The organism is Luteimonas suaedae, assembly GCF_008312895.1.
Taxonomy (GTDB): domain Bacteria; phylum Pseudomonadota; class Gammaproteobacteria; order Xanthomonadales; family Xanthomonadaceae; genus Luteimonas; species Luteimonas suaedae.
Genome location: NZ_VSSP01000011.1, coordinates 56,648 through 111,148, shown reverse-complemented (window position 1 = coordinate 111,148; position 54,501 = coordinate 56,648). Strand labels below are relative to the sequence as shown.

The following is a 54,501-nucleotide window of genomic DNA, read 5'->3' as shown; positions in this document are numbered from 1 at the left end:
GGCATCGTGGGTCTTGGCGAGCTGACCGGTGGCCTTCTGCATGCGCAGCGAGAACTGCTCCTTGTGCAGATCCACCAGGTGGGTCTTGAGGTCGTCGGCCGACTTCTCGCGGAGTTCCTTGATCGTAGACATCAGCGTACCGTCCGGGTCACGAATTGGGTGGTGACCGAAAGCTTGGCGGCGGCCAGGCGGAACGCCTCGCGCGCGGTCGCCTCGTCGATGCCCTCGATCTCGTAGATCATGCGGCCGGGCTGTATCTGGGCCACCCAGAACTCCACGTTGCCCTTGCCCGAGCCCATGCGCACTTCGATCGGCTTCTTGGTGATCGGCTTGTCGGGAAACACGCGGATCCACATCTTGCCGCCGCGCTTGACGTGGCGGCTGATGCTGCGGCGGCCGGCCTCGATCTGGCGCGCGGTCAGCTGCCCGGTCTGCGTCGCCTTCAGGCCGTACTCGCCGAAGCTGACGAGGTTGCCATTCCAGGACAGACCGTCGTTGCGGCCCTTGTGTTGCTTGCGGTACTTGGTTCGCTTCGGTTGCAGCATGATTAGTCCCTCGCCTCGCGATCACGATCGCGGCGCGGACCGCGCGGGCGCTCGTTGCGCTCGCCGCGATCGCCACGCGGCGAATCGTCCTGCTTCTCCTGGCCCACCTGGCTGAAATCGAAGATCTCGCCCTTGTAGATCCAGGTCTTGATGCCGATGATGCCGTAGGTGGTCTTGGCCTCGGCGAACCCGTAGTCGACGTCGGCGCGCAGGGTATGCAGCGGCACACGGCCTTCGCGGTACCACTCCGAACGCGCGATCTCGGCGCCGTTCAGGCGGCCGGCGACGTTGACCTTGATGCCCAGCGCGCCCAGGCGCATCGCGTTGCCGACGGCGCGCTTCATCGCGCGGCGGAACATGATGCGGCGCTCGAGCTGCTGCGCGATCGATTCGGCGACCAGCTGCGCGTCGAGCTCCGGCTTGCGCACCTCGGTGACGTTGATGTGCGCCGGAACGCCCATCATGTCGCTGACTTCCTTGCGCAGCTTGTCGATGTCCTCGCCGCGCTTGCCGATCACCACGCCCGGACGGGCGGTGTGGATGGTCACGCGCGCGGTCTTGTTGGGACGCTCGATCAGGATCTTGCTGATCCCTGCCTGCGCCAGCTTCTTGCGCAGCATCTCGCGAACCTTGAGGTCAGCGGCCAGGTAGTCGGCGTATTCCTTCTTCCCGGCGTACCACTTGGAGTTCCAGTCCTTGGAGATGCCGAGGCGAATGCCGGTGGGATGAACTTTATGACCCATGGTTACTTGCCCTTTCCGGAGGATTCGCCCACCACCACCGTGATGTGGCTGGTGCGCTTGAGAATGCGCGTGCCGCGGCCCTTGGCGCGCGCCATGAAGCGCTTCAGCGTCGGACCCTCGTCGACCATGATGGTGGTGACCGAAAGCTCGTCGACGTCGGCGCCACGGTTGTTCTCGGCGTTGGCGATCGCGGACTCGACCACCTTGCGGATCATGTGCGCGGCCTTCTTGTCCGAGAACTTCAACAGGTTGACGGCGCGCTCGGCCGACAGCCCGCGCACCTGGTCGGCGACCAGGCGGGCCTTCTGCGGGGAGATGCGCGCGGTACGCAGGACCGCCTTGGCGCCATTTTCGTTGTTCATGGTCGTCATCTCCTTAACGCGACTTCTTGTCGCCGCTGTGGCCCTTGAACGTACGGGTCAGCGCGAACTCGCCGAGCTTGTGGCCGACCATGTTTTCGTTGACCAGCACCGGAATGTGGTTCCTGCCGTTGTGCACGGCGATGGTGTAGCCCACCATTTCCGGCAGGATCATCGAGCGGCGCGACCAGGTCTTGATCGGTCGCTTGCTGGTACCCGCGGTCTCGATCTTCTTGATCAGATGATGATCGACGAACGGGCCTTTCTTCAGGGAACGTGCCATGACCGATTAACTCCTGCGATCGCGCACGATGAACTGCTGCGTGCGCTTGTTCTTGCGGGTCTTGTAACCCTTGGTCGGTACGCCCCAGGGCGTGACCGGGTGCGGGTTGCCCTGGCCGGCGCGGGCTTCGCCGCCGCCGTGCGGATGGTCGACCGGGTTCATCGCCGCACCGCGAACGGTCGGCTTGATGCCGCGCCAGCGCTTGGCGCCGGCCTTGCCCAGCTTCTCCAGGTTGTGCTCGACGTTGCCGACCTCGCCGATGGTGGCGCGGCACTCGGCCGGCACCCGGCGCATCTCGCCCGAACGCAGGCGCAGCGTCGCGTAACCCTGTTCGCGCGCGACCAGCTGCACCGAGGCACCGGCGGCGCGCGCGATCTGCGCGCCCTTGCCCGGCTTCATCTCGATGCAATGCACCGTCGAGCCAACCGGGATGTTGCGCAGCGGCAGCGTGTTGCCGGTCTTGATCGGCGCATCGGCGCCCGCGATCACCTGGTCGCCGGCCTTCAGGCCCTTCGGCGCGATGATGTAGCGGCGCTCGCCGTCGACATAGCACAGCAGGGCGATGTGGGCGGTGCGGTTGGGATCGTATTCGATCCGCTCCACCCGCGCCGGAATGCCTTCCTTGCCGCGCTTGAAGTCGATGATGCGGTAGTGCTGCTTGTGACCGCCGCCGATGTGGCGCGTGGTGATGCGGCCGTGGTGGTTGCGGCCACCGGTCTTGCCCTGCTTCTCGACCAACGCCGCGTGCGGGGCGCCCTTGTGCAGCTCGGGCGTCACCACGCGGACCGCGGAACGGCGGCCGGGGGAAGTGGGCTTGAATTTCATCAATGCCATGGGAATGGAATCCTCTTATTGAAGTCCTGACGGGTCAGAACTTCGTCAGATCTTGGCCGTCATCACGTCGATCGACTGGCCATCGGCCAGCGTCACGTACGCCTTGCGCCAGTCGCCGCGACGGCCGCTGCGGAAACGGAAGGACTTGTTCTTGCCCTTCACGTTGAGCACGTTGACCGCCTCGACCTTGACGTCGAAAAGCTTCTCCACCGCGGCCTTGATGTCGGCCTTGGTTGCGTCCTTGGCCACTTCGAACGCGTATTGGTTGGAGACTTCCTGCAGGCGCGCGGTCTTCTCGGACACGCGCGGGGCGCGGATCACTTCGTAGAGCTTGCTCGCGGCCATGTTGCTCACGCCGGATTGGGTGCCGTTCATGCCAGCCACTCCTCGATCTTCTTCACCGCATCGGCGGTGATCAGCACGGTGTCGGCCGACACCAGCGCCACCGGGTCCAGGCCCTGCACGTCGCGGACCTGCACGTACGGCAGGTTGCGCGCGGACAGGTACAGGTGCTCGGAAGCCTCCTCGGTGACGATCAGCGGACGCTGGCCGACCTCGGCTTCCTTGAGCTTGGCCACCAGGGCGCTGGTCTTGGTCGCCTCGACGTCGAACGCATCGACGACCTTCAGGCGCCCCTGGCGGTTGAGCTCCGACAGGATCGCGGCCATCGCGGCGCGATACATCTTGCGGTTGATCTTCTGCTCGAAACTGCGCGGCTTGGCCGCGAAGGTCACGCCGCCGCCGACGAAGATCGGCGCGGTCAGCGCGCCGTGGCGGGCGCCGCCGCCCTTCTGCCGCTTCGACTTCTTGGTGGTGCCGCTGACTTCCGAACGCGTCTTCTGCGCCTTGGTGCCGGCGCGACCCGCGTTGCGGTAGGCGACGACGACCTGATGCACCAGGTCGCGGCTGAATTCGCGGCCGAACACGGCGTCGGAAACCGACAGCGCCTCTTTACTGTTACTGATGGCGAGTTCCATCGTGGTCTCCTCTTATCCCTTGCTCGCGGGACGCACGATGACGTCACCGCCCGGAGCGCCCGGCACCGCGCCGCGGACCGCGATCAGGCCGCGTTCGACGTCGACCCGGACCACTTCGAGGTTCTGCGTGCTCTGGTTCACGGCGCCCATGTGGCCGGACATCTTCTTGCCCGGAAACACGCGACCCGGCGTCTGCCGCTGGCCGATCGAACCCGGCGAGCGATGCGACAGCGAGTTGCCGTGGGTGGCGTCGCCCATCTTGAAGTTCCAGCGCTTGATCGTGCCTTGGAAGCCCTTGCCCTTGGTCACGCCCTGGACGTCGACCTTCTGCCCGACGCTGAAGATGTCGGCCTTGATCTCGCCACCGACGTTGAAGCCGTCGATGCTGTCGTCGGCCACGCGGAACTCCCACAGGCCACGGCCCGGCTCCACCTTGGCCTTGGCCAGGTGTCCGGCCTGCGGCTTGTTCAGCAGCGCGGCGCGGCGGGTGCCGACCGTTACCTGGACGGCGCTGTAGCCATCGCTGTCGCTGGTCTTCACCTGGGTGATGCGGTTGGGGGTCGCTTCGATCAGGGTCACCGGCACGGACTTGCCGTCCTCGGTGAACACCCGGCTCATGCCGGCCTTGCGGCCGACGATTCCCAACGAATGTTTCTTCGCGGTCATGGTCTTGGGCCTCAGGTCAGCTTGATCTGGACGTCGACGCCGGCCGCGAGTTCGAGCTTCATCAGCGCGTCCACGGTCTTGTCGTTGGGGTCGACGATGTCGAGCACGCGCTTGTGCGTGCGGGTCTCGTACTGGTCGCGCGCGTCCTTGTCGACGTGCGGCGACACCAGGATGGTGTAGCGCTCGATCTTGGTCGGCAGCGGGATCGGGCCGCGCACCTGCGCGCCGGTCCGCTTCGCCGTTTCGACGATCTCGCTGGCCGAGCGGTCGATCAGGCGATGATCGAACGCTTTCAGCCGGATCCGGATCTTTTGGTCCGCCATGACGGAATTCCTTGGTTGAAAGAGCGACAGGTTTCGCGGCTGGGTGCGCAAAACCCCGTGGAATCAATGACTTTCCGGAACCTGGAAGCGCCGGCACCGGGAGTATCCCTGCAAAAAACAAGGCAGGCCGATATGGCCCGCCCAGACGGAGAACTGCAAGCGCGACAAAATGCCCCTGCCGATGGTGTCCCGAAGCACTTCGGGACGGCGGGGGCGCTGCCGCGCGACATTTTCCCTGTCTGGCGAAAACGAGGTGCCTCCTGCGCCTCATTTCGCGGTTTCGCGAGCCGTCCCGAAGGTGGTCCGCGAAGTGGTCGATCATTATAGGGAGTCGGCTGGGGTGAATGCAACACCCTCTGGTCGACTCTCCGGGAGCCGGGTTGCGCCCGGCTCCGGGTGCCGTGGCCGGCCGTTGGGCCGGGCACGACTGGGGGCTGGTGGATCCTCCTGGCTTGCGCCGAGACGGCGCGGGCCTGGATCCCGGCTTGCGCCGGGATGACGCGGCGGCAAAGGCGAGCACGCTAGGCGCGCTCGCGCCGCTGCGTCACTTCAGGATCTTGGCCACCACGCCGGCGCCGACGGTGCGGCCGCCCTCGCGGATCGCGAAACGCAGGCCCTCGTCCATCGCCACCGGGTTGATCAGCTCCACCACCATCTTCACGTTGTCGCCCGGCATCACCATCTCCGTACCCTCCGGCAGCGTCACCGCGCCGGTGATGTCCGTGGTCCGGAAGTAGAACTGCGGACGGTAACCCTTGAAGAACGGCGTGTGGCGACCGCCCTCGTCCTTCGACAGCACGTACACCTCCGCCTCGAACTGCGTGTGCGGCGCGATCGAACCCGGCTTGCATAGCACCTGCCCGCGCTCCACGTCGTCGCGCTTGGTACCGCGCAGCAGCAGGCCCGCGTTGTCGCCCGCCTGGCCCTGGTCCAGCAGCTTGCGGAACATCTCCACGCCCGTCACCGTCGTCTTGGTGGTCGGCCGGATGCCCACGATCTCGATCTCGTCGCCCACCTTGATGATCCCGCGCTCGATGCGCCCGGTCACCACCGTGCCGCGACCGGAGATGCTGAACACGTCCTCGACCGGCATCAGGAAGGCCTTGTCGATGTCGCGCTCGGGCTGCGGAATGTAGCTGTCCAGCGCCTCCACCAGCTTCAGGATCGACGGCACGCCGATGTCCGACTCGTCGCCTTCCAGCGCCTTGAGCGCCGAACCGGTGATGATCGGGGTGTCATCGCCCGGGAACTCGTACTTCGACAGCAGCTCGCGGACTTCCATCTCCACCAGCTCCAGCAGCTCGGCGTCGTCCACCATGTCGGCCTTGTTCAGGTACACCACGATGTACGGCACGCCCACCTGCCGCGCCAGCAGGATGTGCTCGCGCGTCTGCGGCATCGGGCCGTCCGCCGCCGAGCACACCAGGATCGCGCCGTCCATCTGCGCCGCGCCGGTGATCATGTTCTTCACGTAGTCGGCGTGTCCCGGGCAGTCCACGTGCGCGTAGTGCCGGTTCGCCGACTCGTACTCCACGTGCGCGGTCGAGATCGTGATCCCGCGCGCCTTCTCCTCCGGCGCCGCGTCGATCGCGTCGTAGGCCTTGAACTCGCCACCGAACCGTTCCGCGCCCACCTTCGTCAGCGCCGCCGTCAGCGTCGTCTTGCCGTGGTCCACGTGACCGATCGTGCCCACGTTCACGTGGGGCTTGGTGCGCTCGAACTTACCCTTGGCCATGGTTGCGTTTCTCGTTGAACTGTTGGAATGGAAGACTGCTGAAGATGGTGCTCACGAATGGAATCGAACCATCGACCTCCTCCTTACCAAGGAGGTGCTCTACCGACTGAGCTACGTGAGCGTTGAATTTTTCGCGCCGACCCGGAGGAGCCTCAATGGAGCGGGAGACGGGAATCGAACCCGCACCATCAGCTTGGAAGGCTGAGGTTCTACCGTTGAACTACTCCCGCGCCGCGCGGAACTTGCAATAGCTGGTGGAGGGAGGTGGATTCGAACCACCGAAGGCGTAAGCCAGCAGATTTACAGTCTGCCCCCGTTGGCCGCTTGGGTATCCCTCCGGTGTTTCTGGCAAGCCGGTGAAAACAGCCCGCGATTTTGGCCTGAAGCGGCAGGCCTGTCAACGCGTACCGGCCCATTGTGCCGGTCGATCCGGCATCACGGGCGCGCGATCCAACCGGGAGACCTGCGGCAAGGAGGACCGCGTCCGCGCGTTCATGATTATGAACGCGACGGTCGAGCCGCAGCCACCGGCGCCGGCCAGAGGCCGAGGCTGGCGACACGCCAAACCTGATCCAGGCCTGCGCCGAGGACGGCGTATGCGTCCCCGCGCCTAGACGTTGAAGCGGAAATGCAGGACATCGCCCTCCTGGACCCGGTACTCCTTGCCCTCCAGGCGCAGGCGGCCGGCGTCGCGCGCCCCGGCCTCGCCCAGGTAGCGGATGAAATCGTCGAAGGCGATCGTCTCGGCGCGGATGAAGCCCTTCTCGAAATCGGTATGGATCGCCGCCGCCGCCTGCGGCGCGGTGGCGCCGGATTTCACCGTCCAGGCACGGACCTCCTTCACCCCGGCGGTGAAGTAGGTCTGCAGGCCGAGCAGCTTGTAGGCGGCATTGATCACCCGGTTCAGCCCCGGCTCGTCCAGGCCCAGGTCGGCCAGGAACACGTCGCGATCAGCCTCCTCGAGCTGCGACAGTTCCTCCTCGATCGCCGCCGACACCGGCACCACCTCGGCGCCCTCGCCCACCGCGCGCTCGCGCACGAGGTCCAGGTAGGGGTTGTTCTCGAAACCGTCCTCGAGCACGTTGGCCACGTACATCACCGGCTTCAGGGTCAGCAGGAACAGGTCGCGTAGCGCGGCGCGGTCGTCGTCCGACAGCGCCAGCGCCCGCGCCGGCTTGCCGGCATCCAGCCCGTCGCGCACCCGCGTCAGCACCTCGGCCCGCGCCTTGGCCTCCTTCTCGCCGGTCTTGGCCGAGCGCTCGGCGCGCTGCAGCGCCCGCTCCACCGATTCCAGGTCGGCCAGGGCCAATTCGGTGTCGATGGTCTCGATGTCGGAGATCGGATCGATCTTGCCGGCCACGTGCACGATGTCGCCGTGGTCGAAGCAGCGCACCACGTGGGCGATCGCGTCGACCTCGCGGATGTGCGCCAGGAACTTGTTGCCGAGCCCCTCGCCGCTGGCCGCGCCGGCCACCAGGCCGGCGATGTCGACGAACTCGACCGCCGTGGGCAGCACCTTCTGCGGCTTGACGATCTCGGCCAGCTGGTTGAGCCGCGGATCCGGCACCGGCACCACGCCGACGTTGGGCTCGATCGTGCAGAACGGGAAGTTGGCCGCGGCGATACCCGCCTTGGTCAGCGCGTTGAACAGGGTCGACTTGCCGACGTTGGGCAGGCCGACGATGCCGCATTTGATGCCCATGGTGTGTCCGTGATTCGAGATTCGTGATTGGTGATTCGAGAAGCGCGCCGCCTTTCGGAATCACCAATCACCAATCACCAATCACCAATCACCAATCACCAATCACGGCTTCGTCGTATGCAACCGCTTCATCGCCTCGCTGAAGTCCCCGGCGACCGCCAGCGGCAGCACGTCGAGGGCGTCGTCGATGGCACGGTCGATCAGGATGTCGTCATCGGCCGAGGCCCGCCCCAGCACCCAGGGCGTCACCTTGTCCTTGTGGCCGGGATGGCCGATGCCGACGCGCAGGCGATGAAAGCGCCCGTGCCCCAGCAGCCGCATGGTGTCGCGCAGCCCGTTCTGGCCGCCATGGCCGCCGTCGAACTTGAGCCGCGCGGTGCCCGGCGGCAGATCCAGCTCGTCGTGCGCCAGCAGCGCCTGCTCCGGCTCGATCTTCCAGAATCGCAGCGCCGCCGTGACCGACTTGCCGCTCAGGTTCATGAAGGTGGCAGGCTTCAGCAGCCAGACCGGACGGCCGCCGACGTCGATCTTCACGGTCTCGCCGAACAGCTTGGCGTCGACCCGGAAGCGCTCGCCGACGCGCCCGGCGAGCGCGTCCACGAAACGGAACCCGGCATTGTGCCGGGTCCGCGCGTATTCAGGGCCGGGATTTCCCAGCCCGACGATGAGCCGCAGGTCCGCCATCGGGTGCACCGGCACCGGGACGCCCGCACGGGCGCCCCGGCAGCGACCGGTGTTACTCGCCCTTGCCGGCGTCTTCGTCGACCTTGGCCGCCGGCACCCCGGCAGCCTGCTCGGCCTCGTCGCCCTCGCCCTCAGCCTCGGCTTCGATGCGGCCGTGACGGGCGATGACCACAGCGACGTCGTGCTCCTTGCCGAACTTCAGCTCGGGAATCTCGACGCCCTGCGACAGCTTCAGGTCGGACAGGTGGATCGCGTCGCCGAGCTTCAGCTCGCCCAGGTCCACCTCGACGTACTCGGGCAGGTCCTGCGGCAGGCAGCTGATCTCCACTTCGTTCATCTCGTGGGTGATCACCACGTCGGCCGCCTTGCCGGCCGGCGACTTGTCCTCGTTGAGGAAGTGCAGCGGCACCGAGGTGCGCAGCGCCTGGTTGGCGCTGACGCGCTGGAAGTCCAGGTGCATGATCTGCTGCTTGTACGGGTGCCGCTGCATATCGCGCAGCAGCACCTTCTGCAGGTCGCCGCCGAGGTTCAGGTCGAGAATCGAGGAGTAGAACCATTCGTTCTTGCTGGCGAGCAGGACGTCCTCGTGGACGAGCTGGATGCTCACCGGGTCGAGATCGCCGCCATAGACGATCGCCGGCACATTGCCCGAATGACGCAGGCGGCGGCTCGCACCCTTCCCCTCGTCCTCGCGGCGCTGCACCTTGATTTCATGCGTGGTTGCCATGTTGTTTCACTACCTTGGTTGAATGAACCGCCTCGCGGCGGCTTTGGCGACTCTCCCGCGACCAGGAGAGACGGTGGAGCGGTGATTCGCGATTCGCGATTCGTGATTCGTCATTGGTGATTCGTGAGGAGCGCTCTGCTCTTGCGAATCACGAATCACCAATCACGAATCCCGGCTCTCAATCCACATACAGCGAACTCACCGACTCGCCGAAGGCGATCCGGCGGATCGTTTCGGCCAGCAGCTCGGCGACGCTGAGCTGCCGGATCCGGTTGCAGGCCTGCGCCGCCGACGCCAGCGGGATGGTGTCGGTGACCACCAGCTCGTCCAGCTGCGAGCGGGTGATGTTGTCGATCGCCGCGCCCGACAGCACCGGGTGGGTGCAGTACGCCACCACCTTGGTGGCGCCGTTGTCCTTCAGCGCCCCGGCCGCCGCGCACAGGGTGCCGGCGGTATCGACGATGTCGTCGACCAGCACGCAGGTCTTGCCCTCGACGTCGCCGATGATATTCATCACCGTGGCGACGTTGGCGCGCGGCCGGCGCTTGTCGATGATCGCCAGGTCGGCGTCGTCGAGGCGCTTGGCGATCGCCCGGGCCCGCACCACGCCGCCGACGTCCGGCGAGACCACGATCAGGTTGTCGGTGCCGTGCGCGCGCCAGATGTCGGCGAGCAGCAGCGGCGAGGCGTACACGTTGTCGACCGGGATGTCGAAGAATCCCTGGATCTGGTCGGCATGCAGGTCGATGGTCAGCGCGCGATCGCAGCCGACCGCGCCGAACATCCGTGCCGCCACCTTGGCCGTGATCGGCACCCGCGACGAGCGCGGGCGGCGATCCTGGCGGGCGTAGCCGAAGTACGGCACCACCGCGGTCACGCTGGCGGCGCTGGCGCGCTTGAGCGCGTCGATCAGCACCAGCAGCTCCACCAGGTGCTCGGCGCTCGGCGCGGAGGTCGGCTGCAGCACGAACACCTCCTGCTTGCGCACGTTCTCCTCGATCTCGACCTGCACCTCGCCGTCCGAGAAGTTCGACACCAGCGCCTTGCCCAGGCGCGTGCCAAGCTCGCGGCAGACCGCCTGCGCCAGCGGCTTGTTAGCATTTCCCGAGAAGATCAGGAGGTTGCGATCTTCTTTCATGAGGGTTCTCCGCGTCGCTCTGACCGTGGCGGGGGGGGGGTGGAGCCGTGATTGGTGATTCGAGATTGGTGATTGGCAGGAGCCAGCGAAGCCCTCCTGCTTTTACGAATCACGAATCACGAATCACCAATCACGGCACTTTGGCAGGGGCGGCAGGATTCGAACCTGCGAATGCCGGGATCAAAACCCGGTGCCTTGGGCCACTTGGCTACGCCCCTTCAAGCCGAGAAACGAGTAAAGAGGAGTGAGAAAAGAGTGAAAGCCTAAGCCCGAGCGCCGTTACTCATTTCTCACTCCTCTTCACTCACTTCTCGCTTCAAGCGCCTCCAGCAGCGGCGAGCGCGCCGCGCCGGCGGCCACCCAGGCCGTGAGGCCGGGAGGCAGCCGGGCAAGCGCGGCCTCGGCGGATTCGCGCGTGGCGAATTCGACGAAGCAGCCGCTACCGGTCCCGGTCAGCCGTGGCGAGCCGACCCGCGCCAGTGCGGCGAACGCGGCCTCGACGGCCGGTTCGCGCCGGCGCAGCACCGGCTCGAACGCATTGCCGAGCGGAGCACCCGAAGTGAAGTCGGGTATTGTCGCGGGCGCAGCATTTCGCGTCAATTCAATACTCTGGAAGAGGGTCGCGGTGGAGACCCGGACGCCTGGATCGGCCAGCAGGTACCACGCCGGCGGCAGCGCCAGCGGCGACAGCTGCTCGCCGACGCCTTCCGCCCAGGCGTTCGTGCCGTGCACGAACACCGGCACGTCGGCGCCGAGCCGCAAGCCGAGTTCGGCCAGCCGGGCGCCGCCCAGGCCGCTGCCCCACAGCCGATCCAGGGCCACGAGCACGGTCGCCGCATCGGACGAACCACCGCCGAAGCCGCCGCCGACAGGCATGCGCTTTTCGACGATGATGTCCGCGCCTTGGCTGACATTCGCTTCTTTTTGCAGCAGTTCAGCAGCGCGTACCGCCAGGTCTTCGGCGCTCTCCACCCCCGCCGCAGATGCCCCGTGGCGGACGATGCGACCGTCGTTGCGCGGCCGCAGGCGCAGGGTGTCGCCCCAGTCCAGCAGGCGAAATACCGTCTGCAGCGCATGATAGCCGTCGGGACGGCGGCCGGTGATGCGCAGGAACAGGTTCAGCTTGGCCGGCGCCGGCCAGGCGCTCCACCCATCCGCCGTCATTGCGGACACGCGTCAGCCGCCTTGCGCCGGCGCGGGATCCAGCGTCCATTGGTCGACGATCAGCCGCACCCGCGCGTCGCCGTGCTGCGCATTGATGCGCAGCGGCAGCCGCGGGGTCGCGGCGTCGGCCACGTCCGGCGGCTGCCAGCCCTGGTAATCGATAGTCCAGCCGCCCTGCTCGATGCGGGCCAGCGTTCCACCGGCATCGAAATGCAGCCGGGCCGGGCCGACCGCCCCGATATCGGCGCGAGTCCCGGCGGCCCAGGCCACCATCGCCCCGACCGGGATCCGCAGGCCGGTCGCCTCGAGCAGCAGCAGCTCGACGTCATGACCCTCGCGCGGGCCGCCGTCGAGGCCCTCGATCCTCGCGCCGGCGGCGTCGCCGGTCAGGCTCCAGCTCTGCCGCGTCACCGGCGCGCTGAGCACGACGCGGTAGCCGTCTCCGGCCTGCGACCACTCGATGCGGCCGTTGCCGCCCTCGCGACCGTTCGACAGCGCCACCCGGCCGCTGAATCCCAGCCGATCCACCGCGCGCACTTGCGCCTCCCGCATCTCGACCCGCGCCGTCGCCGCCGCCAGCGCGGCGCCGGTCAGGGCAGCGGGCGCCGGTGCCCGCTGTGGTTGCGAGACGCAGCCGGCCAGGGTCAGTGCTGCGACCAGCAGGGCGGCACATGCTTTCGCAAGTGGGAAAGCGGGGCGGGAGCCAAAAGCAAATCCCCCCTGCGCACCTGCTTCAACGGGGAAAAGCCCCCGGATCTGGACTCGCATGGGCTTCAAATGTCGGCTCCGGTCTTGCGCAACGCGCGCAGCAGCGAGCGGTTCTCGGGGTCGAGTTCGCGCGCCTTCTCGAAGTACTCGCGCGCCTCGTCGCGGCGGCCCAGCACCCACAGCACTTCGGCAACATGCGCGCCAACCTCCGGATCCCGCATCAAGCGCCAGGCGCGCTGCAGCTCGACCAGCGCCTCCTCATGGCGGCCGAGCCGGTACAGCACCCAGCCATAGCTGTCGATGATGGCGGCGTTGTCGGGCTCGGCGACGCGGGCGCGGTCGATCAGTTCCAGCGCTTCGGCATAGCGCGTGGTGCGGTCGGCCAGGGTATAGCCGAGCGCGTTGAGCGCGGCGACGTTCTCGGGCTCGGCCACCAAGATGCGACGCAGGTCGGCCTCGGCGCGGGCGATGTCGTCGCGGCGTTCCCACATCAGCGCGCGCGCGTACAGCAGCGCGCCCTCGTCGGGGTAGGCGGCCAGTCCGCGCGCGAAGGTGTCGCGCTCGGCCTCGGCATCGCCGTCTTCCTTGTGCAGCTCGGCCTCCAGCAGGTAGGCGTCGCGACGCGTGTCCTCGTTGACCGCGGCGTCGGACTGCAGCGCGCGCAGCGCGGCGAAGGCTTCCTGGCCACGGCCGAGGTCGTGCAGCACCTTGGTCGCGCGCAGCTGCGCGACGCGGCGCTGCTCGCCGCCCGGCACGCTGCGGTACCACTCCAGCGCGTCCTCGTAGCGTTCCAGGTACTCGGCGAGCTGGCCCAGCAGCAGGCGCTGGCCCGGATCGGGGGTACCGGCTTCGCTGCGCAGTTCCGCATAGACCTGCTCGAGCGCCGGCTTGTCCCCGGCCTTGACCAGCAACGAGGCGCGCAAGCCGTAGCTGCGCTCATCCTGCGGCCCACGCGCCATGATCCGCGCCGCGGCGGCGGGATCGCCGAGGTTGTCGTATTCGGCCGCGATCGCCAGCCGCAGCTCGGGCGAAACCAGGGCCTGGTCCTCGATCGCCGCCAGCGTCCGTCTCGCCGCCTCGATATCGCCGGCCTCGCGCTGCTGGCTGACGCGCAGCAGCGCCACCCGCGGCTCGTCCGGGAAGCGCCGCACGACCTCCTGCACGATGCGTTCGGCCAGCGGCAGCTCGCCGAAACGTTGCGCCAGGCCGCCGAAGGCCAGCCAGGCCTGCAACTGGTCCGGGATCGCGCCGGCGTCGATCAGCCGGCCCAGCACCTTGGCCGAGGCGGTCGGATCGCGGGTGCCGCTGCCGAGCGCGGCCAGCGCGTGGCGCCAGCCCTCCGGCTCGGGATCGCGCAGCATGGCCTCGAGCTCGCGCCGCGCCGCACGCTCGCGGCCGCTGCGCAGCAGCCAGGTGGCCTCGGCCGAGCGCATCGCCAGCGAACGCGGCGCCCGCTGCTTCCACAGCTTGATCGCCTCGCCGGCCAGCGCGTCGTCGTTGGCCAGCAGCGCGATGCGCGCCGCGCGCTCGGCCAGGCCGGGGTCGTCCGCCGCCGCCCGCGCCGCGCGCAGATACCAGTCGGCGGCCTCGTCCAGCCGGCCGGACTGCAGCGCATACTCGCCGGCCATGGAGGCGGCGAGCACGTCGTCGAGCCCGTCCTCTGGCTGTCCGCGTGATTGTCCCGCGGCGGGCATGGCGAGGACCGACAAGGCGGCGGCGAGCAGGCCGGCCAGGACGAAACCACGGCTGAAATGGTGGATTGCAGGCATGGGGGGCGGCTGCGCCGTAAAATACGAGATTCGCCAGCAAGCTTATCGCAAGCACCTGAACGGACGACGGCCACCGTCATGAACTTCCACGCCCTCGGCATCAACCACCAGAGCGCCCCGGTCGCCCTGCGCGAGCGGGTGGCGTTCGCCGAGCATGCGCTGCCCGGGGCGCTGGCGGCGCTGCGCGCGCTGCCGCAGGTGCGCGAGGCCGCGCTGCTGTCCACCTGCAACCGCACCGAGCTCTACGCGATCACCGACGACGACGGCCAGGCACTGGCCGACTGGCTGGCCACGCACCCCGGGGGCGATGATCTGCATGCCTATCTCTACCGGCATCGCGACGCGGACGCGGTGCGCCACCTGTTCCGCGTTGCCACCGGGCTCGACTCGCTGGTGCTGGGCGAGCCGCAGATCCTCGGCCAGGTGAAGCAGGCCTGGGCGTCGGCGCGCGCGGCCGGCACCCTCGGCACCCGGCTCGACCGCCTGTTCCAGCACGCCTTCGTCACCGCCAAGCGCGCGCGCAGCGAGACCCGGATCGGCAACAGCCCGGTCTCGGTGGCCTCGGTGGCGGTGCGGCTGGCGCAGGAGTCGTTCGCGCGCCTGGCCGACTCCACGGTGCTGCTGGTCGGCGCCGGCGAGACCATCGAGCTGGTCGCGCGGCATCTGGTGCAGGCCGACGTCAAGCGGTTGCTGGTGGCCAACCGCACCCTGGCCCATGCGCAGGATCTGGCCTCGCGCCATGGCGGCGTGGCGCTGCCGCTGGCCGAGCTCGACCGCCACCTGTCGCAGGCCGACCTGGTGTTCTCCGCCACCGCCAGCCGCGAGCCGGTGCTGCATCGCGCCCAGGTCGAAGCCGCCCTGCAGGCGCGGCGGCACCGGCCGATGCTGCTGCTGGACCTGGCGGTGCCGCGCGACATCGCCCCGGACGTGGCCGAACTGAAGGACGCCTATCTCTATACCGTCGACGACCTGGAGCGCTCGGTCGAGGACAACCGCCGCAACCGCCGCGAGGCCGCGGACGCCGCCGAGGCGATCGTCGAGCTGCAGGTCGCGCGCTACGCCGAGGCGCTGGCCGCGGGCCCGCTGAACGAACCCCTGCGCAAGCTGCGCGCGCACGGCGAGCACGCCCGTGCTCAGACGCTGGCCCGCGCGCGCCAGCAGCTGGCTGCCGGCCAGGATCCCGAAGCGGTGCTCGAGTTCCTCGCCCACACCCTCACCAACCGCCTGCTGCACGCGCCCACCGCCGCGGTGCGCGAAGCCGCCGCCAGCGGCAACCTGGAGCTCGCACGCGCCATCACGCAGGCGCTGCACTCCGACGACGAGGACCGCGATGCTGCCGACCCTGCGCCGTAAGCTGGAGGCGCTGGCCGAACGCCGCGACGAACTCGAACGCCTGCTGGCGGATCCGGAGGTCGCCGGCGACCAGGCGCGCTTCCGCGCCTATTCGCGCGAGTTCGCCCAGCTGGAACCGCTGGCCGCCGGCCTGGCGGAGGAAACCCGCGCCCGCGCCGACCTGGCGGCCGCCGAAGCGATGCGCGCCGACCCTGAGCTGCGCGAACTGGCCGAGGAGGAGATCGCCGCCGCCACCGCCCGCCTGGAGGAACTCGACCAGGTGCTGATGGCGATGCTGGTGCCGCAGGACGCCCGCGACGAGGGCGGCCTGTACCTGGAGATCCGCGCCGGCACCGGCGGCGACGAGGCCGCGATCTTCGCCGGCGACCTGCTGCGCATGTACACGCGCTACGCCGAGCGCCAGGGCTGGCGGATCGAGGTGGAATCGGCCAGCCCCGGCGAGCACGGCGGCTTCCGCGAAGTCGTCGCCCGCGTCGACGGCCGCGGCGCCTACGCGCGGCTGAAGTTCGAATCCGGCACCCACCGCGTGCAGCGGGTGCCGGAGACCGAATCGCAGGGCCGCATCCATACCTCGGCGGCGACGGTGGCGATCATTCCGGTCGCGGAGGAGGCGGAGCCGATCGAGATCAACCCGGCCGACCTCAGGATCGATACCTTTCGCTCCTCCGGCGCAGGCGGCCAGCACGTCAACAAGACCGACTCGGCGATCCGCATCACCCACGCGCCCAGCGGCATCGTGGTCGAATCGCAGACCGAGCGCTCGCAGCACGCCAACCGCGACAAGGCGATGAAGCGGCTGAAGGCGATGCTGGTCGAGGCGGAGGCCGAGAAGCGCGCCGCCGCCACCGCGCAGACGCGCAAGCTGCAGGTCGGCAGCGGCGACCGCAGCCAGCGCATCCGCACCTACAACTATCCGCAGGGACGGATCACCGACCACCGCGTCGACGGCCTGACCCTGTACGACCTGCCCAACATCCTCGAAGGCGGGCTCGATCCGCTGATCGAGCGCCTGAGCCGCGAGCACCAGGTCGAGGAGCTGGCGCGGTTGACAGATACCTGAGTCCGGGCGCGCTTCGGGCGAAGTCAAGCATGTCTTCGGCTAGCACGCGGGAGGCGTGAGCGGCGGCGCGGCGGGCGCTCCGCCCTTCCGTCGGGCCATCCATGGCCCGAGTCAGGGCCGCTGACCATCCATGGTCAGCTCTCCGCGCCCACCACGCCACCACTCACGCTCCGGGCGACACGGGCCTCGGTCGCACCCAGCCGACAGAATTCGGGACAGTGACTTGCCGGGGCGGCGTCCGGGTCGGGGACTGCGGACAGCAGGCCATGGGTGAGCACGGGCCGCTTGCGCGGCACTGCCGCGCGGCCTGTGCGAACGCCCGGCGCGCTGCGCCGGGCCGGACCGGGCCGCGAAGCGGCACGGGCCTGCGGCGGCGAGTCCGGCCATGGATGGCCGGACCGAGCCGGGGAGCCAGTCCCCGACCCGGACGTCGCTCTCTCCGAAACCCAAGCTCTAGGCATATCGTTGCAACGCAGGTTATTCGGCGCGGCTATTCATTCACGCCGCCCGTGGCGACGGTGATGCCAAACCGCAACGGACGGGACTGCCCCGCGCGGCGGATGACAAGCGACGTCCCACGGGCGAGGATGCAGGCCCGACTTCAGACGAGCCAAGCGCATGTCCGTTTCCGTTCGCCGTGCCGAGCTGGCCGACCTCGAAACCGTGGTTCCGCTGTTCGATGGCTATCGCATGTTCTATGCGCAACCGTCGGATCCCGGCCTGGCACGCGAATTCCTGCGCCAGCGCTTGCAGCGCGGAGAGTCCGTGGTGCTGCTGGCCGAACAGGCCGGGCGTGGCGCCGGCTTCACCCAGCTCTACCCGATGTTCTCCTCGGTGCGCGTGGGGCGCACCTGGATCCTCAACGACCTGTTCGTGGCGCCCGAGGCGCGCGGCGCCGGCGTGGCCCGTGCCCTGCTGGCGGCCGCGGCCGATTTCGCCTGCAACGACGGCGCGCTGCGCCTGGAGCTGGAGACCACGGCCGACAACCAGGCCGCGCAGGCGCTGTACCACGCCACCGGCTGGCAGCCCTACGACGAAACCCTGCGCTTCCACCTGCCCGTGGGGAACGGCTGAACGATGCCGGCGGCACCCGACGACCCGCGTGTCCAGGCCCGGCACGCCGTGCAGCGTGAGCCCGGCAATGCGATGGCCTGGATCGTGTTGTCCGACGTGGAACTCGATGCCGGCGACGCCGGCAACGGCGCCGCCGCCGCACAGCGCGCGTTGCAGCTGGCACCCGGCCATCCGGAAGCACTGGCGCGGCTGGGCCGCGCGCAATGGATGCTGGGCCGCCATGCCGAAGCCGCCGACAGCCTGCGCGCCGCCGCGCGGCAGGCGCCGCAGCATCCGGGCATCGCGGTCTGGCTCGGCCACGCGCTGGAAGACGCCGGCGATGCCGAGGGCGCCAACGACGCCTATGCGCACGCGCATGCGCTGGCACCGGAACACCCGCTGATCGCCGCCCACCTGCTGGCCTGGCGCCGGCGCCTGTGCGACTGGCGTGACCTCGACCGCCTCTCCGGGCAGGTGCGCGCCGCGGTGCGCGCGGGGCACGGCGTGGTCGAGCCGTTCGCCTTCCTCAGCGAAGATGCCACGCCCGCCGAGCAGCTGCAGTGCGCGCGGCTGCGGGCGCGGGCGCTGGCTGCGCGGATTCGCCCATTGCCGCCGGCACCACCGCGCGCGGCGACTGCGCCGCTGCGCGCGGGATTCCTGTCCAACGGCTTCGGCGCGCATCCGACCGGGCTGCTGACCGCCGCCTTCTTCGAGGCGTTGGCGGCACAAGGCACGCTCGAAACGCACCTGTTCGCACTCAACCGCGACGACGGCAGCGTGATCCGGCAGCGCCTGCAGCGCGCGGCGCGGCGGCTGCACGATGTCTCCGGACTGTCGCACGCATCGATCGCGCAGCGCATCCGCGAGGCCGGCATCGATGTCCTGTTCGACCTGCGCGGCTGGGGCGGCGGCGGCGCGCCGGAGGTGCTGGCGATGCGGCCGGCGCCGGTGCAGGTGAACTGGCTGGCCTACCCCGGCACCTCGGGCGCGCCATGGATCGACCACGTGTTGGCCGACGGCTTCGTGCTGCCCGAGGCATTGGCGCCGCACTTCAGCGAGCGGGTCGTGCACCTGCCACGCTGTTTCCAGCCCTCGGACACCCGCCGCGAAGTGCCGCCGGCGCCGGCGCGCGCCGACTGCGGCCTGCCCGAACGCACGGCCGACGGCGGCGGCGTGGTGTTCTGCTGCTTCAACAACAGCTACAAGCTCAACCCGCGCAGCATGGCGCGGGCGCTGGCGGTGCTGCGCGAGGTGCCCGGCAGCGTGCTGTGGCTGTTGTCCGGCCCCGGCCGCGCCGACGCACGCCTGCGTGCGTTCGCCGAGACCCGGGGCGTGGATCCGCGGCGGCTGGTGTTCATGCCCAAGCAGCCGCACGCCGCGTACCTGGCGCGGCTGCAGCTGGCCGACCTGTTCCTGGACACCGAACCGTACAACGCCCACACCACCGCCTCGGATGCGCTGTGGGTCGGCTGCCCGGTGCTGACCCGCCCCGGCGACACCTTCGCCGCGCGCGTGGCCGGCAGCCTCAACCACCACCTCGGCATGGACGCGATGAACGTGGACGGCGACGAGGCCTTCGTCGCCCGCGCGGTCGCGCTCGGCCGCGACCCGCAGGCCCTGGCCGGGCTGCGTGCCGAACTCGCCCGGCGCCGCGCGCACAGCGGCCTGTTCGACATGGACGGCTTCGCCGCAGATTTCACCGATGCGGTGCGGGCGATGGCGGAGCCGGAGCGCGGCGGCGATGCGAGCCCGTGAGGTCACGATGGGTTAGGCTCGCGCCATGAGCGCCGCTGACGATTTCATTCCTCTCTCCCTGTGCGTGTTGACGGTCTCCGACAGCCGCACGCCCGACACCGACAGCTCCGGCGACTATCTCGTCGAAGCGTTGCAGGCCGCCGGCCACCGGCTCGCACACCGCGCGCTGCTGCCGGACGACCGCTACCGCCTGCGCGCCGCGGTGTCGCAATGGATCGCCGACGACGACATCGATGGCGTGCTGGTCACCGGCGGCACCGGCTTCACCGGCCGCGATTCCACGCCCGAGGCCCTGCTGCCGCTGCTGGACAAGGAAATGCCGGGCTTCGGCGAGCTGTTCCGCGCGATCAGCTTCGAGGAGATCGGCACCTCGTCGCTGCAGTCGCGGGCCTTCGCCGGACTGGCCAACGGCACCTTCGTGTTCTGCCTGCCGGGCTCCAACTCGGCCTGCCGCACGGCGTGGGAACGGATCGTCCGCGACCAGCTCGATGCCCGCACCCGCCCCTGCAACCTCGCTACGCTGCGTCCGCGCCTGAAGGAGTAAGCGCATGCCGATCGACCAGACCCTGCGCCTGCTGGCGCGCGCCCGCGGCCTGACCGTGGCCGAGATCGCCGCCGCGATCCCGCGGGCCGGCGCCGCCACCGTGTCGGCCTGGATGCGCGGCGACAAGCTGCCCGGGCGCGATCAGCTCGATGCCCTGGCGCGCACCTTCGGCGTGCCGGCCGGCGCGTTGCTGTCCGAACTCGCCAGCACCCTGGATCCCGCCCGCACCAAGGGCGAGCACGGCCTGCTGGCCGCCTACCGGGCGCTCAGCCCGCGACAGCAGGGTGCGCTGCTGGAAGTCGCACGCGGCATGGCCGGCACCCGCAAGGCGGCGCGATGAAGAAGCTCAAGCGCAAGCGCTACGAAAAGCTGCTCAAGCCGATGCAGCTGGAACTGGTGGCGCTGGCGCGCTGGCTGCGGCACACCGACAAACGGCTGGTGGTGCTGCTGGAGGGCCGCGACACCGCCGGCAAGGGCGGCACCATCAACGCGATCTCGGCGCACCTCAATCCGCGCCAGTGCCGGGTGGTCGCCCTGCCCAAGCCCGGCGATCGCGAACGCACGCAGTGGTACTTCCAGCGCTACCTGCAGCACCTGCCGGCCGCCGGCGAGCTCGTCCTGTTCGACCGCAGCTGGTACAACCGCGCCGGCGTCGAGAAGGTGATGGGCTTCGCCAGCGACGCCGAGGTCGAGGACTTCCTGCAGCAGGCGCCGGTGTTCGAGAAGATGCTGATCGACGACGGCATCCTGCTGTTCAAGTACTGGCTGTGCTGCGACCAGGAGCGACAAGAGGAGCGCTTCGCCGAGCGCGCGCAGGATCCGCTCAAGGCATGGAAGCTCTCGCCGATCGACATCGAGGCGCGCAAGCGATACGACGACTACACCCGCGCCCGCGAGGCGATGCTCGAGGCGACGCACACGGCCGCCGCGCCATGGACGCTGGTGAACTTCAACGACCAGAAGCGCGGCCGGCTGACCTTGATCCGCGACCTCCTCGACCGCCTGCCGGACGTGCACGTCGAGCGCAGCACGCCGGATTTCCCGCCATTGGCTGCGAAGCCGAAAAAGGAGCGGTTCGGCGTGCTGGAACCGATCGCCGACTATGCCGGGGATACGGACGAGGGGTAGTGCCGTCCGTCGCGGATCAGGCGCCGGCCACCCGCGGCCGGCGGCGCACGCTCAACCGCACGAAAACCCCTCGCCGGGCCCGACAGCCGGCACCGGCTCGCGCTGCACCGCGTCCACCCGCGCCTGCGGCGGCCCGCGCTGCAGCCAGCGCTCCAGCGCATCGATCGCCGCGGCTTCGCCGGCGGCCAGCACCTCCACGCGCCCGTCGGGCAGGTTCTTCGCGTGCCCCCGCAAGCCCAGCCGCTGCGCCTGCTCGCGGGTCGAGGCGCGGAAGAACACGCCCTGTACCTTGCCGCTGATCAGGAAACGGACCGCCGCGCTCATGCCTGCGGCACCTCCGGACCTCCCGCGGCGGCGATGGCGGTCTCGATCTCTTGCGCGGTCACCGGGCCCAGGAACTTCTTGGCGATCCGGCCGTCGGGATCGATCAGGTACGTCATCGGCAGGCCGCGCGGGGTGTCGAAGTCGGCCGGCGGCGCGTACACGTCGACGATCGCGATCGGATACAGCACCGGATGCTTCTCCAGGAACGCGCGCATCTCGTCGGGCTCGATCTCCTGGTAGGCCAGGCCGACCACTTCGATGTGCTCGCGCATCGCGTCGAGCGCGGACAGCTCTGGCATTTCCTTCAGGCAGGGCGCACACCAGGTGGCCCAGAAGTTGACCACCACCCACTTGCCGCGGCGATCGGCGAGATCGTAGGACGCGCCGTCGATGGTGGAGACCCGCAGCGCAGGCACGCCGGACGGCGCATCCGCCGTATCCGGCGGCGCATCCGCGGGCTCGGCCGCCGGTGAGACGGCATCGGGATCGGCCTCCGGCGGCGCGCGCTGGCACCCGACCGACAGCGACAACGCGCACAGCAACGGCAACAGCCAGTGGATCTTCATGGAGCCTCCTTCGCGGGTTCGTAGAGTTCGCCGACGCGGCGCTTGAGCAGGTTGCGCAGGGGCACGCGCAGATCGTCGATCGCCGCCTGCGCGGCGATGCCGAGCGCATCGTCACGGCAGGGCAGGTGCGCCTCGGCGATGGGGATGCGCAGGTGGCAGGCCTCGTACAGCTCGCCCAGGGTCAGACGGCCCAGGTCGCGCGCCAGCACCCACTCGCCCGACTCGGCGCGCACCAGCAGGTCGATTTCGGCCAGCTGCGCGATCAGCTGCTGCACCAGGGCATCGGTGAGACAGGGCTCTAGCTGGAGGATCTGGTCGCTGTGCAGCCCGCGGCCGCCGCGGCGTGCCTCGGCGAAACGTCCGAGCAGGCGCAGCAGGCCGAACATCTCGTGGCCGATCGGCAGCCGCATCGCGGCCGGCTGGTAGCGGAACGCGGAGATCGACGAGGCGAACGATGCGCCCAGCAGCACCGAGATCCAGGCGAAATAGATCCACAGCAGCAGCACCGGGATGAAGGCGACCTGGCCGTAGATTTTCTGGTAGGCGTCGAAGCTGCCCAGGTACAGCGCGATCAGGTGCTTGGCGATCTCCAGCAGCACCGCCGCCAGCAGCGCGCCGGCGAAGGCGTGCCGCCACTTCACCGTGCGGTGCGGCACCACGCGGTAGATCGCCGCGAATGCCACCAGCTCGATCGCCATCGGCGCCATTCCGAGCATCACGCCCTGCAGCCATTGCCCCGACACGGTGCTGAAGACGTCGAGCGCGAAGAAGCGGGTGGAGACCGCCAGGCTGGCACTGGCCACCAGCGCACCGAGCGTCAGCACCGTCCAGTACACCAGGAACCGCGAGATCTGCGGACGCGTGGTGCCGACGCGCCAGATGCGGTTGAACGCGTTCTCGATGCCGAGCAGCGTGATCAGCACCGAGATCACCAGCGCGATCACGCCGATGGCGGTGAGCTGGCCGGTGTTCTGCGAGAACTGCAGCAGATAGCCCTGCACCGCGCGCGCCGAGCTGGGCACGAAGTTGGAAAAGATGTAGTCGCTCAGCTGCTGGCTCCAGGCGTCGAACACCGGAAACGCCGACAGCACCCCGAACACCACCATCGACAGCGGCACCAGCGCGAACACCGTGGTGAACGCCAGCGCACCGGCCACCTCGAACAGGCGGTCGTCGAGGAAGCGCCGCCCGAGGAAACGCACGAAGGACCGTGCACGGGCGCGATCGATGGCGCGGTCGGTCCAGCGGTTCAGGGTATCGAGCGGCTCCACGCGCCGAGAGTACCCGAAGACGCGCGGCGCGGACGTCTCGGCGTGCGCGTGGAGCCGGGCCGCCCGGCCCTGTGCATCGGGCATGCTCTATCCTTGCGCCTTTGCGGAGGAGCCATGCCCGAAATCCTGGTGCTCTACTACAGTCGCGGCGGCTCGGTGGCGAAACTCGCGCGCCACGTCGCGCGCGGCATCGGCGAGGTCGACGGCATGGCCGCGCGGGTCCGCACGGTGCCGCCGGTGGCGGCGGTGACCGTGGCCGCCAGCCCGCCGGTACCGGAGGACGGTGCGCCCTACGTCGAGCGCGGCGACCTGGCCGAATGCACCGGCCTGGTGTTCGGCAGCCCGACCCGTTTCGGCAACATGGCGGCGCCGCTCAAGCACTTCATCGACGGCCTCGGCGCGGAATGGGCCAGCGGCACCCTGGTCGGCAAGCCGGCGGCGGTGTTCACCTCCACCGCCACCCAGCACGGCGGCCAGGAGTCGACGCTGCTGTCGATGATGCTGCCGCTGCTGCACCACGGCTGCGTGCTGGTGGGTATTCCCTACACCGAGCCGGCGTTGAGCAGCACCCGCGGCGGCGGCACGCCCTATGGCGCCAGCCATGTCTCCGGCAGCGCCGACGATCCCCAGCCCAGCGACGACGAGGCCGCGCTGGCGCGCGCGCTCGGCCGGCGCGTCGCGCAGCTGGCGGCGAAGCTGGCGCCGTGAACCGGCCACGGCGCTCGCGCGTCCTGCTGGGTGCGGCATTGCTCGCGCTGGCGGCGCTGTTCGCGTTCCGTTTCCACGACAGCGAGCAGCTGACCGCGGCGCTGATCGTGTTCGTGCTGCCGCCGCTGCTGCTGTTGGCAGGCGTGCTGCGCGGCAGCGCCAGGGCGGCGTTCTGGGCCGGCGTGTGCGGGCTGCTATGGTTCTCGCACGGCGTGATGGAGGCCTGGAGCGAGCCGGCGCTGCGCCTGGCGGCCTGGGCGGAGATCCTGCTGGCACTGGTGGTGATCGCCGCTTCCAGCTGGCCCGGGCTGTCGGCCCGCTTCGGCCGGCGCCGCCCTTCCGATCGGCCGCCCCCTCCGTAGGAGCGCGCCATGCGCGCGATGCCGCGGGTGCCGGCAGCATTCGGTGGATGCCGCGATTCCGGACCGGCAGGCATGCCGGTCACCGGAATCCGCGGGCGGCGAAGCATCCGCGGCATCGCGCGCATGGCGCGCTCCTACGCGCGGCACGCGGTGCGCCGAAGCCATAGAATGCGCGCTGGCCCGGCTGCCCCGACAACGACCCAATGGAAGAACTGCTGATCGTCACCACCGGCGGCACCATCGACAAGGTGTATTTCGACGACAAGTCGGACTACCAGGTCGGCGAGCCGCAGATCGGGCGCATTCTCGAAGAACTGGGCGTGGCGTTCCGCTTCCGGGTGATCCCGATCCTGCGCAAGGATTCGCTGCATCTCACCGACGAGGACCGCGAGCTGATCCGCGCCACCATCGCCGCGCAGCCGGCACGGCACGTGCTGATCACCCATGGCACCGATTCGATGGTGCAGACAGCACAGGCGCTGGCGTCCATCACCGACAAGACCATCGTGCTGACCGGCGCGCTGAATCCGGCTCGCTTCCGCGGCTCGGATGCCGAGTTCAACATCGGCACTGCGGTCGGTGCGGTGCAGTCGTTGCCGCCGGGGGCCTACATCGCCATGAACGGTCGCATCTGGGACCCGGGCAAGGTGCGCAAGAACGTGGACGCGAACCGTTTCGAGGCGGCCGGCTGACGGTCCGGCTGGGCCGGGTCGAAGCACCTTTGCCGCAGATCTACGCGGAGGAACACGGATAGAGCATCAGGAACGGGCGGACTTCGGTTTGGCTCCACTTGCAACCAGGCATGTCCGTGGCGGACAGCTTTTGCGAGTGAGATTCCCGGGTGAATCGGCGTGCTCCACGCCGCCGCCGGGACGTCGCGACTTCCGTCACACTTACCCGCTCGTCTTCGTTCTTCTTCGCCCGTTCTTCGTCTTCAGCCTTATCCGCGTTCATCCGCATAGCTCTGCGGCCAAAGAAAAGCGCTCGCCTCAGCGATCCCCGCCACGAATGGGATCGATGCCCATCATCGCGTCGACTTCCACGTATTCCACGTCCGGGTCGTCCGCCAGCCGCTGCATGAGGCGCTGTGCCTGGTCCCTGTCGAGCGGGCGGTCGACCTTGACCACATCGGCCTGCACGCCCAACCGTCGCTGCCAGGCCAGCGCAGACGGCACGTCGCCGCCGGTGGACAGGCCGGACGAAGCGGCGGCGCGGTCGAGCCGCGCCTGCACCGCGCCCGGGTCGCGCCCCGGGGCGCTGTCGCCGCGGTACTTCACGATGAAGCGCTGATACGGGCCCAGGCCCGGAAGCTCGCCCACCGTCACCGTCATGATTCCTCCGCGCCCGCCGGGGTTGCCGCCAGCATAAGGGCGAGCAGGCCGGCATGCAGATGCGCGGGCATCGGGAAGCGGCCCGACCGGCGATGATTGCGATCACGGCATGCCGCGACGGCATCGAATGGGCCTCGGCCCCGCCACCGGGCAACCACCCTCACCCCGGAACCCGGGGTGAGGGCGGACCGCTCAGTAGCTGCCGGTCAGGGTCACGCCCGAGAAGGCGGTGAAGCCGCGAATCATGATGTGCCACGTGCCCGCCTGCGGCGAGGCGATGGTGCAGGTCTCGTTGCTGCTGGACAGGTACGGACGGCACGCGTACTCCGAGGTGGTCGGCTGCGCGCCATGGCGCACGTACAGGTCGGCGTCGCCGCTGTTGCCGGTCATGGCAACGGTCAGGCTGGCGGTGCCGTCGGGCACCTCGATGGTCCAGTACTGCTGGCTACCGGCGTCGCCGGCGATGTCGGTCACCGGTACGCCGTTCTCGAGCTCGCCATCGCCGGGACCGACATCGGGCTCGTCATGGCGCGCCTGCAGGGTGACGCCGTTGAAGGCCCGAACGCCGACCAGCTTGACGTAATAGGTGCCGGCCTGCGGTGCCGCGATGCGCACCGTCTCGTTGTTGCCGGGCCGCTGCGAGGCGTAGTCGTGCTCGTCGGCATTCGGCTCGGCCTCGAAGCTGACGTACATCGTGATGTCGCCACTGCCGCCGGAGGTGATGAAGCTCAGCGAACCGTCGACGCCCTCGGGCACCGTCAGGCTGTACAGCTGCTCCTCGCCGGCGCCACCGCCGATGCCGCGCACCGGCGTGCGGTTGAAGATCTCGATCGCATCCGGACCCAGATCGCCGACTTCGATCGTCTGGCTGTTGCTGCCGGTGTTGCCCTCGTCGTCGGTGACGGTCAGGGTGACGGTGTAGACCCCTGCCGTGTCGTAGGTCTTGACCGGATTAGCCTCCGCCGAACCGGTGCCGTCGCCGAAGTCCCAGTCGTAGGCGACGATCTCGCCGTCCTCGTCGCTGGAGGTGTCGGTGAAGGTCACCGTCAGCGTGTCGTTGTCGACCGCGTAGGTGAAGCCCGCCACCGGATCGCCGGGCTCGCCGTCGGCGCCGATGCCGTCGATGAACTCGGCGCCGGTGCCGAGCGGGTCGAGCCAGTTGGCCAGCGACGTCGCCTCCGTGCCGCCGCCGTCCCATGACGTATGCAGACGACCGTAATAGTCACTGTGGTCGTCGCCGCTGGTGCTGCACGAGGCCAGGCCGCCGTGCAGCTGGCCGATCACGCGCTTGTCCGGGCTGTAGAGCGGCGACCCGGAGGAACCCCCCTCGGTGGTGCCCGGCTGGTTCCAGAACACGTGCAGGTGATCGTTGCCGCTGCCGAAGTAGCCACTGATCACCAGCGGGTTCGACGAGTGGGTGATGCGCTTCTCGGCCACCCGCGGGTGATGGATGGCGGTGGCGCCGTCGAAGCTGGTGTCGCGGCGGTCCCAGCCGGCCCAGTAGAGATTGAACTCAGGATCGGCCGGATCGTCGAGCTCCAGCAGGGTGAAGTCGGAAGTCGACCAGGTCGCCAGCGGCACGGCGCCCGTCTGGTTCTGGTCGAGGCTGCCGTCGCCGTCGGCGCCGCTCTCGGCGCTGCCGGGCGTGCGGCAGTAGGAGTTCTCGTAGTTCCAATACACCACGATCGACGCGGCCGCGTCGGCGGTGCCCATGCCGCAGTGGTGCGCGGTCAGGAAGTACATCTTCTGGTCGTTGGCGGTGTTGTTGACCAGCGAGCCGCTGCAGTAGAACGTGCCGAAGCGCGAATACGCGCCGGACGCGGGGATCTGGTCGCGCCACTCGTCACCCGCCGGACACACCACGTCGATGTTGCAGGATCCGGAAACGCCCTGCGCCTGCTCCATCGCGCCGCGGCGCGCCAGGTCGCCGAAACCGAGATAGTCGTGGTTGACGCTGGTCAGGCGCAGCTTGAGTTCGCCGGCCTTCGCGCGCGGCACCACCACCTCGATCACCGCATGATCGCCCGGCACCACCGGCGTCCACAGCTTGCCGTGGGCCTTGTTGTCTGCGTCGGTGAAGGTGCGGATCGCCGCCGGGTCCGCGCTTGCGTTCAGGCCGGCCGGGTAGATCAGCATGCGCCCGCCTTCCGGCATCGCGTACTCGTCGAAACCGAAGTTCAGCGACAGCGCGCCCTTGGACTCCAGGCGCAGGCGCCAGACCAGCGTATCGCCGTCGATCTTGTCCCAGTCACCGGTGTTCAACGGCGTGAGATCGACCCGGTGCGGGGTGGCGAAGCGCACCGGCTCGTCACGGCGCGCTGCGGCACGCCGGGCATCCTCGGCACGCAGCCTGGCCGCGTCGACCGCGGGCATGCTGCGCACCTCGACCGTGTGTTCGGCCGGCAGCCGGTGGTCGAAAGCGGCCGGCCTGGCGTCGCGCTGCGCCGCCAGCGCGGTTCCTGCCGACAGCATGCCGGCCATGATCAGTCCTATCGCGTATTTCATCACTCCTCCTGCCCTTCGTGTTGGCGGCCTGCGCCGCGTCGAAAAAAAGGCACCCCGATGGGTTCGGGGTGCCGAAGAGATGTTCCAAGACCGTAGAGGTGCACCCGGATGCTCAGAGGGTGAGATCCCAGCTGTTGATGTAGCCGGTGTCGCCCGCGTAGTTGTCGTTGACCCGCAGCCGCCAGGTGCCGTTGATCGCCTCGCTCGACAGGTTCACCGTGTAGGTACCGATGACGTTGTCGGCGCTGCCGCCGCTGCGGTTGTGCAGCACGTAGACGCTGCCGTCCGGCGCCACCAGGTCGACCTTGAGGTCGCCGCGATAGGTGTGGCGGATGTCGACGCCGACCGGCGTGCTCGCGGGCGCGTTGCCGCTGCGGCCGGAGATCGCGATCGGGCTTTCCACCGTCGCGTTGTCGGCGATCGGATAGTCGCCGGTGTTGCTGTAGGTCTGCGCGCCACCGCCGCCCCCGCCGCTGAAGCTGCCGGTCAGGGTCACGCCGGAATAGGCCGAGTAGCCGCGCAGCATGACGTGGTAGGTGCCGGCCTGCGGCGAGGCGAAGCTGCAGGTCTCGTTGTTGCCGTTGAGGTACGGGCGGCAATCGTAGGCTGAGGTGGTCGGTTGCGAACCACGGCGCACGTACAGGTCGGCGTCGCCGCTGCCGCCGGAAATGCCGATGCTCAGGTTGCTGGCGCCCGCCGGCACCACGATCGTCCAGTACTGGGTGCTGCCGCTGCCGCCGGAAACGCCGCTCACCGGCACGCCGTTCTCGAGTTCGCCTTCGCCGGGCCCGGGGCCGCCACCGCCGCCGGCCGCGTCCACCGCCGCCTTGGCGTTGACGATGCCGGCGCCGATCGGCTGCGACGGCGTCGACGGGAAGGCACGCGCGGTGCTCTTGAGCAGCGATTCCACCTGGGCAGGCGACAGCGCCGGGTTGGCGACCGACTGCATCAGCGCGACCACGCCGGCCACGTGCGGCGCGGCCATCGAGGTGCCGCTGTAGGAAGCGTAGCTGGCGCTGCCGGGCGTGGTGCTGCCGCTGTTGAGCGTCGACATGATGCTCGAGCCCGGCGCCGCGACGTCGATCAGCGCGCCGTAGTTGGAGAAGCTCGAGCGCGCGCCGGTGTTGGTGTTCGACGCCACCGCGACGACGTTGTTGCAGTTGGCCGGCGAGAAGCCCGATACGTTGGCGTTGCTGTTGCCCGCGGCGATCACCAGGGTGGTGCCGCGGCCGACCGCGCCGTTGATCGCGCTCTGCATGGCCGAGCCGCAGGAGCCGCCGCCGCCGAGGCTGAGGTTGATCGCCTCGGCCGGATTGGCGTTGGCGGGCACGCCGCTGACCGAACCGCCCGACGCCCAGATGACGGCATCGGCGATGTCCGAATCGTATCCGCCGCAGCGGCCGAGCACTCGCACCGGCACGACCTCGGCATTGAACGCGGTGCCGGCGACGCCGGTGTTGTTGTTGGTGACCGCGGCGACGGTGCCGGTGACGTGGGTGCCATGCCAGCTCGAGGGCTGCGCGGCATGCAGGCCACCGCATTCGTTGGCGGTGATCCAGTCGCCCGGATCGGCCGGGTCCGAGTCGCGGCCGTTGCCGTCGCGCGAGACGAAGGTGTCGACGATGAAGTCGTAGCCCGGCAGGATGTTGGCGTTGAGGTCGGCGTGGCTGGTGATGCCGGTATCCAGCACCGCCACCACGGTGCCGCTGCCGCTGGTGACGTCCCAGGCCTCGGTGGCGCGGATGCCGCCGGCGCCGGTACCGAAGCCGTACTGCTGGCCGAAGTTCGGATCGTTGGGCGTCAGCAGGAGCCGGTTGAGCTTGTCGACCTCGACGTACTCGACGTTCGGATTGGCGGCGATCTGCTGCATCAGCGACTCGGCCTCGGCGCGGTCGAGTTTCCGGTCGGTGGCGATCACCTCCGCGCCGACGGCCATGCGCCGCAGCGCACGGATGCCCAGTGCACGGCCGCTTGCGGCCTTGGCGGGTACGGCGCGTGCGGCCCCTTGCAGGCTGGCCGCCAGCGCGGCCCCGCCGGCAAGTTCAGGACTGCCGTCGCGATACTTCACGATGAAGCGGTCGTGCAGTTCGGACGCCTGCAGGCCGCTGAGATTGAGGCGTTCGCCGGCCATGGCCGGAATCACGGCCATCGACGACAGGACGGTGGCGGTCGCAACCGCCAGCGCGCGCATGCGAATACGGCGTTTCGAGACATCGGACATCGGTGTTACCCCCGGAAATCGGAAAACAAAACCGCGGAAGCGGCAGGAACCGGGGTACACGCGAGTCGTGGAGTTGCGGACGGTTCGCACTGCATCCCGACATGAACGCGGACATTGACAATCCTGTCCACAAACTGACGCTAAGCGACCGTTCGATGTGAACGCAAGCGGCCAAGGAGCGGGCCGTTGCAGTTAAATTTTGATGATCGTCACAAAATCGATCATTGGTCGATTACAGCGGAAACTTTTTGCCGTGCGCCGTGTCGGGAGCGGCCCCGGCTGGGAGGCGATGCATCGCGGACGCGGCCGCCGATCGGACTGCCGCACCGCGGCGGCCCCGGCAGCCCGTCTCTGTAGGAGCGGCTTCAGCCCCGACTTGCCGAAGATCGCGGCAGGGCGGCCAGCAGCGTGGCGGGCAGCGGGGGAAACTGCGCGCATGGGTTCTTGTTCGGGCTTCGCTCGTTTCCTGGGGTCGGGGCTGAAGCCCCTCCTACAGGAGCATCCGCGCGCCTGGTGCAGCGGGCGGGAAGGCGCTGCAAAGCGCATGACGCGCTTACAGCATGCCCGTTTCCAGGCGTGCGGCTTCCGACATCATCGACTGGTTCCACGGCGGATCGAACACCAGCTCGACGTCCGCCTCGGTCACGGTCGGGATCATCTCCAGCCGGCTGCGCACATCGTCGACCAGGATCTCGCCCATGCCGCAGCCGGGTGCGGTCAAGGTCATTTTCACCTCGACCGTGCGCGCTCCGTCCTCCGCGGGCCGGACCACGGCCTCGTAGACCAGACCGAGATCGACCACGTTGATCGGGATCTCGGGATCGAAGCAGGTACGCAGCTGCTTCCACACCAATTGCTCGACCGCCGAATCGTCGGCATCGCCGGGCAGTTCCAGCGGCGGCGGCGGCTCCTTGCCGATCGCGTCGGCGTCGCGGCCGGCGATGCGGAACAGGTTGCCCTCGATGAAGACCGTGTAGCTGCCGCCCAGCGCCTGCGTGATGTAGCCGATGCTGCCGGCAGGCAGGGTCACGCCCTCGCCCTGCGGCACCAGGACCGCGGCGCAGTCGCGTTCGAGACGCACGGGTTCGCTGCTGCTGGAATACATACCGGAGAACATGGGGTCGGCGCCGCGGCGCGCAAGGCGGACATTGTATCGCCGCCCTGCGGGGACGCTATGCTGACGCGCCCCATCCTTGCCCATCGCATGCCGAAGCCCACCGCGCCGCCCTCTCCCTGGTTCGCCTTTCTGCTGCTGTTGCTGGGGACCGCCGGTTGCGCCGCGCTGTGGATCCTGCTGGCCGCGGCCACCGGGCGCCAGTGCAGCTGGATGGCGGTGGTGGCCGCCTTCGACGCCGCCTTGCTGCTGCGGATGGCGCGGGTGCGGCCGGGGTTGGCGCGGGCACTGTGGGGCGTGCTGGTCACGGCTGCGGCGATCACGGCGGCGAACTGGTTCATCATTGCCACGCAACTGGGAAAGGTCCTGGGGCTGCTGCCATGGGAATCGGCGCTCAAGCTCGGAGCGCATCACGCATGGACGCTGTCGCAGCTGGCCAACGACAGTGTCGACGTCGCCTGGCTCGGTGCCGGGCTGGTGATCGCGGCCGTCGCCTCACGCTGAGGTGACGGGGAGCAGCTCGTCCAGGCAGGCTGCGAACACCGCCAGCGCCTGCCGGATCTCGATGGCCGACAGCCCGGCATAGCCCATCAGCAGCCCGGCGCGGTCCGGCGGCTGCAGGTAGTAGGGCGCAATCGAATACAGGCCCAGGCCGCGCGCACCGGCCTGCGCGATCAGCGCTTCGCCAGCGTCATGCCCGACCCCGCGCAGCCACACCGCCAGGTGCATCCCGGCACGCGAGTCGGTGATGTCCAGACGACCGGCGCTGCAGGCATGCAGCCCTTCCAGCAGTGCGGCGCGGCGCTGGCACAGCGCCTTGGCGCTGCGCCGCAGGTGGCGCTCGAAGCCGCCATCGGTGATGAACGCCGCCAGCGCCGCCTGCTCGATCGCGGGCGTACCGAAGTCCGCCATCCGTTTCGCGACCAGGAAGTCCCCGCGCAGTGCCGGCGGCACCACCAGGTAGCCCAGCCGCAGGGCGGGGAACAGCGTCTTGGAAAACGTGCCGACATAGATCACCCGTCCGGCTTCGTCCAGCGAGCGCAACGCGGACAGCGGCCGCGCGTCATAGCGGAACTCGCCGTCGTAGTCGTCCTCGAAGATCCAGCTTCGATGCCGGCGCGCGTACTCGAGCAGGGCCATGCGCCGGGACAGCGACATCACCGCGCCGGTCGGAAACTGGTGCGAGGGGGTGACGCAGAGCAGCTTCGGAGCCTCCCGCTCCGGCAACAGATCGCAGCGCAGGCCCTGCGCATCGACCGGCACCGGCAGCAGGCGCGCGCCGTGCACCTGCAGTGCGGTGCGGATGGCGTTGTAGTGCGGCTCCTCGATCGCCGCGACGTCGCCGGCATCGAGCAGCACGCGCGCGCTCAGCGCCAGCGCCTGCTGGGTCCCGGCGACGATCAGCACGTCGGACGCCGGCACGCGAACGCCGCGGCGCCGGGCCAGGTAGTCGCAGACCGCCTCCCGCAATGCTGGCAATCCCTGCGCCGCGGGATAACTGGGATCGGTATAGCGCGCGGCCCGCGACAGTGCCTGTGCCCAGGCAGTGGTCAATGCCGGATTGACGAACGGTACGCCGTACTGGAACGAGTAGCGCATGCCCGGGATGTGGCCACCGGGCATCCGCTCGTTGTACAGCCGCGCCCGCCGCGCGTATGCCGACTGCGGCGCAACGTCATCTATTTCGACGCCGCGCAACTGTCGTTGCGGCTGCGACAGCGCAACGAAGCTGCCCGACCCGACTCGTGCATCGACGAATCCTTCGGCGCGCAGCTGCTCATAGGCCGCCAGGACGGTGTTGCGCGACAGGCCGAGTTCGCTCGCCAGCCAGCGCGTCGCCGGCAGGCGGCTGCCGCGGGCGAGCTGTCCGTCGAGGATCGCCGCCTTGAGGGCGCGGGTCAGTTGCGCATGGAGCGGGCCGTGTGTGTCGAGAACCAGATGCATCGTCTGAAAAACCCGGAATTGGCCCCAGTTGGCCCGAGCCGATTGGCCCTTGATAGTACCAATCGACTGCGGCCCCATAGGGCCAATCCCCCCTCGGCCGTGAATCGATGATGCGCACCCTGACCATGACTTCCCCGCTCGCCGCGGCCCCTGCGTTCCGGCATCACCCGGTCCTGCTCTGCGGCGCGCTCGTCAGCGCCCTGGACCTGGCGCTGGCGATCGCGTTCTGGGCAGCCGAGGACGTGTCGGCGGGCCGCGTGCTGCAGGGCGTCGCCGCCTGGCTGCTCGGGCCGGCCGCCTATGCCGGTGGCGCCGCGACCGCGTTGTTCGGTGTCCTGCTGTACACCGGCCTGATGTGTGCGCTGGCGGCCGGCTATCGCGGGCTGGCCCGACGCCACGATGCGCTCCTGCGCCGTCCGCTGCTCGGCGGCGCCCTGTATGGCGCGGCGGCCTACCTGTTGATCTTCGGCCTCGCGGTGCCGGCGCTGACCTCGGCACCGGCATTCGTCCGGCCCGACTGGGCCGCCGTCTGCCTGCTGGCCTACATGTTCCTGATCGGCGTGCCCTGCGCCCTGTTCGCACGCCTGCCGGGCCGTCACGCCTGACCACCGGGCGGACCCACCTGCGCGGCGCGGCCGATTGGCTCCGGTGCCCGGTCCGCGGGTGGCGCTTGCCACGGCCGCCGGCGATGCCTGCAATGCCCACTGGCGCACAGGGAAACAACCGGATGACCACCACGCAAGGCCATGACCGGTCCGCCTCGGGCTACCGCTTCCGCTATCTGGTATTCGGCGGCGTTGCCGCCGGAACCCTCGACCTGATCTACATCTGCAGCCTGTGGGCCGCGATGGGCGTCGGTCCGCTGCGGATCCTGCACAGCATCGCCGCGGGCTGGATGGGACGGGAAGCCGCCATCGCCGGTGGCGCCGCGACCGCGCTGCTCGGATTCGCCTCGCACTACGCGATCGCGATCGCGATGGCCTGCACCTACGGCCTGGCGAGCCGGCGCTGGCCATGGTTGCTGCGAAACCCGCTTCGGTACGGCGCGCTCTACGGCGTCGTGCTGTACCTGGCGATGAACTTCGTCGTGGTGCCATTGTCCGCGGCCGGCAGCGGCCTGCCGCGCTGGGAATGGATGCAGGTGTCGCATCTGCTCGCGCACATGCTGCTGGTCGGTATCCCATGCGCCTTCGCCGCACGGTTCGCGACACGCAGCGGGCCCGCGCCGGTGACCGCGACACCGATCGCGGCCTTCGGGAAATCGGACGCCTGACGCGACGCACGCCGGGCTCCCAGGTCGCACCACGGAGTGCCGATCCCGACAGCCCGCGGGCCGGTAGCGCCGTCCACTCGTCAACTCCCGCACATGCAGCGATCCCTGAGCTGCGCATGTTGCGTCGTTAAAGATTCGTAATTTCGCTGGACGGCCAAGCCGTATCCATTCAACCAGCGGAGTCAGCAATGCGAATCCACCTTTTGAGCCACGCCGTGCGCCATGCGCTGTTGGCGGGCACCGCCCTGGGCCTCACCGCGCTACCTTTCGGCATCGCCAGCGCGCAGGACGACGCGCAGGACCGGCAGCAAGCCACGACCCTCGACCGGATCGAGGTCACCGGCTCGCGTATCCGCCAGGTCGACATCGAGACCGCGCAGCCGGTGCTGAGCATCAGCCGCCAGGACATCGAGAACCAGGGATTCCAGTCAGTCGCGGACATCCTGCAGAACATCACCGCGGCCGGTTCGCCGCCGTTGAGCCGCGCCTCTCCGCTTGCGGCCGGCGAGGCGGCCGGGGGCCAGGCAATCGACCTGCGCAACCTGACCCCGCAGCGCACCCTGGTATTGGTCAACGGCAAGCGCCTGGGCGTCACCACCACTGGCGTGCAAGACATCTCCACGATCCCGGCGGCGATGGTCGAACGCATCGAGGTGCTGAAGGACGGCGCCTCCGCCGTGTACGGTTCCGACGCGATCGCGGGCGTGGTCAACATCATCACCCGCAGCAATTATGAAGGCGTCCAGGGCAGCGTCTACTACGGCCAGTACAGCGAGGGCGACGGCGAGATCGAGAAGTACGACTTCCTGTTGGGCGCCAGCAATGACCGCGGCTCGGTCACCATCGGCGTCGAGTACGCCAGGGAAGGCGAGGTGTGGCAGCAGGATCGTCCGTTCAGCGCCTATCCCCTGGGCGACCGCCACCCCGGGCTGAGCTGGACGCCGGTCGGCCAGTACGGCGGCTTCATCAGCAACCCGACCTCCAACCCGCTGCCCGGCATCACCTATCCGGCGCCGACCGAAGACAACCCCAACAGCAACGTCCGCGTGATCGTGCGGCCCGGCGGCGACCCGCGCAACCCGGCCGACTACATCGCCCAGGACTTGGGCGCCAACCCGAACCACAAGAGCAATCCCGGCGAGCAGATGCATCTGCGCACGCCGCTGGAGCGCAAGTCGCTGTTCGTCGACGGCAGCTACGACATTACCGATACGATCCGCTTCCGCAGCAACATGATGTACAGCAACCGCATCACTGACCGCTCCATCGCCGGCTATCCGATGCAGGCGGCGTCGTTCGCCGGTTTCGACAGCGGCGCCGGCGTGCCGCTGCACGCCGACAGCTACTTCAACCCGGTCGGGAACACCATCAACAACTGGTGGCGCCGGACCTGGGAGGTGCCGCGCACCGCGTCCAGCGACGTGACCACGTGGCGCTTCAGCGGTGCGCTGGAAGGCAGTTTCGAAGTCGGCGAGCGCTTCTTCGACTGGGACGTCGGCGCCATGTACAACCAGAACAAGGTGGTGCAGTCCGCGTTCGGCAATCTCAATCTCGCCAACGCGCAGGCTGCGCTCGGCCCGTCGTTCCTCAACGATACCGGCAGGGTGCAGTGCGGCACGCCCGACGACCCGATCGCGTTCACCGCCTGCGTGCCATGGAACCCGCTGCTGCACTACGGCGAGGCCGGCCCGGGTAGCCTTGCCGACCCGGACCTGCAGAACTTCCTGTTCCAGCGTGAGCATTCCACCGGCGAGACCGAGACCACCATCTATACCGCCAACGTCACCGGCGGCCTGTTCGAACTGCCGGCCGGCGAGATGTCGTTCGCTTTGGGCGTCGAGCACCGCAAGGAAGAAGGCGAATTCGTCCCGGACGCCCTTGCGGTCACCGGTGGCTCGAGCAACCTGGCCGGTCGTCCGACCCGCGGCAGCTACAGCGAGGAGTCGATCTACGGCGAGCTGTTCGTGCCGATCCTGGCGGACGTCGTGGGCGCGCAGGAACTGAGCCTCAACATCTCCAGCCGCTATTCGGACTACGACACGTTCGGTGACACGCTCAACAGCAAGTTCGGCCTGAAATGGAAGCCGATCGACGACCTGATGATCCGCGCCACCTGGGCGCAAGGTTTCCGTGCGCCGAACATCAACAACCTGTTTGGCGGCGGTTCGCAGACGTTCGCGTTCTACACCGATCCCTGCGACACCCAGTTCGGCGCTTCGGCCAGCGACCCGGCCGTTCGCGCCCGCTGCGCCCAGGACATCGCCAATGCCGACACCTTCCGCCAGCTGCAGCAGGGCTTCGTGCCGACCGAGTTCGCCAATGCGCAGACGCCGCTGGCCTTCTTCAGCGGTGCCGGCAACCTCAATCTGGAACCAGAGGAGTCCACCAGCAAGAACATCGGCTTCGTCTGGAGCCCGAGCTTCGCCGAGGGCCTGAGCTTCAACCTCGACTGGTGGCAGATCGAAATCGACAACACCATCGTCGCCGACACCCCGACGCAAATGCTCGAGGATTGCTACATCGAGCAGATCGCCTCGCGTTGCGTCAACTTCACTCGCGACCCGGTGCTCGGCATCGTCAACAACATGAACTTTGGCAGCCGCAATGCCGGCTACATCGAGGTGGAAGGCTACGACTTCGGCGCCATCTACCGGTTCGACACCGACTTCGGCCGCTTCGGGATTGACTGGCAGAACACCTACACCAGCAAGAACGAGTTCAAGACCGACGACGACGCCCAGTTCACCACCCAGGCCAACAGCTTCGTCACCACCGCCGGTGCCAACTTCCGCCTGCGTTCGAACCTGGGCCTGACCTGGGAGCAGGGCGACTTCGGCGGCAGCTGGAACATGCGCTACCACTCGGCGATCAAGGAAGAGTGCCTGAGTGCCTCGGCCTTCCCGGGAGAATGTTCGGATCCGGATTACGTCGCGGCCAACCCGGCCAACAGCGGACCGATCAACCGCACCGGATCGGTGACTTTCAGTGATGTCCAGTTCCGCTGGACGGCGCCATGGAACGCGACGATCTCGGTGGGTGCCAACAACGTGTTCGACCGCTACGGCCCGCCGCTGTACACGCAGCCGAACTCGAACACCAATTATTACGGCGGCTTCGACATCGGCCGCTTCGTGTACATGAAGTACCAGCAGCGGTTCTGACGCAGCTCGCAACGACGGCCCGGAAGGGCCGTCGTTCGTTATGCGCGTGCATGCACATTGCAAGTGCGAACAGCCGTCAGCGAGGTGCATGGGGAAGGACAACCCCAGTTGCGGATCCGCGGCACGCTGTGCCGGTCCGCATTGCTCGTCTCTCTCTCCAGGCAAGGCTGGCTGTCCGTTCCAGCGATTGTCCAGATCGCGATCATCATTCCAAAGGAACGCCACCACCATCTGTGGACATCGCCCGGCCCGTCCGGGCGTTTTTTTGATCCTCACACCGGGACGACGGCGGAAGAAGGCGTCGTAGAGATAGAATGGACACCTGCAGGGATCAGGGCCGCGACCAGAGTTCGGACTTTCTCGCAATAACGGGAAGAGAGTCGAGCTGCCGGATTGTCCCGATCCAAGGCGGCGGCATCGTGCCCGCCTGCATTCAGCACAGCTGATCGTGCGCCGGTACTGGCCGGGACGCGGATTGGCTCCACTGCACGTCGCCGAATTGGCGCCTCAACCGGACCATCGCCACCGCTAGTCTGGCAATGACGGCAGCGTTCGCGGAGCAATGTCTCCGCGCGTCGCGGCACATCCGGCTGACGTTCAGCACACATGGCGAACGGTTCGTCCCGCCACAGCTGCCGTTGTCCACCAGGCGATTGCGGCCACCGACGCGCCGTCGCGACCCTCTCCGACAACGAAAGCGAAACGACCGCCATGCATCCCACCTATCGACCGTTGCGCTCCCACGATCTGCTCGACCTGTCCGCGCCTGATGATTCGCTGCACGTGCTCCACGGCAGCGGCCGCAATATCCAGCTGGCGATCCCCTCCCGCTGGATCAGCATATGGCTGCCGCTGTCGGAAGGAATCGAACTGGAGACGCCGGACTGCCGCTGGCTGCTGCACGCCGGCGAACTGCTGGTCTGGCGTGACGGTGCGCTGCGGGCCGGCAGCCGCCGCGACGGGCGCTGGCTGGCGGTGTGCGGCAGCCCCACAGCCTGGGCGCGGCACCAGCGCCCGCGGCCGGGCGACCCGGCGGTCGACCTGTTGCCGTCGGAGTCGCGCTGCACGCGCGAGCTGCGCCGGCTGACCGTACGGCTGGCGCGCGTGGCGCGGCAGCCGGACCTGTGCCCGCTGGGTGCCGACACCGTCGTCGACATGCTGTGCGCGGCCCTGACCGAGCACCAGCGCGACCTGCATGCCTTGTTGCCGCGCTGCACCGGACGCACGTTGCTGCGCCGGCAGCAGACGCTGATGCGACTGCTGCGGGTGCAGCACCTGATCCGTCGGCATGACGACGGACGCGTCGACCTGGCACAGCTGGCCGCCAGCGCGAACTACTCTCCCTGCCACCTGATCCGCAGCTACCGCGACGTGTTCGGGGAGACGCCGTCCGAGTACGCTGCACGGCTGCGCTCGGAGCGTGCCTGGCAACTGGTCCGCGAAACGCGCATGCCGGTTTGCGAGATCACCGCCGCGCTGGGCTTTGAGAGCCAGAGCGCGTTCTGCCGCGCGTTCAAGGGCACGTTCGGCATGACCACCAGCCAGGTCAGGCAAGAACGGTTCCCCGACCAGCAGCGCGCCGCATGAAGCATCGACCAAACCGCCGCTTGTAGGAGGGGCTTCAGCCCCGACAGCGCGGGCTAACCCCTAGAGCATGCTCTCTGCCGCTGTTTCCCTTCGCAACGCGCGGCGGCGCGTTCATCATGGTCGCCACCGATGCATCTGCCTGGCGCGGTCGGGGCTGAAGCCCCTCCTACAGGGTCGGGAGGTGGCAGGTTCTAGTGGCCCCCGTCCAGCGCCTTCAGCTCGCTCACCAGCGCGCTCGCCATCTCCGCGCCGTCGCCGTACAGCATGCGGGTGTTGTCGGCATAGAAGAGCGCATTCTCGATGCCTGCGAAGCCGGTACCCTTGCCGCGCTTGATGACGACGACGTTCTTGGCGTTCACCACGTCGAGGATCGGCATGCCGTAGATCGGGCTGGCCGGGTCGGTCTTGGCGACCGGGTTGACCACGTCGTTGGCGCCGATCACCAGCGCGACATCGGTGTTGGCGAACTCGGGATTGATGTCATCCATGTCCGCGATCAGGTCGTAGGGCACGCCGGCCTCGGCCAGCAGCACGTTCATGTGCCCGGGCATGCGCCCGGCGACCGGGTGGATCGCGAACTTCACCTTGACCCCGCGCTCGACCAGCTTCTGCGTCAGTTCCCAGATCTTGTGCTGCGCCTGTGCCACCGCCATGCCGTAGCCGGGCACGATCACCACGCGGTCGGCGAAGGCCATCATCGCGGCGACGTCGCCGGCCTCGATCGGCTTTTGCGCGCCGCTGATCTCCTGCGCCTGGCCACCGCCGCCGAAGTTGGAGAACAGCACGCTCTTGATCGAGCGGTTCATCGCCTTGGCCATCAGCCGGGTCAGCAGCATGCCGGCCGCACCGACCATGGTGCCGGCGATGATCAATGCCTCGTTGCCGAGCACGTAGCCTTCGAACGCCACCGCCAGCCCGGTCAGGGCGTTATAGAGCGAGATCACCACCGGCATGTCGGCACCGCCGATCGGTAGCGTCATCAGCACGCCCAGCGCCAGGGCCGCCAGGAAGAAGGCGATCACCAGCGGCACGCCCAGCGAGTGGATCACCATGCCACCGAGCGCCAGTGCGGCCAGGAACACCGCGGCGTTGAACAGCTGCTGGCCGGGAAAGGTGTAACGCTTGTCCATGCGCCCGTCGAGCTTGGCCCAGGCGATGATCGAACCGGACAGCGCCACCGCGCCGATCAGCGCGCCCAGCACCGCCAGCACCAGCACCACCATGCCGGGCGCCACGCCCGCATCCGACCAGCGCAGCAGCTCCACCGCGCCGATGGCCGCCGCCGAGCCGCCGCCCAGGCCGTTGTACAGCGCCACCATCTGCGGCATGTCGGTGATCGCCACCTTCTTGCCCGAATACCAGGCCAGGCCGGCGCCGATCAGGATCGCCAGCAGGATCAGCGCGATGTTCTCCAGCCCCGGCAGGAAGAACGTGGCGGTGGTGGCGATGACCATGCCCCAGCCGGCCCACAGGATGCCGCTGCGCGCGGTCAGCGGCGAAGCCATGCGCTGCAGCCCGAGCAGGAACAGCGTCGCCGCGACCAGATAGCTGACCTTCACCGCCAGCGCGAGCAGTTCCGGCAACGACCCGCTCATGCCTTGTCCCCGGCGGCGCCGGCGGCCGGCTTGCGGCTGGACTTGAACATCTCCAGCATGCGCTCGGTCACCACGTAACCGCCGGCGGCGTTGCCCGCCCCCATCAGCACGGCGACGAAGCCGATCACCTTCTCCAGCGTCGTGTCGGCATGGCCGAGTACCACCATCGCCCCGATCAGCACGATGCCGTGGATGAAGTTCGAGCCCGACATCAGCGGCGTGTGCAGGATCACCGGCACCCGCGAAATGATCACGTGGCCGGCGATCGCCGCCAGCATGAAGATGTACAAGGCCACGAAACCATCGATCATGCGCTGCTCCCGGGATCCGGCTCTGGTCCGCATCATAACCGTACATGAACCGGTTGCTAGCGGGTCAACCGCGGCCCGTCACACGCGTTGACAGCTGCGAACCCTGACAGGACCCCGGATCTGCGCAACGTGGACGGCGATCTCGACCAACACCGGCAGGCGCTGCGGCCCGTGCCCGGCGCCCGCGCCGGCCATGGCGGCGGTAAGCTCGTCGGCATGCGCGCATCCGCCGACATCGCCGCGCCCCTGCCGCTGACCACCGAGGCGCCGGCGGCCACGCTGGATGCGTTCTTCGCCGGGGTCCGCGCCCGCGCGTTCCGCTTCGCCGAGATCGGCCTGCGCAACCGCGACGACGCGCAGGATGCGGTGCAGGACGCGATGACCCGGATGCTGCGCTATCGCGAGCGGCCGGCCGAGGAATGGACCGCGCTGTTCTGGACGGTCCTGCGCAGCCGCATCGTCGACATCCAGCGTCGGCGCATGTTCCGGCTGAGCTGGATCTCCGATGCCGGCGAGCGCGAGGACGACAGCCTCGACTGGGCCGACGCCGGGCCGGACCCGATGCGCGTCCACGACGGGCGCGAGGCCTATGCGCGGCTGGTGGCGGCACTGCGGGCGCTGCCGCGCCGCCAGCGCGAAGTTTTCAGCCTGCGCGTGCTCGAAGAACTCGACGTGGCCACCACCGCGAAGATCATGGGCTGCGGCGAGGGCTCGGTGAAGACGCACCTGTCGCGCGCCCGCGAGGCGCTGCAGAAACAACTGGAGGATTTCCGATGACCACCGACCACGACGGCGGTAGCCGCTTCGACCGCGCCGCACGCGCCTGCCACCACGAGGCGTTGCGGCAGGTGCCGCAACGCACGCTGGCCACGCTGCGCCCACGGGCGCCGGCAAGCGCCGGCCACGGCTGGCGCGCGCAACCGCTGCGCTGGTCGCTGGCGACCGCCTGTGCGGCCGTGTTCGCCTTCGCCGCCGGCATGCAGCTGCTCGCCCCTGGCGACGACGCCGAAACCACCACGGTGCCGGTGGCGACCATCGAGCCGGTCACCGTCGAGCCCCGGATCGAACTCTACGAGGATGCCCTGGTGGCGTTCGAGGAAGATCCCGACCTGTTCCTGTGGCTGGCCTCCGCCGAGGCGCAGCCATTGGCGATGGAGTAAACGTTCCATGCGAATCCGAATCACCACTTCGATCCTGTTGCTGGCGCTGTCGTTGCCGGCCGGTGCCGCGCTGGCGCAGTCCGCCGACGCGCTGCCCGAATGGGAGCGGTTGACACCGCAGCAGCGCGAAACGCTGATCGCCACCGTGCGCGACCGCTGGAACGACCAGCCCGACGCGCGCGAACGCATGTTGCGCCATGCCGAGCGCTGGCAGCAGATGACGCCGGAGCAGCGCCGGCACGCGCATCACGGCATGCGGCGCTGGAAGCAGATGAGCCCCGAGGGGCGCGAGGGCGCGCGCGTGCTGTACCTGCGGATGCGCGAGCTGCCGGAATCCGAACGCGAGGACCTGCGCGAACGCTGGAAGGCGATGACGCCGGAACAGCGGCGCGAATGGCTGGAACGCCACCAGCCGGAGGAATGAGGCTGCGGGCGGCGACGCGCTCACCGCCAGCGGCAAGCAGGTGCTCCGAAGCGTGGCTCACCCGTTCGCACGGACCACTGCAGTCTTGGAAGCTCCCACAGCGGAGCGGTCTAGCTCCGCTCCGGCCACACCGTCTTCGACAGCAGCTCGTCCTCCCAGTCGAAACCGATCGCACCGTCCTTCAGCAGCAGCTGCATGAAGTTGAACACGTTGCGCGCGTACATCTCGCTGGCGTGCTGCGCGCCCTGGCTGGCGAGGTTGAGCGGACCGGCGACGACGACGCCGTCGTGGTCATCGGTTTCACCGGGACGGGTGAGCTCGCAGTTGCCGCCGGTTTCCGCCGCCAGGTCGACGACCACGCTGCCCGGCTTCATGCCGCCCACCATCGCCGCCGAAACGATCTTCGGCGCGGGCCGGCCGGGGACGGCCGCGGTACAGACGATCACGTCGACGTTCTTCAGGTGCTCGCCGAGGCGGCGCTGCTGTTCGGCGCGCTCCTCGTCGGTGAGCTGGCGCGCATAGCCGCCCTCGCCGGCGGCGCTGACGCCGAGGTCGAGGAAGCGTCCGCCCAGCGACTGGATCTGCTCGCGCGTCTCGGGCCGTACGTCGAAGCCCTCGACCTGCGCGCCCAGGCGCCGGGCGGTCGCGATCGCCTGCAATCCGGCGACGCCGGCGCCGATCACCAGCACTTTCGACGGACGGATGGTGCCGGCGGCCGTGGTCAGCATCGGGAAGAAGCGCGGCGCCAGCGACGCCGCGATCAGCACCGCCTTGTAGCCGGCCATGCCGGCCTGCGAGCTGAGCACGTCCATGGCCTGGGCGCGGGTGGTGCGCGGCAACCGCTCCAGCGGGAACGCGACCACGCCGCGTTGCACGATGGCGTCGCCGCGTGCCGCATCGGACTGCGGCTGCAGGGTGCCGACCAGCGCCGCACCGGTCTTCATCGCGGCGATCGCGGTCGCCGGCGGCGGCTGCACGCACAGCACGGCGTCGGCATCGGCGATGGCGGCCTCGGCTGCGTCCACGAGCGTGGCGCCGGCCTCTTCATAGGCCCGATCCGGAAAATGCGCACCGGTGCCGCTGCCGCGCTCGATGCATACCTGCGCACCTGCGGCCACCAGCTTCTTGCACGTCTCTGGCGTAACGGCGACGCGCCGTTCGCCCGGCGCGGTTTCCCGCGCGATCCCGATCTTCAGCGTCATGTTCGGCTCCGCGACCTTGTCCTGCATCCTAAACGCGAATCGGCCACACTGCCACGGCCGCCCCGCCGGAATAGCACGGCGTCCGGTGACTGCTTCCGTTTCGGCACCGGACAGCAAGAAGGGCTGGCGCGCCACGACGAGCGCCACCGCGGGCGACGAACATCGCCATGGAAGAAGATGTCGTCCGCTACCGCGCGCTCACCGCAAGTTCGCGACCGCGACGTCGATCCGGAGGGCGCGCGAAGTGCGCCGGCGGCCCGCTGCTCAGCCGGCGTTGGCGGCTTTCAACGTCGATGCCGGCGCCTGGTTGAGGCGCTGCCAGAGTTGCTTCATCGCCTCGTCGAAAGGCGCGTCGACCGAACGCACCACCACCCGTCCGGAAGCGACCAGCAACGCCAGCTCCTCGGGCGAGACCACCATCTTGCGCACGCCGCGGCGGTTGACGATCAGGAAACGCGAGGTCAACGGGCTGATCCAGGCGATCCGCGCCGCGGTCTCGTGCCCGCCACGGTCGATCAGGCGCAATCCCTGGCCGACCCGCAAGCGGCGCATGCGCGCGGCGATGGCGGGATCGCAGGCCACCGCGTCGGTACCGCCGGCCAGGCGCAGCGGCGCGATGCTGTCGTCGCCCGGCCCGTCGTCGATCTCACCGCCGTTCGGCGTGCGCACGCTGCGCGGGGTGTCGGGCATCGCCAGCGCGGAAATGATCCGCGCCATGGCGTCGCGCGCGGCGGCGGCATCCAGCCCACAGCTGGAATAGCACTCGCCCAGCGGCACCTGCAGCGCCAGCAGCTGGTCTGCGACCGCGGCGCCACGCACCTGCGCGGCGTCGGCATCCACCTGCACCATCGCGTCGCCGAGCCCGATCGCGGCATGGTGCCGCTCGGACTCCGGACCGTCGCGCAGCCAGGTCTGGGTGAGGTAATGGCGCCAGTGCTGGTCGAGGAAGTGGCCGACCGGTGCGGTCAATGGACGGTCCGCCATGCGCGAGGCGACCAGGCCCTCGGCGTTGCGTCGCGCCATCTGCAGGCGCTCACGGCCGTGGATCGACTCGGCCACGCGTTTTTCCGCGAGCTCCGAGCGCCGGCGCTGCTGGTCGAGCTGGTCGCGCAACTCGGCCGCCGCCAGCTCGAACACCGCCTGGTCTTCCTGGTATTCCTCGACCACCCGGTCCACGGCGTGCTCGGCCTTGTCCAGGGTTTCCTTGTCCTGCGCGGTTTCGCCGGTGTTGCCGTCGCAGGCCTCGGTCAGCGCGTCGAGCAGTTGCCGTGCCGGGTGGTTGCGGCGGTTGAACATCGAGTCGTCGGTCAGCGCCACCTTGACGTACGGCACCACCAGCCTGCCGTACAGCGAACGCGAGCGCTGCAGCAGCTCGTTGGCTTCGCACAGCGACTGGAACAGGATGCCGACCAGGTCGATGGCGTCTTCCTCGTCGGCGCTGAAACGGGTCTTCTCCGGATCGAAGCCGAGCTGGCGCACGCCACCCAGGATTTCGGCGCGGATCACCTCGGCCAGCGCACGCTTGTCCTCGCCGGCGAGCGCGCGGGTGTACGGACCGGGATCATCGCCCTGCAGCAGCGAGGCGATGTTGAGCATGTCTTCGGTGCCGAGCACTTGGCCCTCCGCCTCGGAAGCGGCCTCCGCCAGCGCCTCGACCTCCTCGGCCACGCTGATGCCGGCGTCCGCCGATCCCACATGCAGGCCGCCACGCGCACGCCAGGCCTGCAGCTGTTCGCGGACGAGATCGCGATAGCGCAGCGGCATGCCGCCGGAATCGGCGGACGACGGGCCGGAGCGCTGCCCCTCGCCGACGGCGCGCTGTCCACCGCCGCCGGGAGCCGTCGCCCCGATGTTCTCGACGGTGCCGCCGTCCGGCACCCAGCCTTCCGCGGCCTGTTCGCCGATGCGCGGAGCGCGCGCCTCATCGCGCCGCGCCGAGGCGTGCGGCTCGTAACCGCCGCTGCGCCGGACCGTGGCGACGCCATGGCCGCCGAAAGCTGCGGTCTGCAGCGTGGTGTTGGCCTTGGCGTAGACCTCGGCGAGCACCTTCGGCAGGCGCTTGTCGAACTGGTGGAAGACCATCATCCGCAGGCCCGGGGTGAGGTCGTCCGGCTGGAACAGGTCGACGAAGGCCGATACCGCCACCTCCGGCCGCAACGGATTGAGCGGCCGGCCCTCGATCCCCAGGCTCGCCGCCAGCGCTTCCAGCCGTTCGTCGAGCTGCGCCAGCGGATGCAGGAACTGGTGCTCGAGCAGTTCGGTGATCTGCTGCCCGGCCAGGTGGATCTCGAGCTCACCCTCGGACATCAGCTCCAGCGACTCCACCCGCCTCTGCTCCTTGCCGGGCGCGTGCCAGCGCTCGAATGCGCTCTCGATCGCCTCGCGGTAGCGCGTGGCCAGCTCCAGCGCGCGGTGGCTGAGCGCGATCACCGCGACCCGGTCCTCCTGGGCCGCGCTGAAGTCGTGGCCCGCCAGCGCCGCCAGCCGCACCTGCTCCTCGATCGAGCTCCAGAACCCCGAGAGCACGCCGACCAGTTCGGTGACGGCGTCGCGCTTGAGCGTTTCGAGCACGCGCTCGCCCGCTCGGCTGCCGGAGCTGCGCGCGCGGAATTTCACGGCGGTATCGTCTGGAGACGCCATTCGGGGGACAATGCGGCGAGTGCACGAGGTTCGTGCACGGTCAGCATACATTCCTGAAAGGGGAAAACCACGTCTGTGAGCCCGGTCGCAAATGGAACCACTGACATCTGGCTGCAACTCGATGGACGGCGCTCGATCCCGGCGCGGCAGCTCGGCGAGCCCGGCCCCGACGACGCCACCCTGGCGCGCATGCTGCGCTCGGCCGTGCGCGTGCCCGACCACGGCAAGCGGGTACCGTTCCGGTTCCTGCGCATCGCCGGCGACGCCCGCGCCCGGCTCGGCGAGGCCCTGGCCGCGATCACCCTGCGCCGCGACCCGAGCGCGGCGGCGGCGGCCGTCGACAAGGACCGCCAGCGATTCGGGCACGCGCCGCTGGTGATCGCGGTCGTCGCCGTGCTGGACCCGGCCGACACGGCGATTCCTGAACAGGAGCGGCTGCTCAGCGCCGGCTGCGTCTGCTTCGCCCTGCTTCAGGCGGCGCAGGCGGCGGGTTTCGGCGCTACCTGGCTGACCGGCTGGCCGGCCTACGACGATGAAGTGCGCACGCTGCTCGGATTGGGCGCGCAGGAAAGGATCGCCGGCTTCATCCACATCGGCACCCCCAGGCTGGCGGCACCGGAGCGCGAACGGCCGGACCCGCAGGCCCTGCTGTCCGACTGGCACCCGGCGTGAACGCCGTGGCGAAGCCGCCGCTGTACCTGGTCGACGCCAGCCTGTACGTGTTCCGCGCCTGGCACTCGATGCCCGACGAGTTCCGCGATGCCGACGGCCGCCCGGCCAATGCGGTGCATGGCTTCGCCCGCTTCCTGCTGGAGTTGCTGGAGCGCGAACGGCCGCGGCACGTCGTGGTCGCCTTCGACGAGGCGCTGGACAGCTGCTTCCGCAACGCGCTGTATCCCGCCTACAAGGCCAACCGGCCGCCGGCGCCCGAGGAACTCAGGCAACAGTTCGCGCACTGCAAGACGCTGTGCACCGTACTCGGCCTGACCGTGCTGGCGCACCGCGAATACGAGGCCGACGACCTGATCGGCAGCGCGCTGCAGCTGGCGCGTGCGCTCGGCCACCGCGGCGTGATCGTCTCGGCCGACAAGGATCTCTCGCAGTTGCTCGAGCTCGGCGACGAGCAGTGGGACTTCGCCCGCGGCCAGCGCTGGGGCATGGCCGGCGTCGCCGCGCGCCACGGGGTCGAGGCGCGACAGATGGTCGACTACCTGGCGCTGTGCGGCGACAGCGTCGACAACATTCCCGGCGTGCCAGGAATCGGCGCCAAGACCGCTGCGGCGCTGCTGGCGCACTTCGGCAGCCTCGACGCGCTGCTCGCGCGCGTCGACGAGGTGCCGTTCCTGCGCCTGCGCGGCGCGAAGCAGGCCGCGGCGAAACTGCGCGAGTACCGTGAACAAGCGCTGCTGTGCCGGCAACTGGCCACGATCGCGCTCGACGTGCCGCTGGCCGAGGCGCTGCCGCCGTTCCTGCGCGCCGCCGCCGATGCCGCCGCGCTGCTGGCCTTGTGCGAAGCGTTGCGCTTCGGCCCGCTGACCCGAAAGCGTCTGCACGCGGCCGCCGGGCTCGCATTCGCGCCTTGAACACCGCGGGTTGTCCTCGGCATTTTCGTAGAGCGGAGCTTGCTCCTCTGCTCCCGGCTCCGGCGCCCACGTAGCGGAGCAAACTCCGCTCTACGATGCTCGCTCCATTTCGCCTGTCATGCCCTACGCGCTAGCATGCGCCAATGAACGAACATCCAGCGGACGACGTCGAACTGCTCTACGAGGGCGAATGGCTGCGCATGGTCCGGCGCGGCAAATGGGAGTCGTGCGAGCGCACGCACGGTCGCGACGGCATGGCGGTGATCGTCATCGCGGTCACGCCGGACGACCAGGTGCTGTTCGTCGAGCAATTCCGGGTGCCGCTGGGCGCGCCCACCATCGAGATGCCGGCCGGCCTGATCGGTGACGACCTCGACGACGACTCGATTGAATCCGCCGCCCGCCGCGAACTCGTCGAGGAGACCGGCTGGGAAGCTGGCCGCATCGACGTGCTGCTGACCGGCCCCACCACGGCCGGCATGAGCAACGAACGTGTCGCCTTCGCCCGCGCCCGTGACCTGCACAAGGTCGGCGACGGCGGCGGCGTCGGCAGCGAGAACATCACCGTGCACACGGTGCCGCGCCGCGACGCCCCGGCCTGGCTGATGCGCAAGCACGCCGAGGGCTTCGAGATCGACCTCAAGCTGTGGGCGGGGCTGTGGATGATCGAGTTCAATCCGGACGGCTCACCCGCCGTCTAGTTGGGCAGGAGGGAATCCTGGCGATAGCCCCTGTAGGAGGGGCTTCAGCCCCGACCGCGCCAGGCAGACTCATCGGTGGCGACCACGATCAACGCGCCGCCGCGCGCTGCGAAGGGAAACAACGGCAGAGCGCATCTGTTGTTGGCCCGCGCGCGGTCGGGGCTGAAGCCCCTCCTACAGGAAGCTTTCGCGGACGCGCATGTCGATCAACCAATCGCAACTTCAGGCGAAACGGTCGGTGGCCTGCACCAGCGCGTCCACGTTTTCGGCTTCGAACGCGGAGTGGCCCGAGGCGGGGGTGATCACCAGTTCGGCCTTGGGCCAGGCCTTGTGCAGGTCCCAGGCGTTCTGCACCGGGCAGACCACGTCGTAGCGGCCGTGGACGATGACCCCGGGAATGTCGACGATGCGGTACGCGTCGCGCAGCAGCTGGTCGTCGACCTCGAAGAAGCCGCCGTTGACGAAGTAGTGGTTCTCGATCCGGGCGAAGGCGAGCGCGAAGCGCGGATCTTCGTGCCCCTGCACGAAATCCGGGTCGACGCGCAGGAATGAGGTCGCGCCCTCCCACACGCTCCAGGCGCGGGCCGCGGCCAGCCGGGTGGCCTCGTCGTCGCTGGTCAGGCGACGGTGGAAGGCGGCGATCAGGTCGTCGCGCTCGGCCGGCGGGATGGCGTCGACATATTGGTCCCAGGCCTCGGGGAACAACCGCGATGCCCCCTCCTGGTAGAACCACTCCAGTTCCCAGCGCCGCAGCATGAAGATGCCGCGCAACACCAGTTCGGTGACCCGCCGCGGATGGCTCTGCGCGTAGGCCAGCGCCAGGGTCGAACCCCAGGAACCGCCGAACACCTGCCAGTGTTCGATCTCGAGCAGTTCGCGCAGCTTCTCGATGTCGGCGACCAGCTCCCAGGTCGTGTTGCCGACCAGGTCGGCATGCGGTGTGGAGCGCCCGGCACCGCGCTGGTCGAACAGCACGATGCGGTATTTGTCCGGATCGTGGAAGCGGCGCATCTTGGCGCTGCAGCCGCCGCCCGGACCACCGTGCAACAGCACGACCGGTTTGCCCTTCGGATTGCCGCACTGCTCGTAATGGAGCGTGTGGCGATCGTCGACCTTGAGGGTACCGGCGTCGTAGGGCTCGATCTCGGGGTAAAGCGTTCGCATCGCGGATCCGGCTTGAAGGCTGACGCGCCAGTTTATCAGTCCGTCTCGACCGGACCGGGCAACCTGCCACCGGTGACCCGCTCGCGTCCCTCCAGGTCGCGTTCGGTCGCGATCGCGACGAAGCCGGCACGCAACAGCAGCGCGCGCACGGCCTCGCCTTGTGCGTGGCCGTGCTCGAACAGCAACCAGCCGCCCGGCGCGAGGTGCGCCGGCGCACCGCCCACGATCGCGCCGATCGCATCCAGCCCGTCGCGGCCGGCCGCCAGCGCGCCGCGCGGCTCGAAACGCAGGTCGCCCTGTCGCAGATGCGGGTCGGCATCGGCGATGTACGGCGGATTGCTGGCGACCAGGTCGAAGCGCTCGCCCGCCAGCGGCGACCACCAGTCGCCGTGGCGGAACTCGACGTTGCCGAGGCCGTGGGTGTCGGCATTGGCGGCGGCCGCGGCCAGCGCCTGACGGCTGACGTCGGTGGCGACCACCCGGGCGCGGGGACGTTCGCTCGCCACCGCCAGTGCGATCGCGCCGCTGCCGGTGCCCAGGTCGGCGACCCGCGCCGAACCTCCCGGCGGGATCCGCAACAGCGCCTGTTCGACCAGCAGTTCGGTCTCCGGGCGCGGGATCAGGGTGTCCGGCGTGACAGCGAGGTCGAGGGTCCAGAAACCGCGGTGGCCGGTGAGATAGGCCACCGGCTCGCCGGCAGCGCGGCGCGCAACGAACCCCTCGAACTCCGCCGCGGCCGCGGCCTCCACCGGATCGGTCGCATGCGCGTACAGCCACGCCTGCGACCGGCGCAACGCATGCGCGAGCAGCAGCGCGGCGTCGGCGGGATCGATGCGCGCGCCGGCCCACCGCAGCAGCTGCGAGGCGTCCGGGCACGGCGCGGGGGAGGTCGTCATGGACGCCAATCGTAAACCGCGCCAGGCAGACTCATCGGTAGCGACCACGATGAACGCGCCGCCGCGCGTTGCGAAGGCAAACCACGGCAGAGAACGTCTGCCGTCAGCTTGCGCGCGGCCGTTGCCACAGGAGGATCGACGGTCGGTGGACGGCCGCCCGGCGAGGCACCGCCTCGGCTCCCGGAAACCACGCGAAGGAGGCAAAAAGAAGGCGGCCGAAGCCGCCTTCAAATTCCGCATCACGCGTGGGAGGGAGTACGGGACACGGAACCTGTTGAGCGGAGCGTCACCGCTCGTCGTGCTTGCCGGGTCACCGCAAGATCTGATGACACCGGGAGACGTCTCGATTTTGTTGCAACGCACCACGCAGGTCAAGCCCCCTTTCGAAATAGATGAATACCACGTGAAACGATAGCTAAAACCTATTGAATATATTTCTTCTATCAATTTTACAGATCGATAGGCCTGCCCTATCCTGTCGCTCCTGGTCGGCAACGGCCGGTTTTCCCTCCCCACCATCCCAACCGAAAGGATTTTCATGTCCCTGATCAATACCGAGATCCAGCCATTCAAGGCCACCGCATTCCAGAACGGCGAGTTCGTCGAAGTGACCGATGCCGACCTGAAAGGCAAGTGGTCGGTGGTGATCTTCATGCCGGCCGCCTTCACCTTCAATTGCCCGACCGAGATCGAGGACGCGGCCGACCACTACGCCGAGTTCCAGAAGGCTGATGCAGAGGTCTACATCGTCACGACCGATACGCACTTCTCGCACAAGGTCTGGCACGAGACCTCGCAGGCCGTGGGCAAGGCGCAGTTCCCGCTGGTGGGCGACCCGACCCACAAGCTGACCCGCGCCTTCGGCGTGCACATCGAGGACGAGGGCCTGGCGCTGCGCGGCACCTTCATCATCAATCCCGAGGGCACGATCAAGACCCTCGAGATCCACGACAACGCCATCGCCCGCGACATGTCCGAGACCCTGCGCAAGCTGAAGGCCGCGCAGTACGTCGCGGCCCACCCGAACGAGGTCTGCCCGGCCAAGTGGCAGGAGGGCGAGAAGACCCTCAAGCCGTCGCTGGACCTGGTCGGCAAGATCTGACGCCGCACCCGCACTCCCGTCCCCCGGACGGGAGTGCACCCAAGCCGGTCGGTCGGCACGCCAGCCGCCGGTCAGCCGGCTTCGGTGCACTCCCCCGACGCGGCCCGAGCGGCCGCACGCCCCATGACTTCACGCCCCACGACTTCCGGAACAGATGCCATGTTGGATGCCGATCTCAAGACCCAGCTCAAGGGCTATCTCGAACGCGTGGTCCGCCCGATCCACATCATCGCCTCGGTCGACGACGGCGAGAAGTCGCGCGACCTGCTCGCGCTGCTCGACGACATCGCCGGGCTGAGCGACCGCATCAGCGTCGAGACCCGCCGCGACGACCAGGAGCGCAAGCCCTCGTTCGCCCTCACCACGCCCGGACGCGAGATCTCCCTGCGCTTCGCCGGGCTGCCGCTGGGCCACGAGTTCACGTCGCTGGTGCTGGCGCTGTTGCAGGTGGGTGGCCACCCGCCCAAGGCCGCGGCCGAGACCCTCGAGCAGGTGGCGGCACTGGAGGGCGAGTTCCACTTCGAGACCTACTACTCGCTGTCGTGCCAGAACTGCCCCGACGTGGTGCAGGCGCTCAACCTGGCTGCCGTACTCAACCCACGCATCCGCCACACCGCGATCGACGGCGCGCTGTTCCAGGACGAGGTGGAGGCACGGCAGATCATGTCGGTGCCGACGGTCTACCTCAACGGCGAGGAGTTCGAACAGGGTCGCATGACACTGGAGCAGATCCTGGCGCGCCTGGACACCGGCGCGGCCGAGCGCGAGGCGGCGAAGCTGGCGGCGAAGGCGCCGTTCGACGTGCTGGTGGTCGGCGGCGGTCCGGCCGGCGCCGCCGCGGCGGTGTATGCGGCGCGCAAGGGCATCCGCACCGGCGTGGTGTCGGAGCGCTTCGGCGGCCAGCTGCACGACACGCTGGCGATCGAGAACTTCATTTCGGTGCCCGAGACCGAGGGGCCGAAGATGGCTGCGGCGCTCGAGCGACACGTGCGCGAGTACGAGGTCGACGTGATGGACCTGCAGCGCGCGGAAGCGCTGCTGCCCGCCGGCGACGACGGCCTGATCGGCCTGCGCCTGGCGGGCGGCGCCGAGCTGAAGGCGCGCTCGGTGGTGTTGTCGACCGGCGCCCGCTGGCGACAGCTGAACGTCCCCGGCGAGGACGCGTACCGCAACCATGGCGTCGCCTATTGCCCGCACTGCGACGGCCCGCTGTTCAAGGGCAAGCACGTGGCGGTGATCGGCGGCGGCAACTCCGGCATCGAGGCGGCGATCGACCTGGCCGGCATCGTCCAGCACGTCACCGTACTGGAATTCGACGACAAGCTGCGGGCCGACGAGGTGCTGCAGCGCAAGGTGCGCAGCCTGGGCAACGTCACCCTCATCACCAGTGCGCAGACGCTGGAGGTGGTGGGCGACGGCAGCAAGGTCCAAGGCCTGGTGTACCGTGATCGCGAAGGCGGCGACGCGCACCGCCTGGCGCTGGACGGCGTGTTCGTACAGATCGGCCTGCTGCCCAACACCGAGTGGCTGGCCGGGACCGTCGAGCTCTCGCCTCACGGCGAAATCGTGGTCGACGAGCGCGGCCGCACCAGCGTGCCCGGCGTGTTCGCCGCCGGCGACTGCACCACCGTGCCCTACAAACAGATCGTGGTGGCGATGGGCGAAGGCTCGCGGGCGGCGCTGTCCGCGTTCGACCACCTGATCCGGGCGCCGTTGCGCACCTCCGGCAAGCCGGTGGCGCAGGCCGCGTGACCGGCCCCGACGGCCGACCGCGATGAACCTGCGCGACCTTCGCTATCTGGTGGCGCTGGCCGACCACAGGCACTTCGGCCATGCCGCCGCGGCCTGCTTCGTCAGCCAGCCGACGCTGTCGACGCAGATCCGCAAGCTGGAGGAAGAACTCGGCGTGGTGCTGGTGGAGCGGGCGCCGCGCAAGGTCATGCTGACGCCGGCCGGGATCGAGGCCGCCGAACGCGCGCGCCGGATCGTCGCCGAGGTCGAGCAGATGAAGGAGGCCGCCAGGCGCAACCGCGACCCGGAGGCCGGCACGGTGCGGCTGGGCATGTTCCCCACGTTGGGGCCGTACCTGCTGCCGCACGTCATTCC

General features: G+C 69.1%; 55 protein-coding genes, 4 tRNA genes and 2 pseudogenes (2 of these 61 only partly in view). 24 read left to right on the top strand and 37 right to left on the bottom strand.

Features of this window, described 5'->3' with window-relative positions; all coding sequences use genetic code 11:
* The 22 genes from rpmC to FXO19_RS15315 all read right to left on the bottom strand — a co-directional run.
* A protein-coding gene (rpmC, locus tag FXO19_RS15420) for a 50S ribosomal protein L29 (RefSeq protein ID WP_149195999.1) crosses the window boundary here: on the bottom strand, positions 1-132 show its 5' portion. The gene continues 57 nt to the left of window position 1, outside the view; 132 of the gene's 189 nt are visible here — the first part of the coding sequence; its start codon is at positions 130-132; its stop codon lies beyond the left edge, outside the window.
* Positions 132-545, bottom strand: coding sequence for a 50S ribosomal protein L16 (rplP, locus tag FXO19_RS15415; RefSeq protein WP_149195998.1), 414 nt, complete (start codon positions 543-545; stop codon positions 132-134). The genes rpmC and rplP overlap by 1 nt, the downstream gene beginning before the upstream one ends.
* Before the next feature lie 2 nt (positions 546-547).
* Positions 548-1,288 (bottom strand): 30S ribosomal protein S3, encoded by a 741-nt coding sequence (gene rpsC / locus FXO19_RS15410; RefSeq protein WP_149195997.1) that lies wholly within the window; start codon positions 1,286-1,288, stop codon positions 548-550.
* Between the two features lie 2 nt (positions 1,289-1,290).
* A complete protein-coding gene (gene rplV / locus FXO19_RS15405; RefSeq protein WP_149195996.1) occupies positions 1,291-1,650 on the bottom strand; it encodes a 50S ribosomal protein L22 in 360 nt (119 codons plus the stop codon).
* 13 nt (positions 1,651-1,663) lie between these two features.
* Positions 1,664-1,930, bottom strand: coding sequence for a 30S ribosomal protein S19 (gene rpsS, locus FXO19_RS15400; protein ID WP_149195995.1), 267 nt, complete (start codon positions 1,928-1,930; stop codon positions 1,664-1,666).
* Positions 1,931-1,936: 6 nt separating this feature from the next.
* The gene (gene rplB / locus FXO19_RS15395) at positions 1,937-2,764 is read right to left on the bottom strand and encodes a 50S ribosomal protein L2 (RefSeq protein WP_149195994.1); all 828 of its coding nucleotides are present in this window, start codon (positions 2,762-2,764) and stop codon (positions 1,937-1,939) included.
* 45 nt (positions 2,765-2,809) lie between these two features.
* On the bottom strand, positions 2,810-3,109 hold the full coding sequence (gene rplW / locus FXO19_RS15390; protein ID WP_149196031.1) for a 50S ribosomal protein L23: 300 nt from the start codon (positions 3,107-3,109) through the stop codon (positions 2,810-2,812).
* Positions 3,110-3,135: 26 nt separating this feature from the next.
* Entirely contained in the window at positions 3,136-3,741 is a 606-nt protein-coding gene (gene rplD, locus FXO19_RS15385) for a 50S ribosomal protein L4 (protein ID WP_149195993.1), read from the bottom strand.
* Positions 3,742-3,753: 12 nt separating this feature from the next.
* Positions 3,754-4,407: a 50S ribosomal protein L3 gene (rplC, locus tag FXO19_RS15380; RefSeq protein WP_149195992.1), complete on the bottom strand. Its 654-nt coding sequence runs from the start codon at positions 4,405-4,407 to the stop codon at positions 3,754-3,756.
* Between the two features lie 11 nt (positions 4,408-4,418).
* Positions 4,419-4,730, bottom strand: coding sequence for a 30S ribosomal protein S10 (rpsJ, locus tag FXO19_RS15375; protein ID WP_010341589.1), 312 nt, complete (start codon positions 4,728-4,730; stop codon positions 4,419-4,421).
* Positions 4,731-5,274: 544 nt separating this feature from the next.
* Positions 5,275-6,465: an elongation factor Tu gene (gene tuf / locus FXO19_RS15370; protein ID WP_149195991.1), complete on the bottom strand. Its 1,191-nt coding sequence runs from the start codon at positions 6,463-6,465 to the stop codon at positions 5,275-5,277.
* 45 nt (positions 6,466-6,510) lie between these two features.
* Positions 6,511-6,586 (bottom strand) — tRNA-Thr (locus FXO19_RS15365).
* Positions 6,587-6,621: 35 nt separating this feature from the next.
* Positions 6,622-6,695: transfer RNA gene (locus FXO19_RS15360), tRNA-Gly, on the bottom strand.
* Between the two features lie 22 nt (positions 6,696-6,717).
* A tRNA-Tyr gene (locus FXO19_RS15355) sits at positions 6,718-6,803 on the bottom strand.
* 272 nt (positions 6,804-7,075) lie between these two features.
* Positions 7,076-8,167: a redox-regulated ATPase YchF gene (ychF, locus tag FXO19_RS15350; protein WP_149195990.1), complete on the bottom strand. Its 1,092-nt coding sequence runs from the start codon at positions 8,165-8,167 to the stop codon at positions 7,076-7,078.
* Between the two features lie 102 nt (positions 8,168-8,269).
* A complete protein-coding gene (gene pth, locus FXO19_RS15345) occupies positions 8,270-8,851 on the bottom strand; it encodes an aminoacyl-tRNA hydrolase (protein WP_149195989.1) in 582 nt (193 codons plus the stop codon).
* A gap of 52 nt (positions 8,852-8,903) precedes the next feature.
* Positions 8,904-9,578 carry a 50S ribosomal protein L25/general stress protein Ctc gene (locus FXO19_RS15340; protein WP_149195988.1) on the bottom strand — a complete coding sequence of 225 codons (675 nt, stop codon included), beginning with the start codon at positions 9,576-9,578 and terminating at the stop codon, positions 8,904-8,906.
* 178 nt (positions 9,579-9,756) lie between these two features.
* Complete coding sequence (locus FXO19_RS15335; protein ID WP_149195987.1) at positions 9,757-10,716, bottom strand: ribose-phosphate diphosphokinase; 960 nt, start codon at positions 10,714-10,716, stop codon at positions 9,757-9,759.
* Between the two features lie 141 nt (positions 10,717-10,857).
* A tRNA-Gln gene (locus tag FXO19_RS15330) sits at positions 10,858-10,934 on the bottom strand.
* An 82-nt stretch (positions 10,935-11,016) separates the two neighbouring features.
* The gene (gene ispE, locus FXO19_RS15325; protein ID WP_149196030.1) at positions 11,017-11,880 is read right to left on the bottom strand and encodes a 4-(cytidine 5'-diphospho)-2-C-methyl-D-erythritol kinase; all 864 of its coding nucleotides are present in this window, start codon (positions 11,878-11,880) and stop codon (positions 11,017-11,019) included.
* A gap of 12 nt (positions 11,881-11,892) precedes the next feature.
* Positions 11,893-12,543, bottom strand: coding sequence for a lipoprotein insertase outer membrane protein LolB (gene lolB, locus FXO19_RS15320; RefSeq protein ID WP_255516458.1), 651 nt, complete (start codon positions 12,541-12,543; stop codon positions 11,893-11,895).
* Between the two features lie 110 nt (positions 12,544-12,653).
* A complete protein-coding gene (locus FXO19_RS15315; RefSeq protein ID WP_149195985.1) occupies positions 12,654-14,357 on the bottom strand; it encodes a tetratricopeptide repeat protein in 1,704 nt (567 codons plus the stop codon).
* A 78-nt stretch (positions 14,358-14,435) separates the two neighbouring features.
* Here FXO19_RS15315 and hemA point away from each other — a divergent pair, with 78 nt between their 5' ends.
* The 7 genes from hemA to ppk2 all read left to right on the top strand — a co-directional run bounded on the left by hemA (position 14,436) and on the right by ppk2 (position 21,250).
* On the top strand, positions 14,436-15,710 hold the full coding sequence (gene hemA, locus FXO19_RS15310; protein WP_149195984.1) for a glutamyl-tRNA reductase: 1,275 nt from the start codon (positions 14,436-14,438) through the stop codon (positions 15,708-15,710).
* Positions 15,688-16,770, top strand: a complete 1,083-nt coding sequence (gene prfA, locus FXO19_RS15305; RefSeq protein WP_149195983.1) for a peptide chain release factor 1 — start codon at positions 15,688-15,690, stop codon at positions 16,768-16,770. The genes hemA and prfA overlap by 23 nt, the downstream gene beginning before the upstream one ends.
* A gap of 618 nt (positions 16,771-17,388) precedes the next feature.
* Positions 17,389-17,844 (top strand): GNAT family N-acetyltransferase, encoded by a 456-nt coding sequence (locus tag FXO19_RS15300; protein ID WP_149195982.1) that lies wholly within the window; start codon positions 17,389-17,391, stop codon positions 17,842-17,844.
* Positions 17,845-17,847: 3 nt separating this feature from the next.
* Positions 17,848-19,578 carry an O-linked N-acetylglucosamine transferase, SPINDLY family protein gene (locus tag FXO19_RS15295; protein WP_149195981.1) on the top strand — a complete coding sequence of 577 codons (1,731 nt, stop codon included), beginning with the start codon at positions 17,848-17,850 and terminating at the stop codon, positions 19,576-19,578.
* Between the two features lie 25 nt (positions 19,579-19,603).
* A complete protein-coding gene (gene moaB / locus FXO19_RS15290; RefSeq protein WP_149195980.1) occupies positions 19,604-20,122 on the top strand; it encodes a molybdenum cofactor biosynthesis protein B in 519 nt (172 codons plus the stop codon).
* 4 nt (positions 20,123-20,126) lie between these two features.
* Positions 20,127-20,462, top strand: a complete 336-nt coding sequence (locus FXO19_RS15285; RefSeq protein ID WP_149195979.1) for a helix-turn-helix domain-containing protein — start codon at positions 20,127-20,129, stop codon at positions 20,460-20,462.
* On the top strand, positions 20,459-21,250 hold the full coding sequence (gene ppk2, locus FXO19_RS15280) for a polyphosphate kinase 2 (protein WP_149195978.1): 792 nt from the start codon (positions 20,459-20,461) through the stop codon (positions 21,248-21,250). Before FXO19_RS15285 ends, ppk2 begins: the two co-directional genes overlap by 4 nt.
* A 51-nt stretch (positions 21,251-21,301) precedes the next feature.
* Here the strand turns inward: ppk2 and FXO19_RS15275 are convergent, their stop codons facing one another.
* Genes FXO19_RS15275 through FXO19_RS15265 form a run of 3 tightly spaced genes read right to left on the bottom strand, consistent with a single transcriptional unit; the run spans position 21,302 to position 23,411 of the window.
* Entirely contained in the window at positions 21,302-21,574 is a 273-nt protein-coding gene (locus FXO19_RS15275) for an acylphosphatase (protein WP_149195977.1), read from the bottom strand.
* Positions 21,571-22,140 (bottom strand): TlpA family protein disulfide reductase, encoded by a 570-nt coding sequence (locus FXO19_RS15270; protein ID WP_149195976.1) that lies wholly within the window; start codon positions 22,138-22,140, stop codon positions 21,571-21,573. The genes FXO19_RS15275 and FXO19_RS15270 overlap by 4 nt, the downstream gene beginning before the upstream one ends.
* On the bottom strand, positions 22,137-23,411 hold the full coding sequence (locus FXO19_RS15265) for a YihY family inner membrane protein (RefSeq protein WP_149196029.1): 1,275 nt from the start codon (positions 23,409-23,411) through the stop codon (positions 22,137-22,139). The genes FXO19_RS15270 and FXO19_RS15265 overlap by 4 nt, the downstream gene beginning before the upstream one ends.
* Before the next feature lie 114 nt (positions 23,412-23,525).
* Between FXO19_RS15265 and wrbA the strand changes: the two genes are divergently transcribed.
* From wrbA to FXO19_RS15250, 3 genes are all read left to right on the top strand, one after another.
* Positions 23,526-24,119: an NAD(P)H:quinone oxidoreductase gene (gene wrbA / locus FXO19_RS15260; protein WP_149195975.1), complete on the top strand. Its 594-nt coding sequence runs from the start codon at positions 23,526-23,528 to the stop codon at positions 24,117-24,119.
* Complete coding sequence (locus FXO19_RS15255; RefSeq protein ID WP_149195974.1) at positions 24,116-24,481, top strand: DUF2069 domain-containing protein; 366 nt, start codon at positions 24,116-24,118, stop codon at positions 24,479-24,481. Before wrbA ends, FXO19_RS15255 begins: the two co-directional genes overlap by 4 nt.
* A 203-nt stretch (positions 24,482-24,684) precedes the next feature.
* Positions 24,685-25,173 carry an asparaginase domain-containing protein gene (locus tag FXO19_RS15250; protein WP_149195973.1) on the top strand — a complete coding sequence of 163 codons (489 nt, stop codon included), beginning with the start codon at positions 24,685-24,687 and terminating at the stop codon, positions 25,171-25,173.
* A gap of 297 nt (positions 25,174-25,470) precedes the next feature.
* Here FXO19_RS15250 and FXO19_RS15245 read toward each other — a convergent pair whose 3' ends face one another.
* From FXO19_RS15245 to sufT, 5 genes and pseudogenes are all read right to left on the bottom strand, one after another.
* Positions 25,471-25,812 (bottom strand): hypothetical protein, encoded by a 342-nt coding sequence (locus tag FXO19_RS15245; protein ID WP_149195972.1) that lies wholly within the window; start codon positions 25,810-25,812, stop codon positions 25,471-25,473.
* A gap of 192 nt (positions 25,813-26,004) precedes the next feature.
* A complete protein-coding gene (locus tag FXO19_RS15240; protein WP_149195971.1) occupies positions 26,005-28,317 on the bottom strand; it encodes a pre-peptidase C-terminal domain-containing protein in 2,313 nt (770 codons plus the stop codon).
* Between the two features lie 112 nt (positions 28,318-28,429).
* Positions 28,430-28,651 (bottom strand): annotated as a pseudogene (locus FXO19_RS19645) (proprotein convertase P-domain-containing protein); the annotation flags it as partial.
* A gap of 141 nt (positions 28,652-28,792) precedes the next feature.
* Positions 28,793-30,538: pseudogene (locus tag FXO19_RS15235) on the bottom strand (S8 family peptidase); the annotation flags it as partial.
* Between the two features lie 553 nt (positions 30,539-31,091).
* Positions 31,092-31,643, bottom strand: a complete 552-nt coding sequence (gene sufT / locus FXO19_RS15230) for a putative Fe-S cluster assembly protein SufT (protein ID WP_149195969.1) — start codon at positions 31,641-31,643, stop codon at positions 31,092-31,094.
* Positions 31,644-31,742: 99 nt separating this feature from the next.
* On the opposite strand from sufT, the gene FXO19_RS15225 reads away from it, so the two are divergent.
* Positions 31,743-32,156: a hypothetical protein gene (locus tag FXO19_RS15225; protein ID WP_149195968.1), complete on the top strand. Its 414-nt coding sequence runs from the start codon at positions 31,743-31,745 to the stop codon at positions 32,154-32,156.
* Here the strand turns inward: FXO19_RS15225 and pdxR are convergent.
* A complete protein-coding gene (gene pdxR, locus FXO19_RS15220; RefSeq protein WP_149195967.1) occupies positions 32,148-33,596 on the bottom strand; it encodes a MocR-like pyridoxine biosynthesis transcription factor PdxR in 1,449 nt (482 codons plus the stop codon). The genes FXO19_RS15225 and pdxR overlap by 9 nt on opposite strands.
* A 110-nt stretch (positions 33,597-33,706) precedes the next feature.
* Between pdxR and FXO19_RS15215 the strand changes: the two genes are divergently transcribed.
* The 4 genes from FXO19_RS15215 to FXO19_RS15200 all read left to right on the top strand — a co-directional run bounded on the left by FXO19_RS15215 (position 33,707) and on the right by FXO19_RS15200 (position 39,617).
* Positions 33,707-34,201, top strand: a complete 495-nt coding sequence (locus tag FXO19_RS15215; protein WP_223115521.1) for a hypothetical protein — start codon at positions 33,707-33,709, stop codon at positions 34,199-34,201.
* A gap of 122 nt (positions 34,202-34,323) precedes the next feature.
* Positions 34,324-34,869, top strand: a complete 546-nt coding sequence (locus FXO19_RS15210) for a hypothetical protein (RefSeq protein WP_149195965.1) — start codon at positions 34,324-34,326, stop codon at positions 34,867-34,869.
* Between the two features lie 188 nt (positions 34,870-35,057).
* Positions 35,058-38,030 carry a TonB-dependent receptor domain-containing protein gene (locus FXO19_RS15205; protein WP_149195964.1) on the top strand — a complete coding sequence of 991 codons (2,973 nt, stop codon included), beginning with the start codon at positions 35,058-35,060 and terminating at the stop codon, positions 38,028-38,030.
* A gap of 711 nt (positions 38,031-38,741) precedes the next feature.
* Positions 38,742-39,617: a helix-turn-helix transcriptional regulator gene (locus FXO19_RS15200; RefSeq protein WP_187775810.1), complete on the top strand. Its 876-nt coding sequence runs from the start codon at positions 38,742-38,744 to the stop codon at positions 39,615-39,617.
* Between the two features lie 191 nt (positions 39,618-39,808).
* On the opposite strand, the gene FXO19_RS15195 is transcribed toward FXO19_RS15200, so the two are convergent.
* Positions 39,809-41,212, bottom strand: coding sequence for an NAD(P)(+) transhydrogenase (Re/Si-specific) subunit beta (locus tag FXO19_RS15195; RefSeq protein ID WP_149195962.1), 1,404 nt, complete (start codon positions 41,210-41,212; stop codon positions 39,809-39,811).
* Positions 41,209-41,523 carry an NAD(P) transhydrogenase subunit alpha part 2 gene (locus tag FXO19_RS15190; protein ID WP_149195961.1) on the bottom strand — a complete coding sequence of 105 codons (315 nt, stop codon included), beginning with the start codon at positions 41,521-41,523 and terminating at the stop codon, positions 41,209-41,211. Before FXO19_RS15190 ends, FXO19_RS15195 begins: the two co-directional genes overlap by 4 nt.
* Positions 41,524-41,739: 216 nt before the next feature.
* Between FXO19_RS15190 and FXO19_RS15185 the strand changes: the two genes are divergently transcribed.
* The 3 genes from FXO19_RS15185 to FXO19_RS15175 are packed head-to-tail and all read left to right on the top strand — an operon-like array spanning position 41,740 to position 43,107.
* Positions 41,740-42,300 (top strand): RNA polymerase sigma factor, encoded by a 561-nt coding sequence (locus FXO19_RS15185; RefSeq protein WP_149196028.1) that lies wholly within the window; start codon positions 41,740-41,742, stop codon positions 42,298-42,300.
* The gene (locus FXO19_RS15180) at positions 42,297-42,683 is read left to right on the top strand and encodes a hypothetical protein (protein ID WP_149195960.1); all 387 of its coding nucleotides are present in this window, start codon (positions 42,297-42,299) and stop codon (positions 42,681-42,683) included. Before FXO19_RS15185 ends, FXO19_RS15180 begins: the two co-directional genes overlap by 4 nt.
* A 7-nt stretch (positions 42,684-42,690) precedes the next feature.
* A complete protein-coding gene (locus tag FXO19_RS15175) occupies positions 42,691-43,107 on the top strand; it encodes a DUF3106 domain-containing protein (RefSeq protein WP_149195959.1) in 417 nt (138 codons plus the stop codon).
* Between the two features lie 110 nt (positions 43,108-43,217).
* Here the strand turns inward: FXO19_RS15175 and FXO19_RS15170 are convergent, their stop codons facing one another.
* A complete protein-coding gene (locus FXO19_RS15170; protein ID WP_149195958.1) occupies positions 43,218-44,309 on the bottom strand; it encodes an NAD(P) transhydrogenase subunit alpha in 1,092 nt (363 codons plus the stop codon).
* A gap of 264 nt (positions 44,310-44,573) precedes the next feature.
* Complete coding sequence (locus FXO19_RS15165; RefSeq protein WP_187775809.1) at positions 44,574-46,925, bottom strand: DUF1631 family protein; 2,352 nt, start codon at positions 46,923-46,925, stop codon at positions 44,574-44,576.
* Between the two features lie 99 nt (positions 46,926-47,024).
* On the opposite strand from FXO19_RS15165, the gene FXO19_RS15160 reads away from it, so the two are divergent.
* The 3 genes from FXO19_RS15160 (at position 47,025) to FXO19_RS15150 (ending at position 49,233) form a co-directional block, all read left to right on the top strand.
* On the top strand, positions 47,025-47,621 hold the full coding sequence (locus tag FXO19_RS15160; protein WP_255516456.1) for a nitroreductase family protein: 597 nt from the start codon (positions 47,025-47,027) through the stop codon (positions 47,619-47,621).
* Positions 47,618-48,532 carry a 5'-3' exonuclease gene (locus FXO19_RS15155; protein WP_149195956.1) on the top strand — a complete coding sequence of 305 codons (915 nt, stop codon included), beginning with the start codon at positions 47,618-47,620 and terminating at the stop codon, positions 48,530-48,532. Before FXO19_RS15160 ends, FXO19_RS15155 begins: the two co-directional genes overlap by 4 nt.
* 143 nt (positions 48,533-48,675) lie before the next feature.
* Positions 48,676-49,233 (top strand): NUDIX hydrolase, encoded by a 558-nt coding sequence (locus FXO19_RS15150; protein ID WP_149195955.1) that lies wholly within the window; start codon positions 48,676-48,678, stop codon positions 49,231-49,233.
* A 222-nt stretch (positions 49,234-49,455) separates the two neighbouring features.
* Here FXO19_RS15150 and pip read toward each other — a convergent pair whose 3' ends face one another.
* Together pip and prmC are read right to left on the bottom strand one after the other, a co-directional pair.
* Positions 49,456-50,397: a prolyl aminopeptidase gene (pip, locus tag FXO19_RS15145; protein ID WP_149195954.1), complete on the bottom strand. Its 942-nt coding sequence runs from the start codon at positions 50,395-50,397 to the stop codon at positions 49,456-49,458.
* 35 nt (positions 50,398-50,432) lie between these two features.
* Positions 50,433-51,293 (bottom strand): peptide chain release factor N(5)-glutamine methyltransferase, encoded by an 861-nt coding sequence (gene prmC, locus FXO19_RS15140; protein ID WP_149195953.1) that lies wholly within the window; start codon positions 51,291-51,293, stop codon positions 50,433-50,435.
* 538 nt (positions 51,294-51,831) lie between these two features.
* Here prmC and ahpC point away from each other — a divergent pair.
* The 3 genes from ahpC to oxyR all read left to right on the top strand — a co-directional run.
* Positions 51,832-52,395, top strand: coding sequence for an alkyl hydroperoxide reductase subunit C (ahpC, locus tag FXO19_RS15135; RefSeq protein ID WP_149195952.1), 564 nt, complete (start codon positions 51,832-51,834; stop codon positions 52,393-52,395).
* A 159-nt stretch (positions 52,396-52,554) separates the two neighbouring features.
* Positions 52,555-54,147 carry an alkyl hydroperoxide reductase subunit F gene (ahpF, locus tag FXO19_RS15130; protein ID WP_149195951.1) on the top strand — a complete coding sequence of 531 codons (1,593 nt, stop codon included), beginning with the start codon at positions 52,555-52,557 and terminating at the stop codon, positions 54,145-54,147.
* A 22-nt stretch (positions 54,148-54,169) separates the two neighbouring features.
* A protein-coding gene (oxyR, locus tag FXO19_RS15125) for a DNA-binding transcriptional regulator OxyR (RefSeq protein ID WP_149195950.1) crosses the window boundary here: on the top strand, positions 54,170-54,501 show its 5' end (the start). Its footprint extends 622 nt past the window's final position; the window shows 332 of its 954 coding nt (coding positions 1-332); it begins with the start codon at positions 54,170-54,172; its stop codon lies off the right edge, out of view.

Excerpts from the sequence above, each read along its gene's own strand:
- rplP (WP_149195998.1), bottom strand. The coding sequence starts at position 545 with ATGCTGCAACCGAAGCGAACCAAGTACCGCAAGCAACACAAGGGCCGC.
- rpsC (WP_149195997.1), bottom strand. The coding sequence starts at position 1,288 with ATGGGTCATAAAGTTCATCCCACCGGCATTCGCCTCGGCATCTCCAAG.
- rplV (WP_149195996.1), bottom strand. The coding sequence starts at position 1,650 with ATGAACAACGAAAATGGCGCCAAGGCGGTCCTGCGTACCGCGCGCATC.
- rpsS (WP_149195995.1), bottom strand. The coding sequence starts at position 1,930 with ATGGCACGTTCCCTGAAGAAAGGCCCGTTCGTCGATCATCATCTGATC.
- rplB (WP_149195994.1), bottom strand. The coding sequence starts at position 2,764 with ATGGCATTGATGAAATTCAAGCCCACTTCCCCCGGCCGCCGTTCCGCG.
- rplW (WP_149196031.1), bottom strand. The coding sequence starts at position 3,109 with ATGGCCGCGAGCAAGCTCTACGAAGTGATCCGCGCCCCGCGCGTGTCC.
- rplD (WP_149195993.1), bottom strand. The coding sequence starts at position 3,741 with ATGGAACTCGCCATCAGTAACAGTAAAGAGGCGCTGTCGGTTTCCGAC.
- rplC (WP_149195992.1), bottom strand. The coding sequence starts at position 4,407 with ATGACCGCGAAGAAACATTCGTTGGGAATCGTCGGCCGCAAGGCCGGC.
- rpsJ (WP_010341589.1), bottom strand. The coding sequence starts at position 4,730 with ATGGCGGACCAAAAGATCCGGATCCGGCTGAAAGCGTTCGATCATCGC.
- tuf (WP_149195991.1), bottom strand. The coding sequence starts at position 6,465 with ATGGCCAAGGGTAAGTTCGAGCGCACCAAGCCCCACGTGAACGTGGGC.
- ychF (WP_149195990.1), bottom strand. The coding sequence starts at position 8,167 with ATGGGCATCAAATGCGGCATCGTCGGCCTGCCCAACGTCGGCAAGTCG.
- pth (WP_149195989.1), bottom strand. The coding sequence starts at position 8,851 with ATGGCGGACCTGCGGCTCATCGTCGGGCTGGGAAATCCCGGCCCTGAA.
- FXO19_RS15340 (WP_149195988.1), bottom strand. The coding sequence starts at position 9,578 with ATGGCAACCACGCATGAAATCAAGGTGCAGCGCCGCGAGGACGAGGGG.
- FXO19_RS15335 (WP_149195987.1), bottom strand. The coding sequence starts at position 10,716 with ATGAAAGAAGATCGCAACCTCCTGATCTTCTCGGGAAATGCTAACAAG.
- ispE (WP_149196030.1), bottom strand. The coding sequence starts at position 11,880 with ATGACGGCGGATGGGTGGAGCGCCTGGCCGGCGCCGGCCAAGCTGAAC.
- FXO19_RS15315 (WP_149195985.1), bottom strand. The coding sequence starts at position 14,357 with ATGCCTGCAATCCACCATTTCAGCCGTGGTTTCGTCCTGGCCGGCCTG.
- hemA (WP_149195984.1), top strand. The coding sequence starts at position 14,436 with ATGAACTTCCACGCCCTCGGCATCAACCACCAGAGCGCCCCGGTCGCC.
- prfA (WP_149195983.1), top strand. The coding sequence starts at position 15,688 with ATGCTGCCGACCCTGCGCCGTAAGCTGGAGGCGCTGGCCGAACGCCGC.
- FXO19_RS15300 (WP_149195982.1), top strand. The coding sequence starts at position 17,389 with ATGTCCGTTTCCGTTCGCCGTGCCGAGCTGGCCGACCTCGAAACCGTG.
- FXO19_RS15295 (WP_149195981.1), top strand. The coding sequence starts at position 17,848 with ATGCCGGCGGCACCCGACGACCCGCGTGTCCAGGCCCGGCACGCCGTG.
- moaB (WP_149195980.1), top strand. The coding sequence starts at position 19,604 with ATGAGCGCCGCTGACGATTTCATTCCTCTCTCCCTGTGCGTGTTGACG.
- FXO19_RS15285 (WP_149195979.1), top strand. The coding sequence starts at position 20,127 with ATGCCGATCGACCAGACCCTGCGCCTGCTGGCGCGCGCCCGCGGCCTG.
- ppk2 (WP_149195978.1), top strand. The coding sequence starts at position 20,459 with ATGAAGAAGCTCAAGCGCAAGCGCTACGAAAAGCTGCTCAAGCCGATG.
- FXO19_RS15275 (WP_149195977.1), bottom strand. The coding sequence starts at position 21,574 with ATGAGCGCGGCGGTCCGTTTCCTGATCAGCGGCAAGGTACAGGGCGTG.
- FXO19_RS15270 (WP_149195976.1), bottom strand. The coding sequence starts at position 22,140 with ATGAAGATCCACTGGCTGTTGCCGTTGCTGTGCGCGTTGTCGCTGTCG.
- wrbA (WP_149195975.1), top strand. The coding sequence starts at position 23,526 with ATGCCCGAAATCCTGGTGCTCTACTACAGTCGCGGCGGCTCGGTGGCG.
- FXO19_RS15250 (WP_149195973.1), top strand. The coding sequence starts at position 24,685 with ATGGAAGAACTGCTGATCGTCACCACCGGCGGCACCATCGACAAGGTG.
- FXO19_RS15245 (WP_149195972.1), bottom strand. The coding sequence starts at position 25,812 with ATGACGGTGACGGTGGGCGAGCTTCCGGGCCTGGGCCCGTATCAGCGC.
- FXO19_RS15240 (WP_149195971.1), bottom strand. The coding sequence starts at position 28,317 with ATGAAATACGCGATAGGACTGATCATGGCCGGCATGCTGTCGGCAGGA.
- sufT (WP_149195969.1), bottom strand. The coding sequence starts at position 31,643 with ATGTATTCCAGCAGCAGCGAACCCGTGCGTCTCGAACGCGACTGCGCC.
- FXO19_RS15225 (WP_149195968.1), top strand. The coding sequence starts at position 31,743 with ATGCCGAAGCCCACCGCGCCGCCCTCTCCCTGGTTCGCCTTTCTGCTG.
- pdxR (WP_149195967.1), bottom strand. The coding sequence starts at position 33,596 with ATGCATCTGGTTCTCGACACACACGGCCCGCTCCATGCGCAACTGACC.
- FXO19_RS15215 (WP_223115521.1), top strand. The coding sequence starts at position 33,707 with ATGCGCACCCTGACCATGACTTCCCCGCTCGCCGCGGCCCCTGCGTTC.
- FXO19_RS15210 (WP_149195965.1), top strand. The coding sequence starts at position 34,324 with ATGACCACCACGCAAGGCCATGACCGGTCCGCCTCGGGCTACCGCTTC.
- FXO19_RS15205 (WP_149195964.1), top strand. The coding sequence starts at position 35,058 with ATGCGAATCCACCTTTTGAGCCACGCCGTGCGCCATGCGCTGTTGGCG.
- FXO19_RS15200 (WP_187775810.1), top strand. The coding sequence starts at position 38,742 with ATGCATCCCACCTATCGACCGTTGCGCTCCCACGATCTGCTCGACCTG.
- FXO19_RS15195 (WP_149195962.1), bottom strand. The coding sequence starts at position 41,212 with ATGAGCGGGTCGTTGCCGGAACTGCTCGCGCTGGCGGTGAAGGTCAGC.
- FXO19_RS15190 (WP_149195961.1), bottom strand. The coding sequence starts at position 41,523 with ATGATCGATGGTTTCGTGGCCTTGTACATCTTCATGCTGGCGGCGATC.
- FXO19_RS15185 (WP_149196028.1), top strand. The coding sequence starts at position 41,740 with ATGCGCGCATCCGCCGACATCGCCGCGCCCCTGCCGCTGACCACCGAG.
- FXO19_RS15180 (WP_149195960.1), top strand. The coding sequence starts at position 42,297 with ATGACCACCGACCACGACGGCGGTAGCCGCTTCGACCGCGCCGCACGC.
- FXO19_RS15175 (WP_149195959.1), top strand. The coding sequence starts at position 42,691 with ATGCGAATCCGAATCACCACTTCGATCCTGTTGCTGGCGCTGTCGTTG.
- FXO19_RS15170 (WP_149195958.1), bottom strand. The coding sequence starts at position 44,309 with ATGACGCTGAAGATCGGGATCGCGCGGGAAACCGCGCCGGGCGAACGG.
- FXO19_RS15150 (WP_149195955.1), top strand. The coding sequence starts at position 48,676 with ATGAACGAACATCCAGCGGACGACGTCGAACTGCTCTACGAGGGCGAA.
- pip (WP_149195954.1), bottom strand. The coding sequence starts at position 50,397 with ATGCGAACGCTTTACCCCGAGATCGAGCCCTACGACGCCGGTACCCTC.
- prmC (WP_149195953.1), bottom strand. The coding sequence starts at position 51,293 with ATGACGACCTCCCCCGCGCCGTGCCCGGACGCCTCGCAGCTGCTGCGG.
- ahpC (WP_149195952.1), top strand. The coding sequence starts at position 51,832 with ATGTCCCTGATCAATACCGAGATCCAGCCATTCAAGGCCACCGCATTC.
- ahpF (WP_149195951.1), top strand. The coding sequence starts at position 52,555 with ATGTTGGATGCCGATCTCAAGACCCAGCTCAAGGGCTATCTCGAACGC.